Origin of the sequence: Marinobacter salexigens, from assembly GCF_018860765.1 — a bacterium.
GTDB classification, from domain to species: domain Bacteria; phylum Pseudomonadota; class Gammaproteobacteria; order Pseudomonadales; family Oleiphilaceae; genus Marinobacter; species Marinobacter salexigens_A.
The window spans coordinates 56,852-114,522 of sequence record NZ_JAHKPV010000018.1; the positions used below are offsets into that span (position 1 = coordinate 56,852).

At 53.4% G+C, this 57,671-nt stretch carries 44 protein-coding genes, 2 tRNA genes and 1 pseudogene (1 of these 47 cut by a window edge); 18 read left to right on the forward strand and 29 right to left on the reverse strand.

The features are described from left to right. Window positions 1-24: 24 nt before the first annotated feature. The 11 genes from lapB to purU form a co-directional block, all read right to left on the reverse strand. Window positions 25-1,194 (reverse strand): lipopolysaccharide assembly protein LapB, encoded by a 1,170-nt coding sequence (lapB, locus tag KO508_RS10150; protein WP_216008208.1) that lies wholly within the window; start codon window positions 1,192-1,194, stop codon window positions 25-27. Beyond that, the gene (locus tag KO508_RS10155) at window positions 1,194-1,496 is read right to left on the reverse strand and encodes a LapA family protein (RefSeq protein WP_216008209.1); all 303 of its coding nucleotides are present in this window, start codon (window positions 1,494-1,496) and stop codon (window positions 1,194-1,196) included. Before KO508_RS10155 ends, lapB begins: the two co-directional genes overlap by 1 nt. A gap of 67 nt (window positions 1,497-1,563) precedes the next feature. Next, window positions 1,564-1,860, reverse strand: coding sequence for an integration host factor subunit beta (locus tag KO508_RS10160; protein WP_100640373.1), 297 nt, complete (start codon window positions 1,858-1,860; stop codon window positions 1,564-1,566). A gap of 133 nt (window positions 1,861-1,993) precedes the next feature. Further along, complete coding sequence (gene rpsA, locus KO508_RS10165) at window positions 1,994-3,688, reverse strand: 30S ribosomal protein S1 (RefSeq protein ID WP_200366096.1); 1,695 nt, start codon at window positions 3,686-3,688, stop codon at window positions 1,994-1,996. A 131-nt stretch (window positions 3,689-3,819) separates the two neighbouring features. Next, the gene (cmk, locus tag KO508_RS10170; protein WP_216008210.1) at window positions 3,820-4,500 is read right to left on the reverse strand and encodes a (d)CMP kinase; all 681 of its coding nucleotides are present in this window, start codon (window positions 4,498-4,500) and stop codon (window positions 3,820-3,822) included. Beyond that, entirely contained in the window at window positions 4,500-6,758 is a 2,259-nt protein-coding gene (locus KO508_RS10175; protein ID WP_216008211.1) for a bifunctional prephenate dehydrogenase/3-phosphoshikimate 1-carboxyvinyltransferase, read from the reverse strand. The genes cmk and KO508_RS10175 overlap by 1 nt, the downstream gene beginning before the upstream one ends. Before the next feature lies 1 nt (window position 6,759). Continuing rightward, complete coding sequence (gene hisC, locus KO508_RS10180) at window positions 6,760-7,884, reverse strand: histidinol-phosphate transaminase (protein ID WP_216008212.1); 1,125 nt, start codon at window positions 7,882-7,884, stop codon at window positions 6,760-6,762. Window positions 7,885-7,937: 53 nt separating this feature from the next. Beyond that, window positions 7,938-9,035 carry a prephenate dehydratase gene (gene pheA / locus KO508_RS10185; RefSeq protein WP_216008213.1) on the reverse strand — a complete coding sequence of 366 codons (1,098 nt, stop codon included), beginning with the start codon at window positions 9,033-9,035 and terminating at the stop codon, window positions 7,938-7,940. Window positions 9,036-9,037: 2 nt separating this feature from the next. After that, entirely contained in the window at window positions 9,038-10,120 is a 1,083-nt protein-coding gene (gene serC, locus KO508_RS10190; RefSeq protein ID WP_216008214.1) for a 3-phosphoserine/phosphohydroxythreonine transaminase, read from the reverse strand. Window positions 10,121-10,170: 50 nt separating this feature from the next. Continuing rightward, on the reverse strand, window positions 10,171-12,798 hold the full coding sequence (gene gyrA, locus KO508_RS10195; RefSeq protein WP_216008215.1) for a DNA gyrase subunit A: 2,628 nt from the start codon (window positions 12,796-12,798) through the stop codon (window positions 10,171-10,173). A gap of 124 nt (window positions 12,799-12,922) precedes the next feature. Beyond that, window positions 12,923-13,777, reverse strand: coding sequence for a formyltetrahydrofolate deformylase (gene purU / locus KO508_RS10200; RefSeq protein WP_216008216.1), 855 nt, complete (start codon window positions 13,775-13,777; stop codon window positions 12,923-12,925). A gap of 156 nt (window positions 13,778-13,933) precedes the next feature. On the opposite strand from purU, the gene ggt reads away from it, so the two are divergent. The 4 genes from ggt to KO508_RS10220 all read left to right on the forward strand — a co-directional run bounded on the left by ggt (window position 13,934) and on the right by KO508_RS10220 (window position 23,031). After that, entirely contained in the window at window positions 13,934-15,700 is a 1,767-nt protein-coding gene (ggt, locus tag KO508_RS10205) for a gamma-glutamyltransferase (protein WP_216008217.1), read from the forward strand. Between the two features lie 25 nt (window positions 15,701-15,725). Continuing rightward, window positions 15,726-15,974, forward strand: a complete 249-nt coding sequence (locus KO508_RS10210) for a YkoF family thiamine/hydroxymethylpyrimidine-binding protein (protein WP_216008218.1) — start codon at window positions 15,726-15,728, stop codon at window positions 15,972-15,974. 246 nt (window positions 15,975-16,220) lie between these two features. Further along, window positions 16,221-16,913, forward strand: coding sequence for a phage tail protein (locus KO508_RS10215; protein WP_216008219.1), 693 nt, complete (start codon window positions 16,221-16,223; stop codon window positions 16,911-16,913). A gap of 247 nt (window positions 16,914-17,160) precedes the next feature. After that, window positions 17,161-23,031 carry a DUF4347 domain-containing protein gene (locus KO508_RS10220; RefSeq protein ID WP_216008220.1) on the forward strand — a complete coding sequence of 1,957 codons (5,871 nt, stop codon included), beginning with the start codon at window positions 17,161-17,163 and terminating at the stop codon, window positions 23,029-23,031. 37 nt (window positions 23,032-23,068) lie between these two features. On the opposite strand, the gene KO508_RS10225 is transcribed toward KO508_RS10220, so the two are convergent. Further along, window positions 23,069-23,794: a ZIP family metal transporter gene (locus KO508_RS10225; RefSeq protein WP_216008221.1), complete on the reverse strand. Its 726-nt coding sequence runs from the start codon at window positions 23,792-23,794 to the stop codon at window positions 23,069-23,071. Between the two features lie 33 nt (window positions 23,795-23,827). Next, a complete protein-coding gene (gene yghU, locus KO508_RS10230) occupies window positions 23,828-24,709 on the reverse strand; it encodes a glutathione-dependent disulfide-bond oxidoreductase (protein WP_216008222.1) in 882 nt (293 codons plus the stop codon). A 266-nt stretch (window positions 24,710-24,975) separates the two neighbouring features. Between yghU and KO508_RS10235 the strand changes: the two genes are divergently transcribed. After that, on the forward strand, window positions 24,976-25,149 hold the full coding sequence (locus KO508_RS10235) for a DUF2897 family protein (protein ID WP_200366162.1): 174 nt from the start codon (window positions 24,976-24,978) through the stop codon (window positions 25,147-25,149). Here KO508_RS10235 and KO508_RS10240 read toward each other — a convergent pair. Continuing rightward, window positions 25,140-25,478 (reverse strand): 4a-hydroxytetrahydrobiopterin dehydratase, encoded by a 339-nt coding sequence (locus tag KO508_RS10240; protein WP_200366164.1) that lies wholly within the window; start codon window positions 25,476-25,478, stop codon window positions 25,140-25,142. The genes KO508_RS10235 and KO508_RS10240 overlap by 10 nt on opposite strands. Window positions 25,479-25,622: 144 nt before the next feature. Here KO508_RS10240 and imuA point away from each other — a divergent pair, with 144 nt between their 5' ends. From imuA to KO508_RS10255, 3 genes are read left to right on the forward strand one after another with little or no spacing between them, the layout of a single operon-like run. Continuing rightward, entirely contained in the window at window positions 25,623-26,312 is a 690-nt protein-coding gene (imuA, locus tag KO508_RS10245) for a translesion DNA synthesis-associated protein ImuA (RefSeq protein ID WP_216008223.1), read from the forward strand. A 5-nt stretch (window positions 26,313-26,317) separates the two neighbouring features. After that, on the forward strand, window positions 26,318-27,736 hold the full coding sequence (locus KO508_RS10250; RefSeq protein ID WP_216008224.1) for a Y-family DNA polymerase: 1,419 nt from the start codon (window positions 26,318-26,320) through the stop codon (window positions 27,734-27,736). Beyond that, window positions 27,736-30,867 carry an error-prone DNA polymerase gene (locus tag KO508_RS10255; RefSeq protein WP_216008225.1) on the forward strand — a complete coding sequence of 1,044 codons (3,132 nt, stop codon included), beginning with the start codon at window positions 27,736-27,738 and terminating at the stop codon, window positions 30,865-30,867. Before KO508_RS10250 ends, KO508_RS10255 begins: the two co-directional genes overlap by 1 nt. On the opposite strand, the gene KO508_RS10260 is transcribed toward KO508_RS10255, so the two are convergent. Together KO508_RS10260 and KO508_RS10265 are read right to left on the reverse strand one after the other, a co-directional pair. Beyond that, entirely contained in the window at window positions 30,861-31,838 is a 978-nt protein-coding gene (locus tag KO508_RS10260; RefSeq protein WP_216008226.1) for an alpha/beta hydrolase, read from the reverse strand. The two genes, KO508_RS10255 and KO508_RS10260, sit on opposite strands and share 7 nt — an antisense overlap. Next, complete coding sequence (locus KO508_RS10265) at window positions 31,828-34,011, reverse strand: TonB-dependent siderophore receptor (RefSeq protein WP_216008227.1); 2,184 nt, start codon at window positions 34,009-34,011, stop codon at window positions 31,828-31,830. The genes KO508_RS10260 and KO508_RS10265 overlap by 11 nt, the downstream gene beginning before the upstream one ends. 194 nt (window positions 34,012-34,205) lie before the next feature. Between KO508_RS10265 and KO508_RS19065 the strand changes: the two genes are divergently transcribed. Further along, window positions 34,206-35,237, forward strand: coding sequence for a helix-turn-helix transcriptional regulator (locus tag KO508_RS19065; protein ID WP_216008228.1), 1,032 nt, complete (start codon window positions 34,206-34,208; stop codon window positions 35,235-35,237). Between the two features lie 52 nt (window positions 35,238-35,289). Here KO508_RS19065 and KO508_RS10275 read toward each other — a convergent pair whose 3' ends face one another. The 4 genes from KO508_RS10275 to dbpA form a co-directional block, all read right to left on the reverse strand. Next, the gene (locus KO508_RS10275) at window positions 35,290-36,624 is read right to left on the reverse strand and encodes a sodium ion-translocating decarboxylase subunit beta (protein ID WP_252738052.1); all 1,335 of its coding nucleotides are present in this window, start codon (window positions 36,622-36,624) and stop codon (window positions 35,290-35,292) included. 14 nt (window positions 36,625-36,638) lie between these two features. Beyond that, window positions 36,639-38,426 carry a sodium-extruding oxaloacetate decarboxylase subunit alpha gene (gene oadA / locus KO508_RS10280; RefSeq protein ID WP_216008230.1) on the reverse strand — a complete coding sequence of 596 codons (1,788 nt, stop codon included), beginning with the start codon at window positions 38,424-38,426 and terminating at the stop codon, window positions 36,639-36,641. Between the two features lie 45 nt (window positions 38,427-38,471). Then, window positions 38,472-38,723 (reverse strand): OadG family protein, encoded by a 252-nt coding sequence (locus tag KO508_RS10285; RefSeq protein WP_216008231.1) that lies wholly within the window; start codon window positions 38,721-38,723, stop codon window positions 38,472-38,474. A gap of 219 nt (window positions 38,724-38,942) precedes the next feature. After that, window positions 38,943-40,316, reverse strand: coding sequence for an ATP-dependent RNA helicase DbpA (dbpA, locus tag KO508_RS10290; RefSeq protein WP_216008232.1), 1,374 nt, complete (start codon window positions 40,314-40,316; stop codon window positions 38,943-38,945). A gap of 107 nt (window positions 40,317-40,423) precedes the next feature. On the opposite strand from dbpA, the gene KO508_RS10295 reads away from it, so the two are divergent. Both KO508_RS10295 and KO508_RS10300 read left to right on the forward strand, forming a co-directional pair. Next, entirely contained in the window at window positions 40,424-40,960 is a 537-nt protein-coding gene (locus tag KO508_RS10295; RefSeq protein WP_216008233.1) for a DUF2058 domain-containing protein, read from the forward strand. Between the two features lie 124 nt (window positions 40,961-41,084). Further along, window positions 41,085-41,267 (forward strand): annotated as a pseudogene (locus tag KO508_RS10300) (hypothetical protein); the annotation flags it as partial. A gap of 7 nt (window positions 41,268-41,274) precedes the next feature. On the opposite strand, the gene KO508_RS10305 reads toward KO508_RS10300, so the two are convergent. Then, window positions 41,275-42,015: a 5-oxoprolinase subunit PxpA gene (locus tag KO508_RS10305; RefSeq protein WP_216008234.1), complete on the reverse strand. Its 741-nt coding sequence runs from the start codon at window positions 42,013-42,015 to the stop codon at window positions 41,275-41,277. A 268-nt stretch (window positions 42,016-42,283) separates the two neighbouring features. Here KO508_RS10305 and KO508_RS10310 point away from each other — a divergent pair, with 268 nt between their 5' ends. From KO508_RS10310 to KO508_RS10335, 7 genes are all read left to right on the forward strand, one after another. Next, window positions 42,284-43,096: a TlpA disulfide reductase family protein gene (locus KO508_RS10310; protein ID WP_216008235.1), complete on the forward strand. Its 813-nt coding sequence runs from the start codon at window positions 42,284-42,286 to the stop codon at window positions 43,094-43,096. Window positions 43,097-43,110: 14 nt separating this feature from the next. Continuing rightward, complete coding sequence (locus tag KO508_RS18840) at window positions 43,111-43,464, forward strand: disulfide isomerase DsbC N-terminal domain-containing protein (RefSeq protein WP_252738053.1); 354 nt, start codon at window positions 43,111-43,113, stop codon at window positions 43,462-43,464. Further along, complete coding sequence (gene dsbG / locus KO508_RS18845) at window positions 43,465-43,899, forward strand: thiol:disulfide interchange protein DsbG (RefSeq protein ID WP_354668022.1); 435 nt, start codon at window positions 43,465-43,467, stop codon at window positions 43,897-43,899. Window positions 43,900-44,213: 314 nt separating this feature from the next. Next, a complete protein-coding gene (locus KO508_RS10320) occupies window positions 44,214-45,236 on the forward strand; it encodes a TRAP transporter substrate-binding protein (RefSeq protein ID WP_216008236.1) in 1,023 nt (340 codons plus the stop codon). 94 nt (window positions 45,237-45,330) lie between these two features. After that, on the forward strand, window positions 45,331-45,870 hold the full coding sequence (locus KO508_RS10325) for a TRAP transporter small permease (protein WP_216008237.1): 540 nt from the start codon (window positions 45,331-45,333) through the stop codon (window positions 45,868-45,870). 4 nt (window positions 45,871-45,874) lie between these two features. Continuing rightward, window positions 45,875-47,179, forward strand: coding sequence for a TRAP transporter large permease (locus KO508_RS10330; protein ID WP_216008238.1), 1,305 nt, complete (start codon window positions 45,875-45,877; stop codon window positions 47,177-47,179). A 58-nt stretch (window positions 47,180-47,237) separates the two neighbouring features. After that, complete coding sequence (locus tag KO508_RS10335) at window positions 47,238-47,795, forward strand: winged helix DNA-binding protein (protein ID WP_216008239.1); 558 nt, start codon at window positions 47,238-47,240, stop codon at window positions 47,793-47,795. Between the two features lie 28 nt (window positions 47,796-47,823). On the opposite strand, the gene KO508_RS10340 is transcribed toward KO508_RS10335, so the two are convergent. The 8 genes from KO508_RS10340 to alaS form a co-directional block, all read right to left on the reverse strand. Beyond that, the gene (locus tag KO508_RS10340; RefSeq protein ID WP_216008240.1) at window positions 47,824-50,925 is read right to left on the reverse strand and encodes a molybdopterin dinucleotide binding domain-containing protein; all 3,102 of its coding nucleotides are present in this window, start codon (window positions 50,923-50,925) and stop codon (window positions 47,824-47,826) included. Window positions 50,926-50,947: 22 nt separating this feature from the next. Then, complete coding sequence (gene nrfD, locus KO508_RS10345) at window positions 50,948-52,057, reverse strand: NrfD/PsrC family molybdoenzyme membrane anchor subunit (protein ID WP_216008241.1); 1,110 nt, start codon at window positions 52,055-52,057, stop codon at window positions 50,948-50,950. Then, on the reverse strand, window positions 52,038-52,817 hold the full coding sequence (gene dsrO, locus KO508_RS10350; RefSeq protein WP_216008242.1) for a sulfate reduction electron transfer complex DsrMKJOP subunit DsrO: 780 nt from the start codon (window positions 52,815-52,817) through the stop codon (window positions 52,038-52,040). Before dsrO ends, nrfD begins: the two co-directional genes overlap by 20 nt. A 246-nt stretch (window positions 52,818-53,063) precedes the next feature. Then, window positions 53,064-53,140, reverse strand: a tRNA-Arg gene (locus KO508_RS10355). A gap of 66 nt (window positions 53,141-53,206) precedes the next feature. Further along, window positions 53,207-53,296 (reverse strand) — tRNA-Ser (locus tag KO508_RS10360). A 127-nt stretch (window positions 53,297-53,423) separates the two neighbouring features. Then, on the reverse strand, window positions 53,424-53,621 hold the full coding sequence (csrA, locus tag KO508_RS10365) for a carbon storage regulator CsrA (RefSeq protein ID WP_200366210.1): 198 nt from the start codon (window positions 53,619-53,621) through the stop codon (window positions 53,424-53,426). Window positions 53,622-53,803: 182 nt separating this feature from the next. Continuing rightward, complete coding sequence (locus KO508_RS10370; RefSeq protein ID WP_216008243.1) at window positions 53,804-55,042, reverse strand: aspartate kinase; 1,239 nt, start codon at window positions 55,040-55,042, stop codon at window positions 53,804-53,806. 109 nt (window positions 55,043-55,151) lie between these two features. Next, window positions 55,152-57,671, reverse strand: the 3' portion of a protein-coding gene (alaS, locus tag KO508_RS10375; protein ID WP_216008244.1) for an alanine--tRNA ligase. 111 nt of this gene lie beyond the right edge of the window; only the last 2,520 of its 2,631 coding nucleotides appear in the window; its start codon lies beyond the right edge, outside the window — the gene reads right to left on this strand; it ends in the stop codon at window positions 55,152-55,154.

A 57,671-nucleotide genomic window follows, 5' to 3' on the forward strand; every position in this document is an offset into this window, starting at 1 on the left:
ACAGCAAAGCGCATCGATAACTAATTATTCAGCTTCAACGCCCTGAATCGGGCGAACAGTTTCCCATTGTTTGCAACTCGGGCACAGCCAGTGAAGTTGCTGACCTGAGAAACCACAACTTACACAGCGATAAACCGGCCTACTGGCGAGAATCAAGAGCCCAATACGACTCACCAATCGACCTTCGTCGGTGGTCATGCCCTTCTCATAGCCAGCCATCTCCACGAGCCGCAAAAGCCCTCGCATACTGGGGCGAACTTCCAACTCCCTACGTAACAGGTCAATAGCTGCAGGGCGACCGGAATCCCGCTCGACAGACTCAGCCAAAGCTAGCAACAAACTGGTGCTTGGATAGGCCTCGTATAGTTTACGCAGTTTTTTTACAAGCCGGCTTATATTGCCATGCGCATGCTCTAACTTCATTAAGCGATCAATAGACTCCGGACCAAAATCCGGGTTCTGATCAAAAACTTTTAGCCCTTGGTTACCTGCTTCCCTGTAGCTGCCCTGCCGGACCAGAATGTTCATCAGTATAAGGGTTGCGCGAACGCAAGAGTGATCGTAATCCAAAGCTTCTTTGGCAAGTTTTTGAGCAGCCCAGCGGTCGTCCTGCGCAAGAGCTTGTTCTGCCAACTCACAGGTAAGGTATGCAAGATCCTTGAACATACTCGGATCTGCATCGTTTCTGGTTAGAGTGCGGGCTACGTCTGCAGCCTTACCCCACTCTCTTTCCTGCTGATACAGTTCAATCAATTGTTGTGCAGCTTTGCGCCCATATTCGCGATCCCCCATCAATTGCTGCAGCAAGGCTTCAGCGCGGTCCAACAAGCCAGCGTTGAGAAAATCCATGGCCAACTCAAGCGTTACCTGAGGGGAGAATCGCGGAGGAAGCTCTGGTCTGGCAAGTAAGTTCTGGTGAACCAAGATGGCTCGATCGGTCTCACCTTTATTGCGAAAATGACGACCAATAGAAAGATGAAGACTTACCGTATCTTTATTAACCGCAAGGGATTGAACAAAGTTGTCGACAGCCTGATCGGAGTAGTTCGTGAACAGAAATTGCAGTCGATCCTTGACGGATTCTTCGTCTGCAACCTTTGTCTGAGCTTGGTTGCGGCCCTTACCCAGACGCCCAACAAACCAGCCAACGGCAACTGCAATCGTTAACAGCAGCCAATGAAGCACTATGTCCATTAAACGCCCTGGTCGTTTTGGGCTCTGGACTTCTCCAATGCCTGTTCGGCGCGATCAAGGCGCTTCTGAAGAGTGCGACGGGAAACCGACGTGCGGAACGTGGCCAGAAGGGTCATTAATATGCCTACTAGTGCGCCGAAAACAAAAGACATGATGATCCAAATAGCAACACCATGGGGCTTAGTTTCGAACACCAAAAAATTGAGAGCCACTGCCATCTGATTATTGAGAGAGAAAACAAGCGCCAGTAACACTAGGATCAGCACCAAAAGAATCAAAAGGATCTTCTGCAATCCTGCCATAGATCTCGCTCTCCCAAATACTTTTAAGTGCCCGAATTATAAGTGGTTCGCCACAAAGATGAAAAGCCTAAAACCCTTGTTTTAAACTGTCATTCACCTGTTCGCGGAGCTCCTTTCCGGGCTTGAAATGTGGAACATACTTTGCCGGCAACTGCACAGCTTCACCAGTTTTCGGATTCCGCCCTGTGCGGGCCGCCCGATGATGAAGCGAAAAGCTACCAAATCCCCGAATCTCTATCCGCTGTCCATTAGCTAGCGACTGGGACATATGCTCAATAATTGTTTTTACCGCCAGCTCCACATCTTTTACAGAGAGCTGTGTTTGTTTTGAGGCAATCAATTCGACCAGTTCAGACTTCGTCATGAGGCACTTTCCTCTTTTCTTTTTTTATTCGACCGTTTATTGCCGAATTCCCACCCCTTCAGTTTAGCTAAATCGAAAAAAAACACAAAAAAAACGGGCTCTTAGAGCCCGTTTTTTTCATACCAATCGGAGATTAGTCCTTATTGGCGTTCTGCTGCTGCATTTGTTCCTTGATGAGATCACCAATGGTGGTCGCACCGGAAGCAGATTCTGCAGCTTTACTGCGCACAGTATCAATAGCCTGCTTGTCGTCTTCTACGTCCTTAGACTTGACAGACAGATTGATGATGCGGTTTTTGCGATCGATGCTGATGATCTTAGCTTCGACTTCTTCGCCTTCTTTCAGAGCGTTACGCGCATCTTCAACACGATCACGGCTAATCTCAGAAGCCTTCAATACCGCCTCAACTTCGTCGTTCAAAGCGATAGTGGCTGCCTTAGCGTCAACGGCGGAAACAGTGCCCTTAACAATGGAGCCCTTATCGTTCAACTGAACAAACTCAGCGAACGGATCGCTTTCAAGCTGCTTAATACCAAGAGAGATACGCTCACGCTCGGGATCTACAGACAGGATAACGGTGTCAACATCGTCACCCTTCTTGTATTCACGAACGGCTTCTTCGCCAGTTTCGTTCCAGCTGATGTCTGACAAATGAACCAGACCATCAATGCCACCGTCTAGACCGATGAAGATGCCGAAGTCAGTGATTGACTTGATCTTACCGGAGATACGGTCGCCCTTGTTGAAGTTGCCGGAGAAATCTTCCCATGGGTTAGATACACACTGCTTGATACCCAGAGAAATACGACGACGCTCTTCGTCGATATCCAGAATCATCACGCCCACTTCGTCGCCAACATTAACAACTTTAGATGGGTGGATGTTCTTGTTGGTCCAGTCCATTTCGGATACGTGAACCAGACCTTCAACACCTTCTTCCAGCTCTGCAAAGCAGCCGTAGTCGGTCAGGTTGGTTACGCGTGCAGTAACCTTGGTACCCTCAGGGTAACGGCCTTTGATATCAACCCAGGGATCTTCACCCAGTTGCTTAAGACCCAGAGATACACGATTACGCTCACGATCGAACTTCAGAACCTTAACGTTGATTTCGTCACCAACATTTACGATTTCGCTCGGGTGCTTGATGCGCTTCCAAGCCATATCGGTAATGTGCAGCAGGCCGTCAACACCGCCCAGATCTACGAACGCGCCGTAGTCAGTCAGGTTCTTGACGATACCCTTGATTTCCAGACCTTCGGTCAGGGTTTCAAGCAGTGCTTCACGCTCAGCGCTGTTTTCAGCTTCCAGAACGGCGCGGCGGGAAACAACCACGTTGTTACGTTTCTGGTCTAGCTTAATAACTTTGAATTCGAGCTCTTTGTTCTCCAGATGCGCAGTGTCGCGAACCGGACGAACGTCTACCAGAGAACCCGGCAGGAACGCGCGAATACCGGCCAGATCAACGGTGAAACCGCCTTTGACCTTACCGTTAATAATACCTTTAACCACTTCCTCAGCTTCGAAGGACTTCTCAAGCACCTTCCAAGATTCAGCACGTTTGGCCTTTTCACGGGAAAGACGGGTTTCACCGAAACCATCTTCCACTGCATCCAGTGCTACGTCGACAAGGTCGCCAATAGCTACTTCCAACTCGCCTTTTTCATTCAGGAACTGGGAGGCGGGGATAACACCTTCGGACTTCAGCCCGGCGTTAACTGTGACCCAGTCGCTATCGACATCAACTACGGTTCCCTGGACGATGGAACCTGGTTTCATGTCAATTTCTTTTAGACTTTCTTCAAAAAGATCCGCAAAGCTCTCGCTCATTATGAGTCCTATAGGTTCAATGCAAGTATGCTCCGTGTCGCCAGCAACACGGTCTATTAATAAGTTCCGGAGATCAGCCAGCGGCTGGCAGGTTGCGCTGTCCCCGGCATTTCAACGCCAAAAAGGTGCCATCAGGCTTGACCTACAGCGGCCAAACACCTGCTTAACACCTCCTTTATACTCAAACCTGTAGAATCAATGACTTGCGCATCATCTGCGGGCTTGAGAGGGGCTGCGGAACGGTTTATATCCCGTTCATCACGAACCCGTATCTCTTCTAAAACGGCGTCAATACTAACATCGACGCCCGCAGCCTTCAACTGGCTATAACGCCGGTGCGCACGCTCTTCTGCACTGGCTGTCAGGAAAATCTTGACTGACGCATTCGGAAACACAACAGTTCCCATATCGCGCCCATCGGCAACGAGTCCCGGCTCTTGCTGGAAATCGCGCTGGCGCTGCAACAAAGCATCACGAACCGACTGCATTACAGCAATACGGGATGCGTTGTCGCCGCAGGTTTCCGTGCGTATCTCGGCGGTAACGTCCTCACCTGCAAGAATCACTTTTGCGGGCTCCCCCTCCGGCGTTGGTTCAAAAGCCACATCGAGTGATGCAGCGACGCGCACAAGTTCCGTCTCGTTATCCAGCGACACGTTTTGGCGAATTGCGGCAAGCGCGGTCAACCGATAAAGCGCTCCACTGTCGAGCAAATGCCAGCCAAGTTTTTTCGCCAACATTTGCGTAACTGTGCCCTTTCCAGACCCGCCAGGGCCGTCCACTGCGATGACTGGTGCATTGTCTTTCGACATTAATCTGCTCCCTGTTCAACGCCAGCTTTGGCCTCCTCGGCGGAGATTTTGATACCTGTTTGCTGCGCCAGCTCTACAAATCCGGGAAAGGATGTCGCGACATTTGCACAATCAATAATTTCGATTTCCCCAGTGGCACGCAAGGAAGCCACAGCAAACGACATGGCTATACGGTGGTCACTGTGGCTGTGCACGGAGCCGCTCTTAATGGCTTGTCCGCCTTCAATAATAATGCCGTCCTCTGTGACCTCAGTTTTCACGCCTAGCGCTGCCAAACCATCCGCCATCACTTGAATACGGTCACTTTCTTTAACCCGTAATTCCTCTGCTCCGGTCAAAACCGTACGACCAGTAGCGCAGGTGGCAGCAATAAACAGGGCCGGAAATTCGTCGATTGCCAAAGGTACCTGAACTTCAGGGATCTCAATGCCTTTTAGTTCTGCAGAGCGAACGCGCAGGTCAGCAACCGGCTCACCGCCAATCTCACGCTCGTCCATAATTTCAATATTTGCGCCCATTTGCTGCAGTATATTGATAACACCTACTCGCGTGGGGTTCATTCCAACATGGCGTAGTATCAGGTCAGAATCAGGTGCAATGCTGGCTGCAACCAGAAAAAAGGCCGCTGATGAAATATCTGCAGGCACATCAATCGCATTGGCTGTTAGCTTGCCACCACCTGTAACGCTTGCTGTTGGGCCGTCGCGTTCTACTTTATAACCAAAACCAGCCAGCATACGCTCAGTGTGATCTCGCGTTGGTGCGGGCTCGGTGATTGAGGTAGTGCCCTCGGCATATAAGCCAGCAAGCAACAGGCAGGACTTTACCTGAGCACTTGCAACCGGCATATCATAGTGAATACCGACCAGCTTCTTATCCTTACTACCTCTTATTTTTAAAGGCGGCCGACCGCCCTCAGCTGTATCGATAACAGCACCCATAGACCGCAGCGGTTCTGCTACGCGGTTCATAGGACGAACTGAAAGGCTGGCGTCGCCGGTTAGCTCGGATTCAAAAGGCTGCGCCGCCAAAAGGCCAGTAAATAGGCGCATGCCAGTGCCGGAGTTCCCTAAATATATCGGGCCGCGGGGCGGCTGCAACCCATGCATTCCAACGCCGTGAATACGCACAAAACCGTTATCCGGTCCCTCAATTGTAACCCCCATATCGCGAAATGCCTGCAATGTTGCGAGGCTGTCCTCGCCTTCGAGGAACCCCTTTACTTCCGTTATCCCCTCAGCGAGAGCTCCGAGCATAATTGAGCGGTGGGACATAGACTTGTCGCCGGGCACTCGTATATCACCGGTTACGGAGCCACCGGGCTGAAGACGAAACGTCACCTGATTTTCACTGTTATTTGTCACGTAAGCCTGTCCTGAAAGCATTTTTGAAAAGTGTTCGCGTGCCGCTTTGGCTCGGCTGAATACTCGCAGCAGCGTGGCACCATCCTGATCGGCAATTGCCGTGCGCAACTGATCGAGATCCCGGGTAAAATGGTCGATTACTCGAAGCACGGCGTCGCGGTTGGATAGAAAAATATCGTGCCACATCACCGGATCACTTGCTGCAATCCGGGTGAAATCTCGAAACCCACCAGCAGCATACCGGAAAATATCCATATTCTCGTCTTCGCCAGCCAACGTATCTACCAGCGAAAAAGCAATTAGATGGGGTAAGTGGCTGGTCGCCGCCAAGACTTCATCATGATACGCCACTGACATGGTAAGCACAGTTGCACCACAGGCTTCCCATAATGCACGGAGCTTTTTTAGATGAGGGGCGCTGACGTTATCGGGCGGCGTAAGTATCACTTTGTGATGGGTGAACATATCTGGATTGGCGGCACGAATGCCACTGCGTTCTGACCCGGCAATCGGATGTCCGGGAATTATGCGGGTCGAAAACTCTCCGAACACGGCCTCAACATCTTTAACAAAGCCGGATTTGGTACTACCCACATCGGTAAGAAGGACATCGGCCGCTAAATGCGGACGAATTTCTTCCAACACCTTGCGTGTTGCCTGCACCGGCACCGCCAGTACAACTAGATCGGCCCCACGCACCGCCTCTGCCGTGCTATCCGCGATCGTATCAATCACGCCCAAAGATTGGCCCAGCACAAGATCTTCTTTACGCAGGTCTGTGCCAACAACTTCTAAAGCCAGACTGTTTTTGCGAATGGCGCTGGCCAACGAGCCACCTATCAGGCCCAGCCCGATGATGGCAACACGCTGGAAAAGCGGATCGCGCAATGGCATATCAGGCGCCCTGCCCAGCCGCAACCAACGCTTTCGCGAGAGCGTCGATAAACTGCTCATTTTCCGCCGGTAAGCCTATCGACACCCTAAGATGGTTAGGCATGCCGTAACCAGCAACGGGGCGGACTATTACGCCCTGAGCCAACAAAGCCTGATAAACCCCCATGGCATGCGGCCCCACTTCAACAGCCACAAAATTCCCCGAAGATGGAATATACCGAAGGCCCATTTCATCGAAGGCTTTTTGTAGTTGCTTCAACCCAGCAGTATTAGCCTCTCGAGAGCGCTGTAGATAGTCTTCGTCATCCAGTACTGCCGTAGCGGCTGCAAGCGCAAGGGAATTCACGTTAAAAGGTTGGCGCACACGGTTAAGAATATCAGCAATAGTCGGTGAACTGATGCTATAGCCGACACGCAAAGCCGCGAGTCCCCAGGCTTTGGAAAAAGTGCGGCATACAATTAGGTTGGGAAAACGGCTTAGAAGCGCAACACCATCCGGATCTTTTTCTCCGGTCATGTATTCACAGTAGGCTTCATCTAGAACCACGAGCACATTTTGCGGAATTTTATCGAGAAACGCCTCAATTGCGCCTGAGTCGTGCACGGTTCCCGTAGGGTTGTTTGGGTTAGCCACAAACACTAGCCGCGTACGCTCGGTTACTGCCGCCGCCATGGCATCAAGGTCGTGGCCCCAATCTTTAGCAGGTACAGTGACCGCTGTGGCACCAATTGCCTGGGTAACAATCGGATAAACGGCAAACGCATACTGGGAAAAGACAACCTCGGAACTGGCGTCCGCAAAGCAACGCGCAATCACTTCAAGCACGTCGTTGGAGCCATTGCCTAGTGTGATTTGATCAGCACCAACACCAAAGCGCTGGGATAGCTTCTGTTTGAGCTCAAACCCGTTGCCATCGGGGTACAAGCAAAGCTCGGTCAAGGCTGTTTCAGCCGCCGCGATGGCCATTTTACTGGGGCCTAACGGATTCTCGTTACTCGCAAGCTTGATGATCGCAGCCGGATCCAGACCCAATTGACGAGCCAGCTCGCTAATAGGTTTGCCGGGCTGATAGGGAGACAAAGCCTGAACGCCTTTCACCGCAAGACTCTGATAATCGATGGCCATATACCTTCCTTAAACCGCCTGAGTTCCGATGCTATTCAAGTGCCAGATCAATATTAAAGAACACCGATTGGGTAGGAGCCCAAACGTTTGAGTTCGACAGCTTCTTCATCCACTTCTGCAAGCACTTTTCTAGCCTGCTCGTCATCCATATGCCCTTCAAAATCAATATAAAAAACATAGGCCCAAGTGCCGCTAGGTGATGGCCGGGTTTCAATCCGCGTAAGACTGATACCATGACGATGAAACGGCTCCAATAGCTGATACAGTGCGCCCGGCTTATTTCTCATGGACACAAGTATCGATGACTTATCGTGCCCACTAGCCGGTACTTCTTCCCTACCAACAATAAGGAACCGCGTGGTGTTATCCGGGCGGTCTTCAATGCTATTCGCAAGCTTCTCCAAGCCGTATAACTCGGCCGCCATATCACCTGCAATCGCAGCGGTACCCGGCTCTTGTGCAGCGCGGCGTGCCGCTTCGGCGTTACTGGAAACCGTCACCCGCTCGACACCGTAACGGTGGGTATCCAGCCACTGACGGCATTGGGCAAATGACTGCTGATGCGAATAAATGCGTGTTATCTCTTGATCGCGGAATTCAGGTGACACCAAAAGGTGATGGTGAATTCTCAGCTGGACCTCGCCGCAAATCTTCAGCGGTGAGGACATAAACATATCAAGCGTGTGATTAATCATTCCTTCCGTGGAGTTCTCAACCGGCACCACTCCATAGTGGGCAGCGCCGGACGCCACTTCGCGGAAAACAGCATCAATGGCAGGTAAAGGCACACTAACAACAGAGTGCCCGAAATGCTTGAGAGCTGCCGCTTGAGTAAAAGTGCCGACGGGCCCCAAAAAGGCAATATGCATGGGTTTCTCTAGCGCCAGGCAAGCCGACATGATTTCGCGAAACAACCGGGCCATCTCTTCGCCGGGCAATGGCCCCGGGTTGGCGTCTTTTATGCGGCGCAGCACTTGAGCCTCACGCTCCGGGCGATAGAAAAACACGTCCTGTTCCGGATTCGCAGCCGTTTTCACATGGGCTACTTCCTGCGCGCATTTCGCACGAGCACTGATCAGCTCCATGATTTTCTGATCAAGACTGTCTATTTCTTCCCGAAGTTCCCCAAGGCGGATTTGCTCATCACTCATGATCAGCCCCGCTCCTTCGCAAAATCGGCCATATACTGAATCAGCGCATCCACACCTGCTTCTGGCATGGCGTTATAAATGCTAGCGCGCATGCCACCCACAGAGCGGTGACCTGCCAGATTCAGCAAGCCGCGGGCGCCTGCACCCTCAAGGAAGGCACTGTTCAGAGTATCGTCCTGCAAGGTAAAGGGTATATTCATCCATGAGCGGAAACGTGGGTCGATAGGGTTAGCGTAAAACTCATTGACATCAATGAAGTCATATAGCTTTTCCGCTTTTCTTCGGTTGATTTCACCCATGGCTTTAACGCCGCCCTGAGCTTTCAACCACTTAAAAACTAGACCCGCGAGATACCAAGAGTAGGTCGCTGGCGTGTTGTACATGGAGCCGTTATCCGCAATCACCTGATAGTTCATCATGGTCGGCGTTTCCTTTCTGGCTTTACCCAGAAGGTCTTTCCGAATAATGACCACAACCAGCCCAGAAGGGCCGATATTCTTTTGCGCTCCAGCGTAAATCAGACCAAATTTGGACACATCAACCGGGCGTGAAAGCATGGTGGATGACATATCTGCTACCAAGGGCACCGAGCCGCTGTCGGGAATAAAGTCATACTCCAGACCACCGATGGTTTCGTTCGGTGTGTAGTGCAGGTAAGCCGCATCGGTGCTGGTCTGCCAAGACGCTTGATCCGGAATGCTGGCAAAACCGCCCTCTTCCGAGCTGGCAACCACATTTACATCGGCATAGCGCTTAGCCTCTGCAATAGCCTTTTTCGACCATATGCCTGTATTTACATAATCCGCAGACGTTTTTTCGCCCAACAGGTTTAGAGGAATGGTGGAGAATTGACTGGAAGCTCCGCCTTGCATGAAGAGTACAGCGTAATCATCTGATATTCCGGCCAATTCACGCAAATCTTGCTCGGCCATTTCGGCAATTTCCACAAACTCATCACTGCGATGGCTCATTTCCATTACCGACATGCCCGTGCCACGCCAGTCCAGCATTTCATCCCGTGCCTGTGCCAGCACACTTTCCGGCAAGGTTGCCGGACCTGCACAAAAATTATACGCCCTGCTCATGTTTCTGTGGTCTCTCACGTCTTGCGGATTCGGTGTTCGGCAGTGCCGGCTTATTCCTCGCCAGCATCCTGTTCCGGACTGTTGTTTGCGCTTTCATCGGTTGAAGCATCTTCGGCTTCGATACCTGCACCATCGATGTCGTCATCGTCGGTTTCGGCAATTCGCTCAACGCCCACCAAACGCTCATCTTCCTGACTCAACCTGATCAGGCGCACACCTTGAGTGTTCCGGCTAAGAACCGATACCTCATCCGTACGAGTACGAACCAGTGTGCCCTTATCGGAAATCAGCATCATCTCGTCGCCTTCGAATAACTGCAACGCGGTGACCAAATTACCGTTACGCTCGGAGCACTGCATGGCAATAACGCCTTGGCTGCCCCGACCGTAAGTTGGGAACTCTTCAAGCGCAGTCCGCTTGCCGTAACCATTCTCACTGGCAGTCAGAATAACCCCGCCTTCCTGAGGAATAATCAAAGACACAACATGATGCCCTTCAGGCATTCTGATACCACGCACACCCCGGGCCGTTCGACTTAGTGGACGTACGGCTTCTTCGTTGAAACGAACCGCCTTACCCGCTGTGGAGAACAGCATGATCTCGGCGTCACCTTCGGTAATCGCAGCGCCAATCAGCGTATCGCCTTCATCAAGAGACAAGGCAATCAAACCACTGCTACGCGGGCGTGAGAAGTTCGGCAAGGGTGTTTTCTTAACGACACCCGCAGACGTTGCCATCAGAACAAACTGGTTTTCCGGATAATCGCGCACCGGCAGGAAGGTGGTAATACGCTCACCTTCATCCAAGGGCAGAATATTTACCATCGGCCTACCACGGGATGCACGGCTGGCACGGGGAATCTCGAACACGCGCAACCAGTACACCTTGCCACGGTTGGAGAAGCACAGAATGGTGTCGTGGGAGTTGGCGACTAGCAGCTTTTCAACGAAGTCTTCGTCTTTCATTGACGTCGCCGCTTTACCGCGACCACCACGGCGCTGGGCCTGATAGTCTTCTACTGCTTGAGTCTTGGCATAACCACTGTGAGAAATGGTGACAACCAACTCTTCTTCATCAATCAAATCAGCAATCGTAAGATCACGCTGAGAGCTGGTTATTTCTGTGCGGCGCTCATCACCAAATTCTTCAACTACAGCTTCCAACTCTTCACGGATAACCTGCATCAAGCGGTCAGGATCACCCAGAATCTCCAGCAGGCCAGCGATCTTCTCAAGGATTTCTTTGTACTCGTTCTGGAGCTTTTCAGTTTCCAGACCGGTCAGGCGGTGCAGACGCATATCCAAGATAGCCTGAGTCTGTTCCGGAGACATAAAGTACAGGCCATCGCGCAGACCATAGATTTCTGGCAGATCGTCCGGGCGGCAAGCATCTTCGCCAGCACGCTCAAGCATCGCCATTACGTCACCTGGCGCCCAGCCGCGGGCCATCAGCTTTTCTTTGGCTTCCACGGAGCTTGGGGAGGCCTTAATCAGCTCGATCATTTCATCGATATTAGCCAGTGCAACGGTCAGACCTTCAAGAATGTGGCCACGTTCACGGGCTTTACGCAGCTCAAAGATGGTACGACGGGTCACCACTTCACGGCGGTGGCGCACGAACGCATCCAGCATTTCTTTAAGGTTAAGAATTCTTGGCTCGCCGTTGATCAGCGCAACCATGTTGATGCCGAAGACTGTCTGCAGCTGGGTGTGCTTGAAGAGGTTGTTGACCACAACCTCCGGGTTCTCACCACGGCGCAGTTCGATAAAGATGCGGATACCTTCCTTGTTGGACTCATCCCGCAGCTCTGTGATGCCTTCCAGTCGCTTTTCTTTCACCAGCTCAGCGATCTTTTCGATCAGGCGAGCCTTGTTCAGCTGATACGGCAGCTCGGTGATGATAATAGCGTCACGATTGGTTTTCTTATCGGTTTCGATTTCGTGGCGGGCGCGAATGTAAATGCGGCCACGACCGGTGCGATAGGCTTCAACAATGCCGGCACGGCCGTTAATGATGCCTTCGGTTGGAAAATCCGGGCCCGGAATGAACTCCATCAGCTCATCACAGGTGAGATCCGGATTATCAATCAGCGCCAAACAACCATTAACCACTTCGGTCAGGTTGTGGGGGGGGATGTTGGTCGCCATACCCACAGCGATACCGGAGGAGCCATTCACCAGTAGGTTAGGAACCCGGGTAGGCATAACCTCTGGAATACGCTCTGTGCCGTCGTAGTTATCAACAAAATCTACGGTTTCTTTCTCGAGGTCCGCCAGCAACGAGTGTGCAATTTTCTTCATGCGGATTTCGGTGTAACGCATGGCTGCCGCGTTATCACCGTCGATAGAACCAAAGTTGCCCTGACCATCTACCAGCGGATACCGCAGAGAGAAAGGCTGAGCCATACGAACGATGGTGTCGTAAACAGCAGAGTCACCGTGCGGGTGGTATTTACCAATAACATCACCCACCACACGGGCAGACTTCTTGTAGGCCTTGTTCCAGTCGTTGTTCAGTTCGGACATCGCGAACAGAACACGACGGTGAACCGGCTTGAGGCCATCCCGCACGTCAGGAAGTGCTCGCCCGACGATGACGCTCATGGCGTAATCCAGGTAAGACTGCTTCAGTTCGTCTTCAATATTGACCGGCAGGATCTCTTTGGCTAATTCACCCATCGAGAAAGGTTCCTTTGCGTTATCTGGAAGTCGTTTAGGGCAGCTTCTAGGCCCCCGTAGTATTCTTCATCAAACCGCCGATTCTAGCACAGTCGCGCCCTTCAAGGGCATCTGTGAGGCAGCCTTAATCAAATACTACTGTCTTGTTTTCGTGGGTAATCACGCGATCTTCGATATGAGAGCGCAATCCCCGGGCAAGAACATTTTTCTCCACATCCTTACCCAGACGCACCATATCTTCGATGGTATCGCTGTGATTAATGCGTATAACGTCCTGCTCAATAATCGGGCCTTCGTCAAGATCCTGGGTCACGTAATGGCAGGTTGCACCAATCAACTTCACTCCGCGGCTGTACGCCTGATGATAGGGCCGCGCTCCGGCAAAGGATGGTAGAAAGCTATGGTGTATGTTGATCACCTTGCCAGAATACTTTGCACAAAGCTCCGCAGGTAAAATCTGCATATAGCGCGCAAGCACTACTACATCGGCTTCATAATTCTGGAAAAGCTCGTCAATTTGGGCAAATGCTTCGTCACGGTTAGCCTTACCCACCGGAATGTGATGGTATGGAATACCGTGCCACTCCACCATAGGGCGTAAATCATCATGATTGGAGATAACCGCAACAATTTCCGCGTTGATCTCGTTGCTGTGCCAGCGGTACAGGAGATCAGCCACACAGTGGGACTCCTTACTGCACATGAGGATCACTTTTTTGGGCTGAGCCGAATCGGCGATATGCCAATTCATATCGAATTCCCGGGCAATCGGCGCAAATGCAGCTCGGAACTGCTCAAGGCCAAACGGAACAGACTCGGCTTTAATTTCGTGACGCATGAAAAACCAACCACTGTGAGTATCGGAGTGGTGGCTTGCTTCGGTTATCCAGCCATTGTAAGTGGACAGAAAATTACTCACCTTGGCGACAATCCCCACCCCATCCGGGCAGGAAATCACAAGACGATAGGTATGCTCCATGAAAGCCTTTCCTTAACTGAAAAACGGGAAAGCAGATGCGACAGAAACCATTACCAGAAACGGCAGTTCGAAAGGGAACCAAGGTTAGCGGTACGCACCCTATAAAATGACGGGCTATCATAGCCTATATGATCATCAGAAACGAGGAGTGGAGACATGGACAGAGACCTACACCAGCAATCAGGAAAAACCCGCCTTACCGGACGCTCAAGCGCCTTACGCGCACTAACCCTAAGCCTATGTCTCACAACCCTGGCAACGCCGGTTCTTAGCCAGGCCATTCTCGAAGGCGAGCGCTTTCATCCTGCCAGCGCCAGTAACGGCATGGTGGCGACTAGCCACACCTTGGCTACCGAGGTTGCGTTAGACGTGTTGAAAAACGGTGGCAACGCCGTGGATGCGGCAGTAACTGCCGGGTTTGCCTTGGCCGTCACCCAGCCAAGGTCCGGAAACATCGGCGGCGGTGGCTTCATGCTGATATCAAAAGGCGACGGCTCAGAGCCGGAAGCTATAGATTACCGCGAAAAAGCACCCTCAGGCGCTACCGAAACCATGTACCAAGACGCTTCAGGAGAGGTGGTAAAGGACCGCAGCCGGTTTACCCATCTAGCCGCAGGCGTTCCCGGCACTGTTGCGGGGCTCGCTCTGGCATTAGAACGTCACGGCACTCTTCCCTTGAAAGAGGCACTGGCACCTGCCATCAAACTAGCCAAAGATGGCTTTGTAGTTCCTCAGCGTTTTAGTGAAGGGCTTGAGCAGGCACGGGAACGTCTTCAGCGTTGGCCTGCAACTCAGGCAACCTTTTACAAAGAAGACGGATCTGCCTGGCAAGCCGGTGAGCGCTTCCGCCAGCCGGAATTGGCCGCCACCCTGCAACGTATTGCCGATGAGGGTGTAAAAGGCTTTTATGAAGGTGAAACCGCAAGATTGATTGTGGAAGAAATGGAGAGGCATGGCGGCCTCATCACCTCGAAAGATCTTGAAAACTACCAGCCGGTTATTCGCACGCCGGTGCACGGAAACTACCGGGGTTACGACATCTACTCTATGTCACCGCCCTCTTCCGGCGGCACGCACATTGTACAAATACTGAATATTCTTGAAGGGTTTCCGATCACTAAGCTTGGCCACAACTCGGCTGACACCATTCACTACATGGCAGAAGCCATGAAACTCGCCTATGCCGACCGTTCGGAATATTTGGGCGATACAGATTATGTAGACGTGCCTCTTATGGGCCTGACCAGCAAATCTTATGCAACAGAGTTGCGCCAAGGCATCAAGCCGGACAAGGCCCGTCCCGCAAGCGACGTGCGCCCGGGCCAGCCTGCAAGCTATGAAAGCCCTGAAACCACACATTTTTCGGTTGTCGATAAATGGGGCAATGCCGTATCCAACACCTACACCATCAACTTCAGTTACGGCTCGGGCATTACCGTTGAAGGCGCAGGCTTTTTGCTCAACAACGAAATGGACGATTTTAGCGCCAAGCCAGGCGTACCCAATGCCTACGGCCTGATCGGCGGTGCAGCGAACAAAGTGGAGCCTGGCAAGCGCATGCTCAGCTCCATGTCGCCGACCATTGTTCGCAAAGATGACCGCAATTTTCTGGTCACCGGCAGCCCGGGTGGCTCGCGGATTATCACCACGACTCTCCAAGTCATCATGAATGTGATTGACCACGGCATGAATATACAAACCGCCGTCAATGCGCCCCGCATTCACCATCAATGGCTGCCAGATGAAATCCGAATCGAACAAGGCATCAGTACCGACACAGTGAACCTGCTGGAAAGCCGCGGCCACAAAGTGGTGACTAACTCGGCTATGGGCGCCATTCAAAGCATTATGATTGGAGAAGACGGCACGCTATACGGCGGCGCCGACCCAAGGCGTAGCACATCTTCTGCCATGGGCTACTGACACCATCGTTAAACCGGAGGCATTTATGTTCCTGTCTGTACAACTGAGCTGTTATCCCCTCAAGGATGATTACAAGCAACCCATCTGGGATCTCATTGCCCGGCTGGAAGAAACCGGCCTGCAAGTTATCGCGGGCCGCATGAGTACTGAAATTTTCGGCGAGTACGACGAAGTTATGAAAGTACTCTCCGACACCATGAAGTGGTCGTTCGAGACCTACGGGAAGTCGGTTTTTGTGGCGAAGATTATGGAGGGTGATCGGAGGCCGAAATAATGGAGCCGGCACAAAAGTTATAAAGTTGACAAAAGGATAATTGCTAGCGCTTTGGCAACACCTGAACTACCTTTTATTGTGTGCAAACGTCGATCTAAACCCGCCCTCGGATTTAGGTCGAACGTAGGCAGGCAAGCTATTTTGAATCATTCATTCGTCAACTAGTACGAGATGCCAGCGAGACTCCTGCAAGCAAACGATAGCGTGGACCCCAGAATGGACTCGTATTATATAGAAGGACCTTCAATGAAAAACATTCGTACGTTGTCCCTATCTTCAGCACTTGTATTATTCACGATTTCAGGAGGGAATGCTTCAGCAAGCTGCGGGCCAGACGCCTATATCGCCTCAGTTTGCACGACAGCCGCCAACTTTTGCCCCAGAGGCTACAGTGAGGCAGCCGGACAACTCCTTGCCATTTCGAGTAACACGGCCCTGTTTTCGCTAATAGGAACGCAATACGGCGGGGATGGCCGCTCAACCTTTGCATTACCCGATTATCGCGGGCGTAGCGGTGTCGGACGCGGAGCGGGGCCAGGCTTGCAACCGGTACAGCAAGGCTCACGGTCCGGGAGGGATCTCATCACGCTAGGCATCGCCAACTTACCGGCTCACAACCATGCCGCGGCAGTATCCAGCATCGGCAATGTTGGCGTATCCATTCCCGTAGCTCCAAATTCTGGTAGCAATACCACGACGCCTTCCTCAACGGAAAACTATCTTGCCGCATCCCCTGGAGGGCCAAACGGCGCAGCAATATGGGCACCGGCAACCTCCGATAAATTGGCATCAATAGGGGGAGTCACCACCAGCGTTAGTGGCACCGGTACAGTGACGGTAGGAAATGCCGGTGGTAGCCAGCCCTTTGATAGCCGCCCGCCACAGATTGGGATGCGCTATTGCATCGCAATGACCGGCATTTTTCCGCCCAGAGAATAATCCTATTAGCCCAGGGCGAGCCCGCCGCAGCAGACTGTAATCAAAAGGTGTTTATTGTTCACACAACGGAACATAAACACCACCTTACTTATCTTGTTGAGGCGTTTAAGGTTGCCTATGGTTAGATGAGCCCCTGTTCGGTTTTCAAGCAAGGTCGCAGACTAACCAGTTTAGACTGTTCTTAGCTTCAGTCAGTTGGTGTGAAACAAGCACTAACCACATCACGCAGTCAACGGAGAATGTAACGATGGAACTCAAACAAACCGGCGTTGCGGTATTTGACCCAGCCCTGCCAGATGTAGATGTGCTTGTTTCCTCAGCCAAACAAGCGGGACTGATCCCCATATTTCTAACCCAAGATTGCGATAGTCTGACTCAGCTAGTTCAACAGTTGAAGGTATTGGGCGGCACGCAGCAACTGCATGTATTTTGTCACGGCCAACCCGGACGAATATTGCTTGGGAACTCAATAATAGACGCTCAATCTCTTCCCCATCATGCAAACCAGTTGCGTCAATTAGGACAATCTATCGGTGACGGCTGCTGGCTTTATAGCTGCGAAACCGCTCTTGGTGATGCCGGGCAAGGCTTTATCAGAGAGTTATCGGCAGCGATAGGCACAAGCATCTGTGCTTCAACCAAAAAAATAGGAGGGACGACTCAGGGAACACATTGGCAGTTGGACGCAGGCTCTGCATCACTAAGCCATCACGCGCTTGAGATTCCGAACTACAAACATACTCTGGCAGCAACAACACTCACCTTCACATCAGACGATGGCAGCTGGGATACCGACCACATTGCTGAGGATGGCGAGGGTGGCAGCGCCGATATCGCCGGCATTACCATTCAGATACTCAATATCAGCAACCCCAGCGGCAGCAAAGTCAACAGCATCAACTGGTTCAGTGATGCCGGCTTGGTTAGCTCCGATGGCTTTTCCGGGATCAGCGTCGACTACAACAGTTCATTTGGCAACAACGAGTGGGGCGGTCAGGCCATCAAAAGCAGTGACGGCTCTGAGTTCAAGCTCGATGGCTTTGATTTTTATGATTGGGGCAACTACCCCTCTGGTGGCGAGGCCATGAGCATTGTGGCCTATCGCGACGGGGTCATGGTAGCCGGTAGTACGGTGAACTTCAGGGCCAACGATAACGATCAAAGAGTCAGTCAGGACCTGTCAGGCAACAGTTTGTATGGCTACGTCGATGAAGTGCGAATACTCTTTGCCGACGGCGGTGGCTGGGCCTCCATCAATAATATTGTTATCGACACCGCTATTGCGCCCAATAGTGCTCCCGTTCTGGGCGGCACACCTGCCGATGACGGCGCGACCGAAGATATAGCCACGGCTATCGACCTATCGGTCTACAACATCAGTGATGCCGATGGCGACAGCCTCACCCTAACGCTCGCCGTGGATCGTGGCACACTTGCCAGTACAGACGGTAATGGCACCACCGCAGGCGTGACAGTAGCCAACTCTGGCACGGCTAGCGTGACCCTTCAGGGCACGGCCGCCAACTTAAACACCTATCTGAACGACGCCAGCAAAATTCAGTTCACCACCGCAGCCAACGATACCACCGCAGCCACGTTGACCGTCACCCCCAATGACGGCACAGAGGATGGTAGCGCCGATACTGTCACTATCAGCATCACGGCGGTCAACGATGCGCCTGTACTGGCAGACACCAATGTTACCCTGACCACCATTGTTGAAGATGCCGGTGACGACGACGGTTCCAGCGCCGATGGCGATAATGACGCCAGTCAGAATGCCGATAACGGTGGTGATACGGTGGCCGACCTGCTCACCGCCGCCATCAGCGACCCGGATGGGGGTGCAATTGAAGCCATAGCCGTTACCCAGATCGACAATAGCAACGGCGTATGGCAATACAGTACCGACAGCGGCACGACTTGGAACAGTTTCTCTGGTACCACCGGCAGCAGCGTAGATATCAGCAACGCGGCGCGGCTTCTGGACAGCACCGACTTGATTCGCTTTGTCCCCGATGCCAACTACAACGGCACTGCGACCTTCGCTTTCCGGGCTTGGGATACCTCCACGGGTGGCGCTGGCAACACCGCAGACACTAGCACCAACGGCGGCTCAACGGCGTTTTCCAGCGCTACAGATACGGCCAGTGTCAGCGTTTTGGCGGTGAATGACGAGCCGACCCTGACCGCCACCGGCAGCGATCCCACCTTCACCGAAGGGGGCGCGGCGGCCAGCCTGTTCAACGCCACCAGTCTCGACACTGTCGAGACTGGCCAAGTCGTCACCGGCCTGAGTTTCACCATCACCAACGTCGCCAACGGCAGCAACGAACGGATCAACGTCGATGGCACCACCATCGTGCTGACCCATGGCACCAACGGTTCTACCGCCGGCAACAGCCTCAACTACAGCGTGATGGTGATCGGCACCACCGCCACGGTAACCATGACCGGCGGCAACGTCTCGGTCGCCGCCGCCGAGACGCTGATCGACAGCATGAGCTACCAGAACAACAGCAACTCGCTGTCGACCAGCGACCGGGTGGTAACCCTAACCAGCGTGCAGGACAGCGGCGGCACCGCCAACGGCGGCGACAACACCGGAAGTCTGGCGATCGCCTCCACCGTGACGATGGCGGGCGTCAACGACGCACCAACCCTCACGGCAACAGGACAGAATCCCACCTATACGGAAGGTGGCGCGGCACCGGGTGCGGATCTATTCTCCGGCGTTACCGCCGACACCGTCGATAGTGGTCAGACCTTCTCAGCGATGACCCTGACTGTTACAAACGTCAGTGATGGCGCCGACGAAGTCCTACGCATTGACGGCTCGGATCTCGCCCTGACCAATGGCAACTCGGTCAACACAGCCACGAATGGCCTGACGGTGAATTCATCGGTCTCCGGTTCGACCGCCACGATAGCGTTTACTGGCGCCACGTTAAGCGAAGCCCAGATGCAAACGCTGGTCGATGGCCTGGCCTATCGCAATGCCTCAGATAACCCCACGACCGGCTCAAACCGTGTGGTCACCATCACCGGCATAACAGACAGTGGTGGCACCGCTAACGGTGGCAGTGATGTGGCCGCGCCGAATTTGGCTTCGACCGTATCGCTGACAGCCGTCAATGATGCGCCGGTGGTCGGTGATGCCTTTGGAGAAACCAGCCAGATCATTGCCGGTGCCGGTGCACAGAGCGTTGGCTTGTTTAACGATGTCACCGTAACGAATGCCGACAGTGTCGATTACAACAGTGGTTTTTTGACTCTGGCGCAGACAGCGGGCACTGCCAATGGCAACTGGTCGGTAGACGGCACAACGATAACGTCTGGAGGCGACGCCACGGTCAGTGCGGGTGAAATAATCCAAGTGGGCGGTGTGACAGTGGGGATTGTTGATGCCACTGATGATGGCCAAAGCGGTAATGACCTCACCATTAGCTTCAACACCGCTAACGCGACCAACCCCAACTTACAGGTTCTGTTACAAAATCTGAGTTACAGTGCCCCCTCTGGCCTTGGCAATCGCAGCTTTGATCTAACCCTGAATGATGCCGATGGCACCGCTAACGGCGGTGATTCCGATATCACCGGCGGTTTCACTTTAAACGTTACCCCCAACCCACCCGTCATCAGCAATCTGGATGGCGACAGCATTGCGGCCACTGAACAAGGCGGCGCGATTGCTCTGGACCTTGGCAGCAATGCGACCGTTACTGACGCCGACTCGGCGAACTTCAATGGGGGCTCAGTTACCGTAAGTGTGACCGGCAACGCCGATGCCGCCAGCGATGTGCTGTCCGTCGACACCAGTGGCGCCATTTCCTTGGCCGGCACCACCGCAGGCTCAAATGTGTCCGCCTCCGGTACGGTGATTGGCACCTTAGGCAATACTATAGCCGCCGGTAATGATTTTGTTGTAAACCTTAACGTCGATGCGACACCGGCCAGAGTGCAGGCTCTGGTGCAAGCGTTGACCTTTGAAGCCTCGGGGGATACCCCAGAGGAATCTACCCGAACCGTGAACGTGACGGTGTCCGATGGCACCGCAACGGACAGTGCAGAGGTCAGTGTCGCAGTGACCGCGGAGAATGACGCCCCACAATTGACGGGGTTAATCAGTGATGCCACGTTTACGGAAGACACTCAGGCCACTCTGGATCTATCGGCAGCGACCCTATCAGACGTGGATACCACGGGTAGCGTGACGTTAACACTCACCGCTTCTGCTGGCATTCTCTCGGCAACGACTGGAGGGGGTGTCACCGTCGGTGGAAGTAACTCCACCTCTGTCACACTCAGCGGCACCGTGGCGGCGATCGATACCTATCTTAATGGCGCCAATATCAGCCATACGCCCGCCGAAAATGCGACAGGGAATGATGCCGCGACAATCAGCCTGAGTATTAACGACGGCGGCACCATCACCGCATTGGGCAGCGTCAATATTGATATTACAGCCGTAAATGATGCCCCCACCGCTGCCGATGACACCGTTAATGTCGGCTACAACGGCACCCACACCGTCACGGCTTCGGATTTTGGCTTTACGGATATTGATGGCGACACCTTGCAGTCTGTTCGCATCGATACGGTCCCCGCCAACGGTACGCTCGCACTGAATGGCACTCCAGTAGTGAACACCGACATCATTGCGATTGCCGACATTAACAGCGGCTTATTAACGTTTACCCCTACCAGCGGAGACAGTGGCTCTGCTTATGCAACCTTGGCGTTCAGCGTTAACGATGGCACCGTTTTTTCAACTGCCAGTAACACACTGACCTTTGATGTGGCTGCGGCTCCGCCACCACCTCCACCGCCTACGGACACCACGCCACCGCCAACAACCACGATCGTAGATGGCACCCCGGTTGAAGAGCAAACAGTGGCAGAGAATGGCCTGCAGGTGGTCAAGATCAACATCAACCCTGTCTCTCCCGGGCGTCAGGATACCGACAGCAGTTCTAGTCTGGCCGACATACCACTGCACTTTGGTGACAGCGGAACAGTGACCACACTCCGACTCCCTGAAGGCATCGGTGCTACCGCCCGGGCTAACGAAACGGCGGTGAGTCAAACGTCTTTCCGCGATGCGCTGTACCTGCTACGCGACGCTGCGCCCGTTAAAGATTGGTCATCCCTGACGAACGGTTTAGAGCAATGGCTGAGCGATGGCAATAGCGCCGGTTGGCTAAACCAGATTACCTTTACTTCTGACGGCGTTCAGCCACCATCACAAGCCATTGAAGTCAGTGGTGTTGGGGGAGATGCAACCGAGATCATGATTCTGGACGCCCGACAATTGCCTGCGGGAACCGTATTAAATCTAAACAATATTGAGTTTGCCATCATCGCAGGCGACGTCACCGTGCGCGGCGGTTCGGGCCCCAACGTGGTGTTCGCAGGCAGTGGTCGTCAGGACATCTTGCTCGGTGCGGCTGATGATGAGCTCCACGGTGGTGACGGCGATGACACTATTGGCTCTGCCGGCGGCGATGATTTGCTGTTTGGTGAGGGGGGCAGCGACCTATTGTTTGGTGGAGCAGGAAACGATCTCCTGCATGGCGGTCAGAACAACGACACGGTAACCCTCAGCGGCTCACATTCAAACTACACAGTGGAGCGCGACAACGCGGTGACCCGCATTACCCATGTCGACACCCCCAATGAAACAGATATTCTAATCAATGTCGAAACGCTACGCTTCAGCGATAAAGAGCTGATCATTGAGTACGATCAAGACCACGACTGGCTGGCCACTTTATATACACAGCTCCTAGGGCGTCAGGCGGACCTTGATGGCTTCCAGTACTGGGCGCGACTGCTCGATCAAGGTGCCAGTATCGGAGACATTGTTAATGGTTTTCTACACTCGACTGAATTCGTCGAGCACTTAGGAAGCAACACAGGAAACCTTGATAGCAATCAGACTCTCACTTTGTACTACACCGCTCTTCTCGGTCGGGAAGCTGATGACGCTGGCTATCGCTATTGGCAACAGCAACTGATTGACGGAGCCTCCCACGACGATGTGTTGGCGGGCTTTGTATTGTCGGAAGAGCTGACGGGGCAGTATCAACAGACGGAGGATTGGGATTTTTTCATCTAAGAGTGAAACAGGTTAACGTCTAATGTGCCCGCAGGCCTCAGGCCTGCGTAACCAACATATCGCTAAACAAGGCCAAACAAAATCCGAGTACCGCACCAAGCGGAGGCCCCCAGTGCTTGTCCAATCGGGACTGGGGCGCAATGTCCTGAAAAATCAGATAGAGAATCCCACCTGACGCCACCAGCATGATAGTTCCCAGAACCACGGGCTGCTCAGACAAGAAAAAGTACCCAAAAAGCCCTGCGGCTGGGCCGGCCATTGCCAGACCGGCCATTACGGACAGTGTTTTTCTTGGTGTATAACCCGGTTTTTCCAGAAACTCTCGATAGGCGTTAAAGCCCTCAGGCAGATTTTGCATAGCAATCAGCACCGCCATCAAAGGTGCGAGGCTTGGGTTTACTATGATCAACCCACCCAAAGCGGCGGCTTCAGGTACAAAATCCAGCATTACGCCCATCAGCTGTGGTGATTCCCGATGATGAACGCCAAGCATTCGCTCTACCCAGAAAAACAGCACACCACCAGCTATGATCGCTGGGATAGCCCAGAACGAATTGCCGATACTCGACTGCCCTTCCGGTATCAGCACTATGGTCACGGCGCCCAGCAAAATGCCACCACCCAAGGCAATCAGGAAGTGCCGGAACTCCTGTTCCAGCCAGTTGGGGCCGATGCGTTCAACCCTTGCCAGTAATCCGCCGAGAGGAATGCAGATACCAGCAAGCGCTGTCAAACCAACGATGTAGGCAATATCAGAGGTCATTATAAGTGCCTGAGTTAATTAACCACCCGGGAATCAAGAATTGTCAGCAGATCCACCAAGCTTGTCCTGAGTTTTGTGCTCAAAATCGCTCGCATTGTGACGCTCGTGGAGCTGGGTTTCTGGCTCACCCCAGGCGCGGTTCACCATTCGCCCACGCTGCACAGCCGGTCGCTTTTTAAGCTCATTGGCCCAACGCAGAACATTGGTATAGGTGTGTGCCTCAAGAAACTCAGCCGCATCGTAAACCGTGTTAGTTACCAAAGCTCCATACCAGGGCCAAATTGCCATATCGGCAATGGTGTATTCGTCGCCAGCAATATATTGGTTATCGGCCAACTGACGATCCAGTACATCCAACTGCCGTTTCACTTCCATGGTGTAGCGATTAATCGGGTACTCGTACTTTTCAGGCGCATAAGCAAAGAAATGCCCAAAACCTCCGCCCACAAACGCTGCGCTGCCCATTTGCCAGAATAACCAGTTAAGCGCTTCGGTGCGGCCAGCAGTATCCGATGGCAAAAACTTACCAAACTTCTCCGCCAGATAAAGCAAAATGGAGCCAGACTCAAACACTCGAACAGCGGGGTCCTGAGAGCGATCCCACAACGCCGGGATCTTAGAGTTAGGGTTAACGCCTACAAACCCGCTACCAAACTGTTCGCCTTCGTTAATGCGGATTAACCACGCATCGTACTCGGCCTCACTAATACCCAACTCCAATAGCTCTTCCAGCATTATCGTGACCTTCACGCCGTTTGGCGTAGCCAATGAATAGAGCTGGAAAGGGTGCTTACCAACAGGAAGGTCTTTATCGTGGGTCGGGCCAGCGATGGGGCGGTTAATATTTGAAAAAGCACCACCGCTTGCAGATTCCCACTTCCAGACTTTCGGCGGGGTGTAGCTTGAATCGGCCATAGTTACATGTTCTCTGGTTGCTGTTTGGTTTGTTTGCTGACGAATTTATCCGCGCCGGTACTTGAGACTTAAACCAGCCCGTTAGTGATCTTCGAAAAATCCACGTTCACATCAAAAATCTTGGCATAAACCCTTTCAACGCCAAGCTCTTTTAACGCCCGGGCAGACACTGCCATAATGCTTGATAAGAGATGGGATGTTCCGCCAATCTTGCGGAGACACTCCACTGTAAAGAAAAACACTCCAACTAAAAGAGAGCCTAACGTATGCCAATGATAGGCTGGATTTTTATACTCGCTGCCTTGGGTCTGGTCTTGGGCAGCTTATTCATGCTTCGGGACTCAGCCAGTAAGATGAATATTCCTGAAGATAAACTGGAGAAGGTCCGCAAGCGCAAGGCAGAACTGGAAGCCCAAGAGAAAAAAGACGATCAGTGGTAAGCAGAATCTGTTCTCGCGGCCATGATAAAATCATTTTTGTGCAGCCCACCGATTGTATGGGTCCACCAGCTTATGGTCGCCTTCCCGTACTCTAGCAAGATAGCCGGGTGGTGATTCTCTGCCTCAGCCAGCTCACCTACCCTGTTTGTAAATGCCAGAGCTTGCGCAAAATTCCGGAATTTAAACGTTTTTCGTAACTGATCTTCACCTTCCACACTGAGAATTTCCCAATCTTGCACGCTCTTGTGCAGGGAGGCCATCTCTTCATCAGTTACTTTAGGGGCGCTCGCGTTACACGCTTCACATTGCTGCTCAGCCAGTCCGCTCATGCTTAACCTCCAAAGCTAATATCCGATTTTTTGCTGTCGCTACTGAACTAACATGGAGCCTGTTAAGTATTTTATCAACCAGCTTCTTGAAATTGGACGCTCTTCGGAATACTGTACATTTAAACAGTATTCCGAGATTACACCATGAGCGAGCTTCTTAACACGCTAATGCAGGACGCCCGTGTCTGGCAGGGGCACAAACACAATAAAACCACACAACCGGCCGAACCAACTGGCTTTCAGGCCCTAGACAACCAGCTCGGAGGCCTTGGTTGGCCCCGGGGTGCTTTGAGCGAATGCCTGCTGGATACTCCCGGCATTGGTGAGCTGACTCTGTTAATGCCATTAATGCAAAGGCTGTCGCAGGCCGGTAAAACTGTATTCTGGCTAAACCCGCCACACACGCCTTATGCACCAGCGCTGATACGGGAAGGCATCGATCTTAATCAAATAATCATGATTCATACCGAAGACAAAGGCGATTTTCTATGGACACTGGAAAACTGCTTACGCTCTCCGGTTACAGGGTTAGTGATGGCTTGGCCGAAAAAACTGGAAGCCCGCGAAATCCGGCGTTTACAGTTGGCGGCCGAAGCTGGCAGCAATGTTTGTGTGCTTTTTCGCGAGCGCCACTATGCCGAACAGAACTCCCCGGCTGCTTTGCGCCTTGAGCTGGAACCCGATGACCAGCAAAGCCTGAAGGTAAACGTGCTAAAGCGTCGAGGTAGCTGGCCCGGGCAACGCTGTTCCCTTGCCATGGCACACCGGGCAAGCCTGCTTCACCATGAAGCTCCCCGCATAGTTCAAGGCCCCTGGCCCACAATGGCCCGGTAATCACTATGCTCTGGTTGTACCTGCACTTCCCTCATCTGGTACTGGACCATATTCGCCGATCCGGTGAACACGTGTCTGCACTAGTGATTGTAGAAGGCTCAGGGCAAAAAGTAGTGCAAGCCTGCCCAACTGCCAAAGATCTGGGTGTTCGTGATGATATGCGCCTGAAAACAGCTATCAGTCTGGTGCCAGAGCTAAGCATAATAAGGGCAGACCAACAGCAGGAAGCCCGTATTCTGGAAGATCAGGCACGCTGGCTCTACCGATACGCAGCGCATATTGTTCTGGTTCCGCCAAACGGTTTACTGGCTGAAATTGGTAGCCTACAACGGTTATACGGTGGCCTTTCGGCAGTCTGGCGAACGCTAGAGGAAGTACTCCACGAGCGCCAGCTTACTGCTTGGATGGGCACAGGCCACACTCCCCTAGCAGCCCGACTGACTGCACGCAACGGTGTGGGAGAACGCACTTCCGACACAGCCCGTATCCTTCAAACTCTTAGCAAGATGCCCTTGCTAGCTGCGGAATTTGACGGGCGTACCTGCATACGCCTGCAACGGCTTGGCCTGAATACTCTGGGTGAGGTATTCAGTTTGCCACCCAAAGAAATGGCGCGCCGGCTTTCTCCAGAAACTCTGGCGTATATCCAGAAAATTCGAGGTTCCAGACCTGATCCTCAAGCACCCTGGCAACCGCCACATCACTTTCGTCAACAAGCAGATTTTGTACAGGATATTGAGCAGTCACAAGGACTGCTTTTCCCATTGCGCCGCATGCTGTCTGAGCTAGAGAGTGACCTATGTTGGCGCCAGCAGGATACTGACTGTTTACTGTTAGAGCTTCAGCATCGACACACAGAGCCAACTCGCCTGCGCATCCGCACATCAGGCCCAGAACATCGAGCCGAGCCATTTCTTAGCCTCGTTAGCCTGCGGCTTGAACAGCAGCCCCTCAAGGCTCCAGTTATGTCGCTACGCCTTATTGTTAAACGATTCCTTGGGAGGGAGGCACCTTTTAAGCAGGATCTTCTGGGTGAAAACCAAGATTTGAACGAAGCCTGGCACACCTTGGCGAGCCGATTGCAGGCAAGGCTTGGGGATAACGCCATGAAACAACTCTCGCCCAGAGCAGACCACCGACCAGAATGGGCATGGAGTGCCTCACAAGTACGCCGAACGAACCGGGTAACAACAACAGCAACGAACCAATTGCCTTGCCGTCCCTTGTGGCTCCTGCAAGGCCCGCAGCCGCTTACGGAAACCCCAAAAGTCTGGTTTACTGGCCCGGAGCGGATCAGCGGGGGTTGGTGGGATGGCCAGCGGGTACACCGGGATTATTACGTTGCCCAACTGGATAACGGACAACTGGCCTGGGTCTTCCGGGATATTCGGGAAGGCTGGTTCATACATGGATGGTTTGGCTAATGGGTGCCTCTTCCTATGCCGAGTTGATCTGTTTCAGTAACTTCACCTTTCTAACTGGGGCATCTCACCCCCATGAGCTTGCGGATCGCGCTGCAGAGCTTGGATATACAGCACTGGCCCTTACCGATGCCTGTTCGGTTGCGGGCATACCCCGGGCTTGGGCTGCACTTAAAGAAAGCTCCGTAAAGCTGATTACCGGTAGCTGGTTTGAGCTAAACAACGCCCCTCCGGATGCCTGCACACCCAGATTCATTCTTCTGGCCCGCACCCGCAAAGGTTACGGGCAGCTCTGCCAGTTTATAACCACCGGTCGACGCAGAGCAGAAAAAGGGCAATACCAGCTTTTCCATAACGACGTGGAAACCCATGCTCTGGATGATTGCCTGTGCTTATGGTTACCGCCTTCACCAACTGAAGCCAATGCAGATCAGGCACTAGCCTGCGGCGAATGGTTACTCCGCCTGTTTGAACACCGTCTCTGGATTGCCGCTGCCCGCACTCTGGAATCCGGCGAGGAAGAGCAACTGGCACGGGCCCGCTGGCTTTGTAAGCATTTGCGCTGCCCGATTACCGCTACAGGCGAAGTACATATGCACAGTAGGCAGCGCCAGCCCTTACAAGACGTACTCACCGCTCTACGCAACCACACCAGCGTGGAAAGCGCTGGCCACTGTCTGTTTCAGAATGGTGAACGCTACCTGCGCCCAGTACCTGTATTACAACGGTTATTCCCCGAAACCTGGCTGAAAGAATCTTTGCGTATTGCTCAACAATGTACCTTTGAGCCCGGCAGTTTGCGTTACGAATATCCTCCAGACCTTGTACCTGAAGGAGAAACCCCGGCGGCTTATCTGAAGCGCCTGACCAGAGAAGGTGAGCGGCGACGTTACCCGGCAGGCACACCTCTGTCCGTTCAGGCCCTGATCCGCAAAGAACTGGGGCTGATTTCAGAAATGAAGTACGAACACTACTTCCTCACCATTCACGACATTGTTGCCTTTGCCCGAAGTCGCGACATTCTCTGTCAGGGGCGCGGCTCTGCGGCCAATTCAGCTGTGTGTTACTGCCTGGGCATTACTGAAGTAAACCCGGCTCAGGTAGACCTGTTGTTTGAACGCTTCATTTCCAAAGATAGAAATGAGCCGCCGGATATTGACGTGGATTTCGAGCATGAACGCCGAGAAGAAGTAATTCAGTATATTTACCAGCGCTACAGCCGGGAACGTGCGGCATTGGCAGCAACCGTTATTCGCTACCGCCCCCGCAGCGCCATCCGAGACGTTGGCAAGGCTCTGGGGTTTGATCCAGCACTGGTGGAACAACTGCTGGAAGGCATCGACTGGCGCGACAAAGCCACCAACTGGCGCCAGCAGATTCTAGACAAACGCCTGACCCGCAACCCGAAAGTTGCAGACCAATTCTTTACTCTGGTCAACACCCTGCTTGGCTTCCCCCGCCACCTTTCCCAACACGTGGGCGGCTTTGTGATCAGCTCCGGCCCGCTAAGCGAATTGGTGCCTGTGGAAAATGCCGCCATGGCCGACCGAACCGTTATCCAGTGGGACAAAGACGATCTGGAAAGTCTAGGCCTGATGAAAGTGGATGTACTCGCGCTAGGCATGCTCACAGCCATTCGCAAAGCACTGGATTTGATCAGCCATCAAAAAGGCCAAGTCTTTCGGATGCAAGACATTCCTCAAGAAGACAGAGCCACCTACAACATGCTGCAGAAAGGCGACAGCGTTGGCGTATTTCAAGTGGAATCCCGAGCTCAGATCAACATGCTGCCAAGACTGAAGCCCGAAACCTTCTATGACTTAGTCATTGAAGTGGCCATAGTCCGCCCCGGACCCATACAGGGTGACATGGTGCATCCATACCTGCGCCGCAAGCATGGCTTGGAACCCGTGGATTACCCCAACGATGCCATCCGGGACGTATTAGAACGCACTTTGGGTGTGCCCATCTTTCAAGAGCAAGTCATCAAACTGGCCATGGTTGCCGCAGGTTTTACCGCTGGCGAAGCCGACCAACTCCGCCGCGCCATGGCTGCTTGGAAATCCCACGGCGACATGACCCCCTTCCGGGAAAAACTCATCAACGGCATGCTGGCACGAGGCCACAATGCCGACTTTGCCGAACGACTCTACCTGCAAATCTGCGGCTTCGGCGGCTATGGTTTCCCCGAATCCCACGCTGCCAGCTTCGCCCTGCTCGTTTACGTCTCCGCCTGGATCAAACGCCACTACCCGGCCGCCTTCTACTGCGCCCTCCTCAACAGCCAACCCATGGGATTCTACTCCCCATCGCAACTGCTACAGGATGCCAAGCACCATAACGTAGTAGCACTGCCCCCAGACATTAACAAAAGCCAGTGGGACCACATCTTGGAAGGCACTGATTTGCAATTGCGCTTGGGATTAAGAATTATCCGAGGCTTCTCCGAAAACGCCGCACAACGCCTGTACCAGCGCCGCCCAGCAACCGGCTACCGCTCCTCCTCCGAATTACGCCGTCTGGCAGACCTCAAGCAAAGGGAAATGGAGCTCCTCGCTGGTGCCAACGCTATGCCTGATTTCTCCGGCAACCGCCACCAAGCTTACTGGCAACTACTGGCCCATGAAAAACCCAGTGAACTTTTTGCCGGGATAGAAGTAGCAGAAGACAAAGAAAACTACGAACCGGAAACCTGCGATCTGCTACCGGAACCCACAGAAGGTCAAAACATCCTCGCCGACTACGCCAGCCAAGGCCTAACCCTCCAGCGCCACCCACTGGCCCTGCTTCGCGAACAAGGTCACTTACAGTTCTGTCTCAGCGCTGAACAACTCAAAACCACCAAGGCTGGCATCCCCGTACAGGTAGCCGGGTTGGTAACCGGCCGCCAACGCCCCGGCTCCGCCTCCGGCGTTACCTTCATAACTCTCGAAGACGAAACCGGCAACATAAACGTCGTCGTCTGGCTGGAAACCGCACGCCGACAGCGCAAACCGTTGCTCACCGCGCGCTTGTTACATGTGAAGGGTATTCTGGAAAGAGAGGGAGAAATTGTTCATATCATGGCGGGAAAACTGTCTGATCTGAGCCACCTGATACAAACTCTTCCGGTCAATTCCCGGGACTTTCACTGACCCCTAACAACGTTGCTGTCCTGCTGTAAAAATTCCACCGCACGCCGGGCTGCCGGCCACATCACACTCCCGTGGTTCTCACCCGGGAATGACTTAGCCTGGATATCCCAGTCGGGATGAAGGGAGTCAAGCCACTCGGCCATCAAACCCACGTTATCGACCATGGCCCTGCTCCGCCTCACCTCTGCCTTCGGCGTGCCGCGCTCGGATTCTCCCGGAGTCTGTTCAAGAGAACCAACTCCGATCAGCAGCCGTGGAGCAACACCTACCTCCGTATCAACAGCCAGGTCATACTCCGACAGAGCGCGCAAAGGGTCATCTCCGTACCACCACAAGGAAGGACTGATCGCAATGTAACGCTCAAAACTCTCTGGTGCCGTCATTAGCACATGCGTGACAAAAAGCCCGCCAAAAGAATGGCCAAACAGCGCTTCCTTATCCGGGTCCACTTGGAAGCGCCGGGCAATTTCCGGTTTAAGTCTGGTGTTGATGAACGCTAAAAACCGGGTTGCACCACCATGCTGCCCCTCCGCCCTGTTGCGCGCAGCTCCGGGAGGCGTATAGTCCGCCGCCCGTTGTTCAAACGCAAAACGGTCCGCATCCGGATAACCAATGGCGACAATCAGCAGCGGATTGCCAGCCTCAGAGGGGCTTTCTCGCGTTACCGTATCCCGCGCCACCTGCATCAGGGGCAAATAGGCATTTCCGTCAAGCAAATAGAGGACCGGATACCCGGTATCTGGTGGCGGTGCATCCGGAACCGACACCTGAATCAGATAGTCACGACCGGTTTCTGGTGATTCAAGCATAAAGGCCTGGGCACCAGGCAAGGTAACCTCATCCGGTACAGCACCATAAGACGCGGCTGGCAGCATACTGAAAACCATGAGCGCAACGAAAAAAAGCACCATTCGCCGTGACATGCCCGGCCAGAGATCAGCAAAACACATTAGGGAGCGATCAGAAGTCATAGCGCAATGAGGCAACAGCGTTGGCCGGAGCGCCAACCATATTGAAGGTGTTTACCCCCCCAACACGGTTATAGTACTTGCGATCAAAAACATTATTGAGGTTGAGCTGGGCGCTCAGGTTTTTATTGAAGTCATAACCAATCATGGCATCAACCACCGCGTATCCTGGTGCCTCAACACCACTACTGGATGAAAAGCTACTCATTGCAGTTACACCACCGCCAAGCCTCAAACCATGCAACAATCCATAGCCGAAGCCATATTGCGACCAGACTTTGAGCTGATTACGGGGCATCAACAGGAATATGCCGTCATCACGGGTGGTGGATGCCTGCTCCACCTCGGTATCAAGGTAAGTGTAGCCGGCAATCAGATCCCAGTTTTCGGTCAGGCTACCACTGACTTCCAACTCCGCTCCCTGAATCCGCATTTTACCCACAGCAACGGAATAGTTCGCACCCGGAATATCCGGTGTCGCCGCACGATTCTCATCGTATAGCCGGAAAGCGCTGGCACGTGCGTTTAGATCTCCGTCGAAATAGCTGCCTTTAATACCAAATTCGTACTGATCACCCTCTCGAGCCTCGAGCAGTTCGCCGTCGGCATTGGTACTGGTCTGCGGTTTGAGAACCTGTGAGTAGCTGGCATAGAGTGAATGGTCGCGACCAAAGTCCAGCACCAGGCCTGCATAAGGAATAAACGCAGTATCACTGCGATCCTGGCTTTCGCCGGAAACACGATTCGTCTCCTCGACCTTATAGCGGCTCGCTCGGCTCCCGGCGATCAATGCCAGTGATTGTATCGGCCGCAATGTAAGCTTGGCATAGAGGCCGGTTTCCTCAAGGCTGCTTTTCGTATCGCTGTAACGATACCCGGACATGCCTGCTATTGCTTCATCCAGGACATCCACAAAAGACAGGTTATTCAGTTCATCAAGAGTAACAGTGCTACCACCCAGCCCCCGGACACTGCCCGACTTATTATCTGTGTCGTAGCGTTTGAAATTTGTTCCAATGACAAATTCGTTCACGTTATCGAAGAGTTCAAAAGGCTTGCTGTAACTGGCATCCACCGACAGAGCCTCCTGATCAATGTCGCTACCGATGGCGGCAACTGCAAGTTCCTGATTGCTATCCAGAGCACTGCCCCCGAACGCATAGTTGTAATCCGCTTCGCGATCGGAGTATCGCGCTGCCAGTTGGCCAACTCCCCCACCAGCAAAACTATGGGTTAATTCCGCAATCCAGTCATTGGAACTGCTATCGAAATTATTCCAGCGGGCGCCATAAAAATCAGAACGCGAGCCGTAAAGCAGCTTGCCATCACTGTCGGTCGGCTGCCCATTATTTACCACAATATCCTTGCTGTTATGCAGGAACCCGAGACCAAGGGTGGTTGATTCACCAAGGTCGATATCAAGTGCAGCGTAAATATCATCTTGTTTGTTATCGTTGTAATCTACAAAGCGGGCATGCTCGCTATGATCGGCAACCACCCGGCCACGAATACTGCCGTCTTCATTCATTGGCCCTGCAACATCCAACTGCGCGCCGCGCTGATATTCGGTGCCGAGATTTCCCTGAACATGGGCCTGAAACTCATCCGTAGGTCGCTTACGCACCAAGTTGACAACACCCCCCATCTCGCTGGTGTTATTAAACAGGCCAGAGGGCCCGCGCATAATCTCCACTCGGTCATAGGCCGGCAAGGATGGCACAGAACCACTAATGCTCGACATAGGTGCCGGTAAACCATCGATGCTGTATTCATCGTATTCATAACCACGGGCATAAATTGAGGAGCGCCCATTGTCGTTCGACAGCACACGCATTCCAGGTGTATGGCGACCAAGTTGATCCAGTGTGACCAAACTCTGGTCATCAATTGCATCACGGGTTACCACACTGACCGACTGGGGATTATCCCGTAAAGTCGCCGGCGTTTTCGTGCCCACCGTTGCTGAATCGATGCCATAGCCGCCCGTCTCCTCCGATGATGGCATCTCGTAATACCGGTTACCTTCAACAGTAATAGCATCAAGTCGGACAACCGGGTCAGATGATTGCGCCAGAACATTCTGTCCCATCCCCATAACGACCAAAGCCCCGCCAGCTGCAGCCATTGAAAGGCGCCTGCCGCGGAGCATTATCATCTGATTGTGTTTTGTTTCCATGCTGCACTCCTCTATTCGATATTTCAGCTGCTGATATCAAATGCGAATGAGAACGCGTTAAAATATCAATCGGTGAGGCAGATTATGACAGCGGCCCTGAATCATTACCTTTGCGAACATGGCAAATCCCTTTGCCAATGCCCCATATATACTGGCAATAACCTTTGCTCCCGGCCCTGTATCAGGAGAGGCATGTGATAGAAGATGCATCCACACACAGGATTGACGCAAAAAAGCTTCGGGAGTTATCTGCTCCCTTGGTCAACCATCAACACCTGGACGTAACCTTTTCGGGCGAGCCCACAGCCTTACTTGCCGGCTACATGAAGGTCACCGAGCTGGAGCCGGGAATGCGCCTCAGGCTGGCGGATGTTCGGGACCTGTGCGGCCTTACCAGCAGCGCGGAATTACCTGCGGGTATCAAGATTGCCCTGGTTGTTGAGGGAATGGCACGGTTACGATACGGCCAGCAGGAAACTGAGCTGGGCCCGACAGGCAGGAGCGCCGGACTGGTGGTAGTCATGCCTTCCCCGGGAGCGTTCGTCCGGCACGGTCGTCCCGGTGGCAGTGAGCGCACAGTGACGCTATCACTCTCACCGCAATGGATGGTGCGCCGTGGACTAGGGCAGGTTCTACAGGATCAACACAGGGGAACACCTCAACTGCGACACTGGAGCCCGTCGAAAGAACTCTATTCAGCAGCAAGGCAACTGTTCACGCCAACATCCGCCGAGCCCAACTGCCGCATACATCACATGCAGTTGAGCGGATTCGCTCTCTCTCTAGCCGCAGAAGCTTTAGCTGAGACAAATACCGAAAGCGGAATTTCTGGTGGTCTGACAGAGCATATGGGCCCAGAAAAACCGGATTGCCGGATTGCCCGGCTGATGAGCCTCATTGACAGTGGGCTGGCACGAGCTGTAACCCAGGAAGTCCTGGCACAGCGTCTGGGAATGAGCCTTAGTAACCTTCAACGCCGGTTTCGTGCTCAATATGGCGTGGCACTTGGCCACTATCTCCGCCGTTATTATCTGAACATGACACGGGAGGCGCTCATACGGGACCAGATAACCGTAGAAACCGCAGCCGAGATGGCCGGTTACACCAGCGCTCCCAACTTTGCTACCGCCTTTCGGCGGGAGTTTAAGATCACACCCAGTCAATGTCGTGCATCTGCCCGGCAACTCTTTTTACCCGGCGGCGCTGAACCAGAATCAGACATATAAAAAAACCCCGTCGGCTCACGCCATACGGGGTTTTTTCCGCGTAAAGCGAAGATCAGCTAAGCAATTTGATCATCACACCCGCAGCAACAGCCGAGCCAATAACACCAGCAACGTTCGGCCCCATAGCGTGCATCAACAGGAAGTTCTGCGGATTCGCCTCAAGACCGACCTTGTTGGAAACCCGCGCTGCCATCGGCACCGCAGATACACCGGCAGAACCAATCAACGGGTTGATCGGATCCTTGCTGAACTTGTTCATCAGCTTGGCCATAAGAACACCACAGGCCGTACCAACACCAAAGGCCACAATACCCAGCCCCAGAATACCCAGAGTTTGAGCGTCCAGGAACTTGTCTGCCATCAGCTTGGAGCCAACCGACAAGCCCAGAAAAATCGTAGTGATGTTGATCAGGGCATTCTGTGCAGTGTCACTCAAGCGCTCCACCACGCCACACTCACGCATCAGATTACCAAAGCAGAACATACCCAGCAGAGGCGCAGCGTCTGGCAAGAACAGAACCACAGCGATCAGAACAACCAGCGGGAAAACAATCTTCTCACGCTTGCTGACCGGACGCAGCTGAGACATCTTGATGGCCCGCTCTTTCTCACTGGTCAGCGCCTTCATGATAGGCGGCTGAATCATCGGCACCATGGCCATATAGGCGTATGCAGATACCGCGATGGCACCCAGCAGGTGCGGCGCCAGAACACTGGACACATAGATGGAAGTCGGACCATCAGCGCCACCAATAATACCGATCGCAGCCGCTTCCAGAATGGTAAAGTCCAGAACACCGAGCCAGTCCAGCAATGCTGCACCCAAAACAGTACCGAAGATACCGAATTGAGCTGCGGCACCCAGCAGCATGGTTTTCGGGTTGGCCAGCAGAGGACCGAAATCCGTCATCGCGCCAACGCCCATGAAAATTACCAGAGGTCCGATGGTGCTGCCGATAACCACAGAATAGAAGTTATACAACATACCGTTGCCATAACCCGCATCCTGAGCGATGGCGTTGGCCATTACCATTTCGGAATGGCTCGCCTCTTTCACCGCGACCTTAAACGCCTCTTTCAGTTCAGGCGTAATTGCCTGCCCGGCCTGATAGGCCACATCCAGAGGTGCTGCCAGAGCGGCCAGAATCTCGCCCTTTCCGCCATTCAGAGCAAAGTGAATAGCGTTTTCCGCCGCAGTCAGGGCCAGCCCCGCCTCCGGGATATTCGCCAGAATGCCGCCGAACCCGATAGGTACCAGCAGCAATGGCTCAAACCCCTTACGAATCGCAAGGAACAGAAGAAGCAAACCAACGGCGATCATGATCACCTGGCCAAGCTCTATATTGAACAGGCCACTACCTGTCCATAATGTCATTAATTTATCCATGGAATGCTGGCCCTTTACGCGATTGTCAGCATTTCATCATCAGGAGAGACGGCATCACCGACCTTGATGAAGACTTCGCCGACAGTGCCGGCCTTGGGTGCACGAATCTCGGTTTCCATTTTCATGGCTTCGAGAATAATCAGCACATCGCCTTCTTCAACGGCATCACCTGGTGAAACCAGTACCTTGAAGATATTGCCGCCCAGAGGTGCGATCACAGGCTCGCCGTCACCGGCCGCCGGAGCAGGCGCAGCAGACGCCGATGGTGCGGATGCAGCACCGCCCTCGCCCTGAATCTGGGAAATTTCACCACCTTCAGAAACCGCAACCACGTACTGCTTGCCGTTAACATCAACGGTGTAAGTCTCTGGGCCACTGGCCTTCTTCGCTGGAAGCGCATCTTCAGCGGTGGGCACCGGCTCAAATGCGTCCGGGTTGCCACGATTTTCAAGGAACTTCAGACCAATCTGCGGGAACAGCGCATAAGTCAGAACATCATCAACGGTGTTATCCGCCAGCTTGATGCCTTTCTCATCCGCCAGTTTCTTCAGCTCGTCGGTCAGCTTGTCCATTTCCGGCTCGATATTGTCGGCCGGACGGCAGGTGATGGCTTCTTTCCCATCCAGAACCCGCTCCTGCAACTCCTTGTTGAACGGCGCCGGCGCGGAGCCGTACTCACCCTTCAGAATGGCAGACGTTTCTTTGGAGATGGACTTGTAGCGCTCACCGGTCAGAACATTCAAAACTGCCTGAGTACCTACAATCTGTGACGTGGGGGTTACCAGCGGGATAAAGCCCAGGTCTTCACGAACCTTGGGAATCTCTGCCAGAACTTCGTCGAACCGGTCCGCGGCGTTTTGCTCTTTGAGCTGGCCTTCCATATTGGTCAACATACCGCCCGGCACCTGAGCAATCAGGATGCGGGAGTCAGTACCACGGAGGCTGCCTTCAAACTTCGCGTACTTCTTACGAACTTCGCGGAAGTAACTGGCGATCTCTTCCAGCAACACCAGATCCAGACCCGTGTCACGCTCGGTACCTTCGAGAATCGCAACAATCGCCTCGGTGGGCGAATGGCCATAGGTCATACTCATTGAAGAGATGGCCGAATCCACGTTGTCGATACCAGCTTCCGCTGCCTTAATGGCAGTAGCTGTGGACATGCCAGTGGTCGCATGGCACTGCATGTGAATCGGAATATCCAGTTCTTTCTTCAGGCGGCTAACCAGATCAAAAGCCACGTAGGGCTTTAGGATACCGGCCATATCCTTGATCGCGATGGAATCCGCACCCATGTCGGCAACTTCTTTCGCCAGCTCAACCCACATCTCGATGGTGTGCACCGGGCTGGTGGTATAAGAGATGGTGCCCTGAGCGTGCTTGCCGGTTTTCTTGACGGCCTTGATGGCGGTCGACAGGTTGCGGGGGTCGTTCATCGCATCGAAAATACGGAACACATCAATGCCGTTTTCTGCGGCACGGTCAACAAACCGCTCTACCACATCATCCGCGTAATGCCGGTAGCCCAGAAGGTTCTGGCCACGAAGCAACATTTGCTGGGGCGTGTTGGGCATGACTTTTTTCAGCTCGCGAATACGCTCCCAGGGATCTTCGCCCAGATAACGGATACAGGAATCGAAGGTAGCGCCACCCCAGGATTCCAGAGACCAGAAACCAACTTTGTCGAGTTTCTCGGCAATGGGCAGCATATCGTCAAGCCGCATACGGGTGGCAAGCAGGGACTGGTGGGCGTCACGCAGGATAACGTCCGTAATCCCCAGCGGTTTCTTTGTGTCAGTCATCGTGTCAGCCTTCTGTTTAAAGGTTGTATCTAATCGGTTACCGGGTCACTTCTTGTGGCGCGACCGGAATTGAGCTATCGCCTTTTTAATCGCCTCTGCTGTATCAGGATCTACTGTTGCAGGCGCCTTGGCTTTGGCACGGGGCGTTTTGGCCGGGGTTGCCGGCTCTGGCGGCGCAAACCGGGTAAGCAGTTTGGACATAAGCAGGGTCGCGAACACCAGAACAATCAGGAACACGAACACGAATCCCATACCCGCAACCATCAGGTCGACGGCTTGTGACATCAGGTCATCCATATTGAACAGCTACCTGTATTGGTTTATGGATTTTCCCCGGAGCAACTGAACGATATAAGACCTATGTCTTATATCGCACCGGAGCAAACCGGGAGGCAAAATCCTGCGTAATTTACCGGTTTCGCAGGCTGTGAGCAACCAAAATGCAAATGACTATACGGACTTTCCGAGCGTTACCCGGCAGCTCTAACTTGCCGAGAAACACTGTGACGCCAGTTCTCAGACAAGTCTGACTCTTAGTTTGCGACCTTTTATCTTTCCATCCTCAAGCCGCTTTAGAGCGCGTCTGGCCTGCCTAGCTTCGACAGCAACGAAGCACTGAAATTCAAACAGATCAATCTTGCCAACGGATTTACCATCCAGCCCCGCTTCGCCGGTGAGCGCCCCCAGCACATCCCCTCGCCGGAGCTTGTCCTTACGCCCTGCGGCAATGCAAAGAGTTCTCATGGCCGGAGGAACAGGCTCTGCAGGCACCGAAAGTAGAATTTCGGAATCCCCCCAAACGACTGAACTTCCACGCTCGCTCTCAAGGCGGTTGATCTTGTGCCCCTGAGCCGGGCTGCACAACGTTACAGCCAACCCGGCCTCACCTGCGCGTCCGGTGCGCCCTATTCTGTGGGTATGCACTTCCGGATCCCGTGCTGGCTCGGCATTAATAACCAACGGCAGCGCTTTGATATCCAACCCGCGGGCGGCAACATCTGTTGCCACCAATACTTGACAACTACGATTGGCAAAACGCACCAGCACACTGTCTCGCTCACGCTGTTCAAGGTCACCGTGCAATGCCAGTGCTGAAAAGCCTTGGGTACCTAGCTCTGCGGCCAACTCATCACACTGTTGCTTCATGGCGCAGAACACCAAGCAGGATGCAGGTTGATGTTCAGACAACAAACTCACAATGGCATGAGTGCGCTCGGATGCAGGAATTTCATAAAACAGTTCGCGGATATCGCTATTCACGCTTTGAGCTTCTGCTCTCACATCAACAGGATCCAGCTGAAAACCTTTGCTTAGCTTGCGGATAGACTCTGGCCAGGTAGCAGAAAACAATAACGTCTGGCGCTGATTGGGCGTGTAACCCAAAATTTCTTCCATGGCAGGCTGAAACCCCATATCGAGCATTCTATCTGCCTCATCCAGCACCAAAGTCGAGAGACGCTTCAAGTCGAGGGTTCCTTTGCGTAGATGATCCGCAATTCGTCCTGGCGTGCCTACAACGATATGAGCGCCATGGGCCAGCGAGCCAATTTGCGGACCAATAGACACACCGCCGCAAAGGGTTAGAATCTTTACGTTCTCCTGCGCTCTTGCCATTTCCCGCATTGCTTTCGCAACTTGGTCTGCCAGCTCGCGGGTCGGGCACAGTACCAGCCCCTGAACCGCAAACAGTTTAGGCTTGAGACTTTCGATCAATCCAATACCAAACGCAGCCGTTTTACCGCTGCCGGTTTGCGCCATTGCGATCACATCACGACCCGCCAAGCAATGAGGCAAAGCTCTGGCCTGAATATCAGTAGGCTGTGAAAAACCCAACTGGGCAAGATTGGCCTGCATGGCTGCAGACAGATCAAGATCTTTGAAGGAAGGCATACAAGAAAATCCTGGAATCAGCGGTTGCTGGTTAAGAAGGTAGACATGAGGGCGTATACTATCGCCATAGAATACCAGAATTTATGACCAATTAATGGAGTTATCCCATGGCGTCCCTGCAGGATCAGCTATTAAAAGCAGGTCTGGCCGATCAAAAAAAGGCCAAGGCTATTCGCAATGAAAAACACAAACAACGCAAACAGCAGCCCAAAGGCGCCGTTCAGGTTAATGAGACCGAAATCCGTGCGCGTAAAGCCCGTGAGGAAAAAGCCGAGCGCGACCGCCAGCTGAACCTTAAGCGCCAGCAAGAATCCGAGAAAAAAGCCATCCAAGCCCAGATTCGCCAATTGGTGGATACCAACAAGCTAGATCGCAGCCGGGGCGAAACGTCTTACCAGTTCGTCCACGACAAGAAAATAAAGAAGTTGTATGTGGACGACACCATAGCCGACCAGCTATCCCGCGGCCGTCTTGCTATTGTATTCGTGAATGATCACTACGAGATCGTTGCCGAGGGCGTGGCGCGCAAGATTATCGAGCGGGATGCACAAGTGGTTGTCGTGTTACACGATCGCAAGAAAGACGATGTGGGTGACGATGATCCATACGCAGGCTATGAGATTCCTGACGACCTGATGTGGTGATTATTGGGCTCCCCCCCCTTTTTTTCCCCTCAGGACAATGCAGATGCGCTATGAAAGTGGGACTGGATCTCGGCCCCACTTTTGTTGCAGCCGCAACCATATGTTACCTAAAAAAATTGAACCTCAGATTACGACAGCGTCAGAGCAGCAAACGTCCGTCGCAGAAGAGATCAACCAGAATGTCACCGGCATTCGTGACCCTACCGACCAGTCTGCGGCACCCTCCAACCAGACCGCCAGCTCCAGTTCAGAGCTGACAAAGCTGGGTAGCGAGTTACAAAACCTGGTCTCCCGGTTCAGGCTCTGACGCTGGCTCAGCCTGCCTGACCTTCAAGGGCCTGGCGGATTGCACGCACGGCGGCGACAGACTCAGGGTTGTCGCCGTGAACACAAAGGGAATCTGCTTCAAGGTGTAATGGTTTGCCGTCTATCGTCTGGAGTGGTTCGCCTCTGGCGATAGCAACAGCCTGCCCCAGAATGGTGTCGGGATCATGATGCACGGCATTTTGGGTACTGCGGGAGACAATATAGCCCTTTTCATCGTAGGCACGATCAGCAAACGCTTCCAGTAGCAGCACTACTCCGTATTCTGCGCAAAGCGTTTTCAGAAGCTGATTATCTGCCGTGGTCATCGCCATCAGTGCCAGTTCCTCTGGAGACTGGCTTAGTGCGTGGAGAATAGCCCGGAGAATAGACTCATTCCGCATCATGTCATTGTAGAGCGCACCGTGGGGCTTCACATAGCTCAGACTTCCACCCTGCGCAGCAGCGATATGACTCAGCGCACCTACCTGATAAAGCACCATGGCGTGAATCTCATCAGGGCTGCAAGCAATCGAGCGGCGCCCGAAACCCTGCAGATCCGGGTAGGCCGGGTGTGCGCCCAGGGATACCTTGTGCTCCAGCGCCAGCTTCACCGTGTTGCACATGACCATTGGATCGCCGGCATGAAAGGCGCAGGCAATGTTCGCCTGGTCGATATACGGCATCACCTGATCGTCCAGCCCCATCGTCCAGGCGCCATAGCTTTCACCAATATCACAATTCAATAGCATGTCAGTGCCCAATCAGGGTGTATCAATTAAAGGTCGGCAGTATGCCACCGTATCACATGATTATCGCATCCATTTCCGTATCAATTATCACAATACAGCCATTCGCTGAATACTTCAGGACGTTACCCATCAGGTAAGGAACAGCGGCCGCGGCCCTGCCGGATATGAAGTTGCTGCAAGCCGATCTGACAGCTAAAGACAAAGTAAGCCAGGAACTCATACGCAAACTGTCGGTCGTAGGCACGCCAATCATGAACAAGGAGAGATGATGTTATCGGTTAATATCGGCCCGCTGAGCTTACCTCTTGCCCAGCTTCTATTAATCACTGCGTTCGTAATTGCGCTGATTGTTGGCGCCATTACCGGGCGCAAGGAAGGGGTGCCCATAGCGGGCACTCTATCCGATATTTTTCTCGTTGCTTTGGCATCGGCGCGCATCGGTTTTGTCATCCAATACTTCGAGTACTACCAGGACAACCTCTGGGGCATTATCGATATCAGGGATGGCGGCTTCAGTGTCATTGCCGGTCTGCTTGGTGCAGTCTTTCTTATCGGCTGGAAGCTCTGGCGTCACCCGAAAATCCGCAGGTCACTCTCCATTGCCAGCGCTTCGGGTCTGTTGGTATGGGGCTCTTTGTCACTGTTGATATACCTTATGGAAAGCAGCTCCAGGGGCGTTCCTGATGCAACGTTCACCTTGCTGGACGGCACGCCGGTAGTGCTGGCAGAAGTGGCAGGCGACAAACCCATGGTCGTCAACCTTTGGGCCACCTGGTGCCCGCCATGCATTCGTGAAATGCCTGTATTGGAACAAGCCCAACAGGAAAATCCCGGTATCACATTTGTCTTTGTAAATCAGGGCGAACAACCGGAAACGATCAGCCGCTTTATGAGCCAACACGAGCTCTCGCTGCAGAATGTTCTGACCGATACCAGCGCCAGCCTTGGCCGGACTACCGGCAGTCAGGCCCTGCCAACAACGCTGTTCTACGATGCCAACGGCCAGCAGGTAAACGCCCACCTTGGAGAGCTTTCGCGGGCATCACTGGCCCATAACCTCAGAAGCTTTGATACCGACTGAACCGGAGACTTGTAATGCAACTAATTAAGCCCGTATTCAAATGCACACTTCTTGCCACAGCGCTGGCCGCCAGCGGTATGGCCCTGCAAGCCCAAGCGCAGGAGCAACACCCCGAAGCCGTTCAACAACTGATTGACCGTGGTGTAACGGTCGCCGGCAGTTTTGAGGCGCCCAATAACATGACCGGCTATGTTGGCGACATGCAGGGCCGCCCTATTGCTTTCTATCTCACTTCAGATGACCAACATGTGATCGTGGGAACCATGCTGAACGCCCAGGGTGAAAACCTTACCGAGGCCAAAATACAGGAGTTGGTGACAGGGCCCCAAAATGAAAAAGCCTGGAGCCAGATTGAGAACGCAGACTGAGTGCGTGACGGCGACGCCGATGCCCCCGTGATCGTCTATACCTTTACCGACCCCAACTGCCCGTTCTGCCACCGGTTCCGCCAGGCAGCAGAACCCTGGATAGACGCCGGAAAGGTACAGTTGCGCCATGTAATGGTAGGTATTCTGAGGCAGGACAGCCTGCCAAAGGCCGCGACTATTCTGGGTTCAGAGAACCCGCGTGATGCTCTGCAAGAAAACCAGCAAAACCATGGCGAAGGTGGCATTGAAGTGGATCGCAACATCGTCAGCAAGTACGCAAAAACGGTTCAGAAAAACAATCAGCTGATGTCCAGCTTGGGGCTGAGTGCCACTCCGAGCACTTACTATAAAGACAACAACGGGGCGGTCCAGATGAAACAGGGCGCTCCGCGACCCAGTGAAATGGAGGCAATCATGGGCAGCCCACAGCCTTGAGCACAATACCCATTTAAAACTCTCGGATAGAACCGGCATCCGCTGGTTCTATCTGCTCCCACCACAGCACTGACTTCTTCCCGCTCTTACCCTTAAATACAAGCACACTTTATTGATATTTTGTCGATATAACATCGAATAAACATCATCACTTTGCAACAATAAATTTGACGGCGTGATGGCTCGCGACTAGCTTTTACCAGACAAAGCACAAACCCGGTTTCAGTATTTCCGTGAAAACTCGTGCTTTAGAACGTAAACCCGCACGCACAACTGTCGCTCTCAAATATATTCAGCGCCAAGAGGCAACCATCATGACAACAAGCACCAAACCCTTTCGCCAGCGCCTTGTTTCTGTACCCTACTTGAAGCGGTTTGGAGGCGTAATTACCGCAGCCGCCCTCACTCTGGCGGCAGGCAGCGCTCAGGCGACTGACTGGGATATGCCTACACCCTACGGCGACTCCAACTTCCACACCGTTAATATCAGCCAGTTCGCTGATGATGTCAGAGAAGCAACCGACGGTGAGCTCGAAATCACGATTCACAGCAGTGGCTCTCTGATCAAACACCCGGAAATCAAAAACTCCGTTCGCCGCGGTCTTGTTCCCATTGGTGAGCTGATCATGTCGCGCCTTGCCAACGAAGACCCCCTGTTCGAAGTGGACTCAGTGCCCTACCTCGCCAGTGATTATGACCAGGCATGGAAACTCTGGCAGGCGTCAAAAGACTTACTCTCCAAGCGCCTCGAAGGCCAGCGCCTGAAGCTTCTGTTCGCCGTGCCATGGCCGCCCCAAGGAATTTACACCCAGTTTGCCGTTGAAACAGGCAATGAGCTGAAAGGTGTAAAAATGCGGGCCTATAACAAGTCCAGCGAACAACTCGCTGAACTACTTGGCGCACTGCCAACTCAAGTCGAAGTGCCAGACATACCAACTGCATTTGGAACAGGTCGCGTTGATGCCATGATTACATCCCCTTCCACAGGGGCTAATACCCGCGCCTGGGACTATCTGACGCATTTCAATCACGCGCAATTGTGGCTACCGAAAAACATGGTGGTGGTTAACGTGAAGGCTTTTAACAGCCTTCCTGAAGAAGCCCAGAAAGCTCTTGTAGACGCGGCTGAAGCGGCTGAAAAACGAGGCTGGGATGCCAGTAAAGCGGAGACGGATGCGAAGATAAAAATCATGGAGGATAACGGCATAGAAGTGTCCGAACCTTCCCCGGAGCTGGTTAAGCACCTGCAGGAAATCGGCGACACCATGACCGAAGAATGGCTAGGCCGTGCTGGCGAGAGTGGCCAGGCTCTGCTTGACGCTTATAACAAACAATAGTCATCAGGCTGCGCCAGAACAGCCGGATATCGGTTGTTCTGGCGCTCGAATTGTTCCCGCCCTGCAACAGGGGTCATAACAAAAGGACAGACCCATGCGCAGAGCACTTGATGCTTTTTACAAGTTGGGCGGTGCTCTCTCTGCACTGAGCCTGACACTCATCATGCTATTGATCGTGACTCAGGTACTTGGCCGCGTGCTCGACAAACTGATGGTCTGGGCCGGCTTTGATGCCCTGGGGCTTACGGTACCCGGCCTTGCAGAGATCGCTGCATTCCTGCTGCTTGGTGCAACATTTTTTGGCCTTGGCTATACGTTTTGGCAAGGCGGCCATATTCGCGTCACCTTGTTGCTGCAGCATCTCCCAAAATCCCTACACCGTTTGATGGATATTCTGGTAACTCTGATTGCGGTGTCCGTTACAGGCTTTGCCGCCTGGCACAGCGCGCGTCTCGCACTGGACAGCCATGATTTCGGCGACCTCTCGATCGGCATGGTTCCGGTACCCCTGTGGATTCCACAAGCCGTCATGACTCTCGGTTTGATCTGGCTTTTGGTTGCTCTGCTTGACGCCCTGTTTTTACTTGCCAGTGGCAGGATTAGCCAGCTCACCAACGAAGCCCCCGAGGAGTAAGCTCATGGAAATGATCTGGATGAGTTTGCTGCTGTTGTGTGTACTGTTGGTTCTTCTTGCGAGCGGGCTTTGGGTCGCTTTTTCACTTACTGGCATCGGATGTATAGCCCTGTTTTTCTTCAGCAGCATTCCGGTAGGAGACAGTCTTTCCACGGCCTTCTACAGCGCCAGTGTGTCCTGGGATCTCGCGGCGCTTCCGATGTTTATCTGGATGGGCGAGGTGTTGTTTCGCTCACGCTTGTCCGAAGAGATGTTCCGTGGCATTTCGCCTTGGGTTGGCAAAGTACCCGGGCGACTGCTGCATACCAATATTATCGGCTGTGGCATATTCGCGGCTATCTCTGGCTCCTCAGCCGCCACTGCCGCGACCATTGGCAAGATGTCGATACCGGAACTCAGCAACCGCGGCTACAACAAGAACCAGATTCTCGGTACTCTGGCCGGATCAGCAACCTTGGGATTGCTGATTCCACCGTCCATCATTCTGATCGTTTACGGCGTAGCAACAGAGCAATCCATCGCCCGGCTTTTTGTTGCGGGTATCCTGCCCGGCTTGATGCTGATGTCCCTCTTTGCGGGCTACGTGATGGTCTGGTCGCTAATGAACCCGTCGGGCGTGCCCGCTGGTGAGGCCGAATCTTTCTCATTCCGGGAAAAGGTACGTCGCAGCCGCCCCCTTATTCCTGTGATGCTACTCATTGTCGGTGTTATCGGCTCTATCTATGCCGGCCTGGCGTCACCGACCGAGTCAGCCGCTATCGGCGTAGCACTGGCTCACCTTCTGTCCTGGAAAAGCGGCTCATTGAGCAGGAACACGTTCGTTGACGGATTGATGGGCACCGTAAAAACGTCGTCAATGATCGCCTTCATTTTGATTGGCGCCCATTTTCTGACAAGTGCAATGGGCTTTACCGGCATCCCTCGGGAGCTTGCGGCCTGGATTGATACTCTTGGACTGTCGCCCTATATGTTGCTGCTGGCCCTGACCCTGTTTTTTATTCTGCTGGGCTGTTTTCTCGACGGCATATCCGTTGTGGTGCTGACCACCTCGGTGATTCTTCCGATGGTCAAGGCGGCGGGCATTGACCCTCTTTGGTTCGGCATCTACCTCGTGATTGTCGTGGAAATGAGCCAGATTACGCCACCGGTAGGCTTCAACCTCTTCGTTATTCAGGGGCTTACCGGAGAAAACATTCTGAGAATCGCCTGGGCCGCGCTGCCTTACTTCCTGTTGATACTGAGCGGTGTCATTCTCATCACTTTGTTCCCGGAAATCGTGACTTACCTCCCCGGAAAAATGGGGAACTAGAGAGTCCTACGGCAGACAAACCATTGAATCAAAACAGATAAAGAGTTTCTTCTTCATCATGAAAAAAACCAACGATTCTTCGCACAGTCCAGACACAGGTAGCGCCCGGCGTAAAGTGGGCCCGATTGTGTCCTCCGCCCACCTTGCCTCAGACAGTGCAATGGAATTGTCTGAGCTGGAATTCGGGCTGATTGTGGCGAGTAATGCATTTAACCGCTGGATGGTGCGCTGTATGAACGCCGCCGGCCTGCCGGAACTCAGCCCTCTGGACATACTGGTTCTCCACAGCGTGAACCATCGCGACCGCGCAAAAAAAACCGCTGACATCTGTCTGGTTCTGAACGTGGAAGATAGCCATACGGTGACTTATGCGCTCAAGAAGCTGCTGAAACACGACGTTGTCGTACCAGAAAAGCACGGCAAAGAGATCTGGTATTCAGCCACCGAGAAAGGCAAAGCGGTATGCCGCCGCTATCGCGAAATCCGTGAAGAATGTCTGGTGGATTCGCTAAGGACACTTGGGTTCTCAGGCGCCGACACCGGCGAGGTGGCGGGCTTCCTGAGAGGTATATCCGGGCTCTACGACCAGGCCGCGCGCTCAGCCGCTTCGCTCTAGCCGTAGCACCCGGAAGTCAGGTGCAGCCTTACACCATATCAGCCACAACACGCACGCGCACAGGCAAACCCTGCCGGACCGAAGCACCGCTGACATTCTCCAGCCAGGTGGCAGTGCCATCTTTGCGGGTAGGATCAGAAAAGCCCAGATCGTTGATGTTCACGCCGGCCGCCAGATAAGGGTTGCCGGCACGCTCTTCTCCATCAATGACATGGCTCGCAGCCCCCAGCTCCCTGTGGCCGTAACCATGCTCAATGCCGAGCGCACCTTCGTGTACGTTCTCCCCTACCAGGGCCAAGGCCAGCACTTTGCCCCCCGGGCTTTCAATGCTGATGGTGTCACCATGGCGCACCCCGAATTTCTCCGCATCGTTGCGGTGCAAAAGCACCGGATTGTAGGGCTTGATCATACGAAGGCGCTCAAGCCCTATGGCGTATGAGTTCATCAGGTTCGACTTGAACGAAAATGCCAACAGCGGCCACTCTTCCTCAGGATAATGATCTCTTAACAAGGATCCGTCCCAGAACCGTGGTTCATAGTGGGTCGGAGTCCCGACAAGTCTTTTGCCACTATAACTATCAATGCTGGTGCCTACCTGCTCGTTATAGACACACAATGGGCGTGCCCAGGCATGACCAAGCTTTTCGCCGTCATATGCACTCTCCATGGTTTCAAATCGACCACCGCGGGAGTACAAATGGGCGACCGGCCCTGCTTCGTCTTCAGCAACGGTGGTTTCGATTCGCTCTAGCAGCGGTTCGATTCCACTGGCGTTGATATCTTCTTGCGCCGGCGTCGGCAAGGGTTGACCTGACATGGCGATATTCGCCGCAGCACGCAAGTAAAAGTCTTCAGCCCGCTTGAGAGGGTGCATCTGACCATCAGCGCCCTCTATGGCATTGTCACCGAAGCCCGGCAGATCAAGGCGCTGAGCCAGTTCAATGAAAAAGCTATCCATACTCACCGGTTCACCGGCCGCGGTTTTTGCCTGACGCGGTTCGACAACGGGCCAGCAGGCCGTGGTCATCTTGGTGAGCGTGCCGCTCCAGGCGCCTGTAAAGCCCCAGACTTCATACATCACAGAGTCGGGAACAATGTAGTCAGCAAAACGGTTGGTTTCGTTAATGAATCCATCCACCGCCACGAACAGGCCAATGTTCTTCGGGTCTTTGATCCTTTCTTCTAGCAAAGATGTCAGGCCAGCCTGGCCGTACATCGGGTTGGCCATAACACCGATCATGGCCTTTATTCTATAGGGATATCCCTCAAGGCCTGAAAGCAAGTGTTCAGTGAGGATCGGTGGCGCGAGCGAACGCCAGGGCGCGGTCGCCGGATACGGGGACTCTCCCGCTGCCACACGACGCTTGTATTCGCTGGTTTTCTCGTACGGAAAACGTGAGCGTGAAAGAAATACACCCTTGGGCCCGACTTTTCCGGGGAAGTCCGCAAGGTTGTAGCGGGGCCCGGCACCAACACCGTTGAAGCTACCGCCGCCTTTGGCCACTCCGCCTTTCTGGTTAAAACTGCCGGCCAGCAGGTTGATCATGTTAATGCTATAGGAAGCATAGAACCCTGCACCGGACATCATGCCCCCGTGGGTATCTGCTGCCGCCATGCGCCCGAAGCTGGTGAAGCGTCTGGCCAGATTGCGGATAACATCGGCCTCAATACCACAGAACTCTGCGTACTCTTCAATGCTGTACTGCATCGCTTCCTGGCGCAGCTTGAACAATGAGCTGCGAACGGTTACCGGGCCACTGCCGGTTTCCACGGTACGCTCCACAAACAGCTGACCTTTGTCAGCGACTTCGGAACTGTCCAGCTCTCCAGCACTATTGACCACGACCGGGTAATCCTCTTCAGCCCCTGATTCCGCTAGTCCTATGTCGCTCAAACGCAGGAAATAACCAGCTCTCGGGTGGCTGCTGTCTTCAATCACCAGATGCGTGGCGTTGGTGTGGCCAGGCTCACCTGCATTCCGGGCAGCGGCGTTGCCAGGCAGAGCCAGATAATCCTTGGCGTAAGCTTCGTTCGCCAACATCCAGCGAATCAAAGCCATCGCCAGTGCGGTGTCCGTACCAGGGAGAATGGAAATCCAGCGATTCCGGTCACTGGCAGAATGGGACGCGGCAGCCGTCAGGGCCGGATCCACCAGAACATATTCCATTTCACCCGTGCTTCGTGCCTGGGACAGCAAACGTCCCTGGCGCTTGAAGGGGTTGCCGGCCTGGCTCGGCGCGGTTCCGATAAACAACGCAAACTTCACGTTGGCATAGTCCGGTTTTACGTGAGCGTTCTTCGCGAGATCGTTCATCAACGCACCGGAGCCCATACGGAACGCAAGCCCGCAGTAGGCGCCATGATGCCCGTAGTTACGGGTACCAAAGGCATTGAATGCGAAGCGCTTGAGCAGCGCAGATCGACCGTAATCTGTGGCCTCCATCATCAGAAGCTGATTGGATTTTGGCCCATACTCCGGGTTGTCCGGGTCCAGCGGCGTTTTCACATCGCGAATAGAGCGCAAGCCTTCAACCTCACCCTCACCGAACAGATCGCCACCGGCCACGATTTCATCAAGCAGCTGTTCAAACGGAATAGTTTCCCATTGATTGCTGCCCCGGGGGCCAGTTCGTTTCAGGCAGTTAAGTACTCGCTGGTCGCTGGTCAACTGGGACATAGCCGCATTGCCGCGGGCGCACGCTGTGGAACGGTTGAGCTGGCCCTGATCCTGAAAGCCGCTCATGCGCTTGAAGGCCTCCAGCACCGGCGTTCTTTCATCCAGATGCTCGTCGGACGACAACGGGTGAAAAGGGTTACCGGAAGCCCGCAGTACTTTGTCTTCATTATTATCAATACGCACCCGCACGCCGCATTTAGTAGTGCAGCCATAACAGACGGTGAAGGCAGTACGTTGTTCCGGATTGAGTGTTACCTCACCGGTTTTCGGATCGACTGAATATTCCGGCGCTAAACTATTGCCATGCAGCCGGTCAGCTGTGGCCTTGCCCGAAGTTCCGTTAACCAGACCTTTGCCCATTTTTTCCAGAGGGCCGTAGTAGCCCGCTGCGAAGGTCGCAACACCGCCTGCGGCAGCTGCACCTTTCAGGAAATTACGACGGTTCTTGTCCATAATCTCGCTCCGAAGACGTGAATCAGTGGGGACTTGTGGGGAGGCCCTTTTTCCAGGGCACCAGAATGTCAATAATCAGCAGCGCGGCCAGCCATAGCCCGAAAGTGCCGATGATACCCAGTAAGCCGCTAGACCCGGCTTCAATGGCGTAGTGGTAGTAGCCGGCGGTATTCTTCGCCACAGTCTGCACCTCCATCAACACCATCCAGCGAAAGGTCCAGCCAATGTGTACAGCCAGCAGACCCGCAATCCAGGAGCGGCCAAGCCAGCCTGGGCGGCGTAACATTACGATTGTAGACAGCGTAAGAGCTATACCCACCAGCAAGCCGTAAATCGCCACCGCACGCCATTCCGGATTTCCCTGTAGAGACACCAGCGCCTGTTCTACCGAAGGACTGAAACCGGTAATGCCTTCTGAAATCCATAATGCCGCCACCAACGCAGACAGAACCATGCTGACGAAAACCACCTTCAGACTCTGTTCGTTAACGTCTTCATCGTTACCGGTCATCAGACGGTTAATTAAAATAACCAGTCCCGCAGCAGCAACCAGCCCTGTCAGTGCGAACATGACCGGTAACCAGAGGGTATCCCATAGTGGTCGCGCTTTTACGATAGCGACTTCAGCGCCGGTATAAATCATGATACCCAGAGAAAACAGCAGTGCCCCAAGGCCTGAAACCACCAGCATCCAACGTGGCGCATGCCACTGACCCAGGCTTATCCAGCCAGACAGCTTGGCAATCCAACCCTCACCCTGCGCCTGTTCCTGCATGGCAGGCCGCCAGGCAAGCCATGCATAAGCGACAACCAACAAGAGATACACCGGCAATAAAAGGCTGCCGATCGACATCCAGGACCAGGGAGTGAGGTTGGCGTAGAAGTGCCAGAACCTTAGCGGTTGGTGCAAGTCTGCCAACAGTGCAACCGGGCCTACCAGTGTGCAACTGACCGTGACCAACAGCGCTACTTTTGCCAGAGGCTGGTAGTTCTTCTTGCCCAGCAACAACCCCGGAACCGTCAGCAACAAAGCCGAATAAGACACGGCAATCATGAAAAAATACTGTACCGCCCACGGATACCAGGCAATACCGTAACGGGGAGCGAGAACCTCAATGACCGCTGAATTCATAGCCTATCTCCTCACCTTGTTGATCGCGCACATCCCAGATTGCGGGCTTGGCATCCGGCCGGGACACAAATCGTTCATCCATACCCAGGTAGAACACATGAGGGGCTGTACCCATTTCCGGTTTAAGCACCATCAATTCGCTGTAGTGCTCTTTCATCATGCGGCTGATCTGACTGTCCGGATCGTGAAGGTCGCCAATAATGCGAGCTCCACCCACACAGGATTCGACGCAGGCCGGCAGCAATCCGACATCAAGTCGGTGGGCACAGAAGGTGCACTTATCCGCCGTCTGGGTATGTTCGTTTATAAACCGTGCGTCATAAGGGCAGGCCTGCACGCAGTAGGCACAGCCAACGCACACCTCGTTATCCACCACGACAATACCGTCCTGTCGCTGAAACGTGGCCTGCACCGGGCATACGGGCACACAGGGCGGGTTTTCACAGTGATTGCATAGCCGAGGCAACATGAAAGTTGCCGAATCACCAGTCTCTTCATGCTCAACTTCGTACTGGGAGACGATCGTGCGGAAATTACCCAAGGGGGCTTCATTTTCAATGTGGCAGGAGACAGTGCAGGCCTGACAGCCAATGCAGGCCCTGAGGTCGATCAGCATGGCATAGCGCTTCTCAGGATCACCCTCTCTTCGCGGCGGCTGATCATTTATAGCTGCGGAAGCGACGCTGCTTAGCGGAACCAGAGCGGCTCCGGCTGTCAGTTTAGCAATCTGTCCTAGCAGAGCGCGGCGGATCTTATCCATGACGTCTCCATTCGATAGCGCTGGAGGTTAATTGATGAGGCAACTATCGAAAGTCTATCAAGGCAAGATTGGGCAAGTTTGACGATGGTCAATTCGAACTGCAGAGGCTGTAGGGGTATCCCCTGACAAAAGAAGGAAATAGTGCGGGTTTCAGTCGAACCTCTTTCGGTTCAAATTCTCCCAGCTATAGAATGCAAAATGCCTCAGGCTGTGGGGTGCACAAGCTGAGGCATTTTGACTTGAATATGGCGCGGCTGGGAGGATTCGAACCTCCGACCGCTCGGTTCGTAGCCGAGTACTCTATCCAGCTGAGCTACAGCCGCGCATTGATCACTTTCTCTGGTTGAAAGCAACTTCAACCTGTTCCGCTTTTCTTATCAAAAAGAAAGTGGCGGAGAGGGAGGGATTCGAACCCTCGGTACGATTTCTCGTACGGTTCCTTAGCAGGGAACTGGTTTCAGCCACTCACCCACCTCTCCTTCAGAACGGGGCGTATACTACCATAATTTTTCTGTTTTCATAGGGTTGACACGATTTTTTTAGCCTTCGTTTTCACTAAATACAAAAAAGCCGCTCAGATTCACCCTGAACGGCCTTTTTTGCTACTTAGCTGTTGCCGGGTTCCGGCTCATCTACGCCTTTTTCAGACTGAATGCGCTGGTAAATTTCTTCACGGTGTACAGCAACTTCTTTCGGTGCGTTTACCCCGATACGCACTTGGTTACCTTTTACCCCGAGCACAGTTACGGTGATATCATCACCAACCATCAAAGTTTCGCCAACGCGGCGAGTTAGAATCAACATATTCCTTACTCCCTATCCTGAGCTACCTGTTCCGACAAGTAATTTTTTAATTGGTTCTACGTTTATAGTGAGATCACTGGCTGACCAAAAGCCGCACATTCCCTTATACGGTCTCATGCGAGCATAAGGTCAGAAAATAAACCTCTTTTTATTACGCCCTGAAAACCAGACAAAAGCCCATGTTACAAGGTTTCTTCTACCCCAGGCTTGTCTAGCTCAAACGCACTGTGCAGGGCGCGAACCGCAAGCTCAAGATATTTCTCGTCGATCACCACAGAAATCTTGATTTCCGATGTGGAGATCATCTGGATATTAATGCCCTCAACCGAAAGAGCTTCGAACATTTTGGTTGCTACACCAGCATGGGAGCGCATACCAACGCCAACAATACTGACCTTTGCAATTTTTGTGTCGCCGCTTACACCGCGGGCACCGAGTTCGTCTGATACTCTCTGGAGAACGCTTTTGGCCCGATTAAAGTCATCACGGTGAACCGTAAAGGTAAAAGCTGTCCGATTATCTTCACCCACATTCTGGACAATCATGTCCACGCCGATATTCGCGTCACTCACTGGCTTTAGAATGCTCAGCGCGCTACCCGGGGTATCGGGCACGCCCGAGATAGTAACTTTGGCTTCATCACGGTTAAAAGCGATGCCGGAGACGACCGGTTGTTCCATGGCGATTTCTTCCTCAAATGTAATCAGGGTGCCCTCACCTTCTTTAAAGCTGGAGAGAACCCTCAACGGAACGTTGTATTTGCCCGCAAATTCTACGGCACGAATCTGGAGTACTTTGGAGCCCAGACTCGCCATTTCCATCATTTCTTCAAATGTGATTTGCTCCAGACGACGAGCACTGTCCACAACTCTGGGGTCAGTGGTATAAACACCGTCCACATCGGTATAAATCTGACATTCATCAGCCTTTAACGCTGCCGCCAAAGCGACGGCTGTGGTGTCTGAGCCACCCCGGCCCAACGTTGTAATATTGCCGTGCTCATCAACACCTTGAAACCCGGCAACCACCACCACACGGCCAGCATTCAAATCTTTGCGCATGCGCTGCTCATCGATCTGCTTGATACGGGCTTTAGTATGCATACTGTCAGTCAATATGCGCACCTGAGAACCTGTGTAGGAGCGAGCATCACACCCTAGCTTCTGCAGTGCCATACTAAGAAGAGCGATGGTTACCTGCTCCCCGGTGGAGACCAGAACATCCATTTCGCGCGGCGCGGGCTCTTCCATAATACTGCTGGCCAGAGCAATCAACCGGTTGGTTTCGCCACTCATAGCTGAGACCACCACCACCACGTCATGACCTTCGTTACGGAAGCCGCGCACTTTTTCGGCAACCGCTTCTATCCTCTCGGCGGTACCCACCGAGGTGCCACCAAATTTCTGAACCAACAGAGCCATTATTTTTCCAGTATCCGAATCAGAGATCTGTGACAGAGCTAAGCGCCCTGCCAGTCAGTAAACAAGCGGCCAGAATTATAAACCCCGACCGCTTCAGAAAAATAGTTGCTTAAGCGAGATTTTTTTCAACCCACTCAGGCACACCAGCAAGAGCCTCGGCGAGCTTGGAGGGGTCATTGCCTCCGCCTTGCGCCATATCGGGTCGACCGCCGCCCTTGCCATCAACCAAGCCAGCAAGGTGCTTCATTAGGTCACCTGCTTTGACTTTACCTGTTGCGGACTTGGTTACACCTGCGACCAGAGTCACCTTCCCATCTTCAACACTGGCAAGCACTACGACACCTTCGCCGAGCTTGTTTTTAAGCTGATCAGTTGTTTCCATGAGTGCCTTTCGATCGGCACCCGCCAGCTCAGAAGCAACCACCTTGAGGCCTGCAACATCTACAGCAGAATCGGCCAGATCGCTTCCCGCGGAACTGGCGAGTTTTGCCTTCAGTGCATCTACATCTTTCTCCAGCTGTCGATTACGATCAATCGTCTGCTGCACTTTATCGATAACCGTTTCTCGGCTGCCTTTTACTAAGCGAGCGGCTTCACGCAGCGTGCGTTCAGTATCATCTACCCACTCAAGAGCACCAAAACCGGTAACCGCTTCGATACGGCGAACGCCGGAGGAAATACCGCTTTCGGATGTAATACGGAACAGCCCTATGTCGCCAGTGCGAGCAACGTGGGTACCACCGCATAGCTCAACCGAGTAACGATCCGAGCCCATGCTCAACACACGAACAACGTCGCCATACTTTTCACCGAACAAGGCCATAGCACCCTTTTGCTGCGCCTTTTCCATATCGGTAGTTTCGGTTTCTACAGCCGTATTACCTAGAATCTGCTCATTTACCTGACGTTCGATTTCTTTCAGCTGCTCCGGCGTTACAGCTTCGAAGTGTGAAAAATCGAAACGCAGTTTGTCTGAATCAACCAAAGAGCCCTTTTGCCCTACATGGTCACCCAGCACCTTGCGCAATGCCGCATGAAGCAAGTGCGTAGCGGAATGATTGCGACGAATACGCTCGCGGCGTGCGTGGTCGATGCGGGCATCCACCTCTAGCCCTTCGAACAATTCACCTTCTATGAGAGTACCTACGTGCAGGTGATTATCACCGTCTTTGCGGGTATCGGTTACCTTGAAGCGACCGCCGCTCCATGTCAGCAGCCCGGTATCGCCTATCTGGCCGCCGGACTCGGCGTAAAAGGGGGTTCTTTCCAAAACCACAACCGCCTCATCACCGGCTTCGGCGTTTTTCATTTCGCCGTTCACAATCACAGCTCGGATACGCTCATGGCCATCAATCTGATCGTAGCCGGTAAATTCGGTTTTACCATCTATGCTCAGGCCGGTTGCATTGTAATCGATACCAAATTTACTGGCCGCTCTTGCCCGCTCACGCTGGCTTTCCATGGCTTTTTCGTAACCTTGGTAATCCAGTGTCAAACCACGCTCTCTGGCGATGTCGTTGGTAAGGTCCACTGGAAAGCCGTAGGTATCGTACAAGGTGAAGATGGTTTCTCCCGGAATAACATCGCCTTCAAGCTCGGCAATATCCTGCTCCAACAAGCGCAGACCTTTATCCAGAGTTTTTACAAACTGCTCTTCTTCCTGCAGCAAAACCCTCTCTATCTGTTTTTGGCCGCTTACCAATTGCGGGTAAGCCTCTCCCATCAAATCGACCAACGCACTCGTGAGCTTGTAGAAAAACGGGCCTTTCGCGCCCAGCTTATTGCCATGACGGGCGGCACGACGAATGATGCGCCGTAAAACAAAACCACGGCCTTCATTCGAAGGCATTACGCCGTCGGAAATCAAGAACGCACAGGAACGAATATGGTCGGCAACCACTCGCAAGCTCGCTTCGGTGGTGGCAGCACCGCCAAGGATGTCGGAAGCGGCTTTCAGCAGATCGTCAAAAAGATCGATTTCGTAATTGCTGTGTACGCCCTGCAAAACGGCTGTTACCCGCTCCAGCCCCATGCCCGTATCCACGGAGGGCTTTGGAAGGTTAAGCATTTCACCATCTGCGGTGCGATTGTACTGCATAAAGACCACGTTCCAGATCTCAATGTAGCGGTCTCCGTCCTCCTCGGGGCTTCCGGGAGGGCCTCCGGCTACATCGGGGCCGTGATCGTAGAAAATCTCAGTACAGGGGCCGCAAGGGCCGGTATCGCCCATCTGCCAGAAGTTGTCTGAAGCATAGGGAGCACCGCCGTTATCACCGATACGGACAATGCGATCTGCTGGCACGCCTACTTCTTTATTCCAAATATCGTAGGCTTCGTCATCGTCTGCGTAGACGGTTATCCAGAGCTTTTCAGAAGGCAGGTTCAGCCACTGCTCTCCGGTCAGGAAGGTCCACGCATAGTTAATGGCTTCGCGCTTGAAGTAGTCGCCGAAGCTGAAGTTGCCCAGCATTTCGAAGAATGTATGATGGCGCGCCGTGTAACCCACGTTTTCCAAATCGTTATGCTTGCCGCCGGCACGAACGCATTTTTGAGAGCTGGTTGCGCGGGTGTAGTTACGCTCCTCACGACCCAAAAACACGTCTTTGAACTGGTTCATCCCCGCATTGGT

Bases quoted from the DNA above. Each gene is read 5' to 3' on its own strand.
- lapB (WP_216008208.1), bottom strand. From the start codon at position 1,194: ATGGACATAGTGCTTCATTGGCTGCTGTTAACGATTGCAGTTGCCGTT.
- KO508_RS10155 (WP_216008209.1), bottom strand. From the start codon at position 1,496: ATGGCAGGATTGCAGAAGATCCTTTTGATTCTTTTGGTGCTGATCCTA.
- KO508_RS10160 (WP_100640373.1), bottom strand. From the start codon at position 1,860: ATGACGAAGTCTGAACTGGTCGAATTGATTGCCTCAAAACAAACACAG.
- rpsA (WP_200366096.1), bottom strand. From the start codon at position 3,688: ATGAGCGAGAGCTTTGCGGATCTTTTTGAAGAAAGTCTAAAAGAAATT.
- cmk (WP_216008210.1), bottom strand. From the start codon at position 4,500: ATGTCGAAAGACAATGCACCAGTCATCGCAGTGGACGGCCCTGGCGGG.
- KO508_RS10175 (WP_216008211.1), bottom strand. From the start codon at position 6,758: ATGCCATTGCGCGATCCGCTTTTCCAGCGTGTTGCCATCATCGGGCTG.
- hisC (WP_216008212.1), bottom strand. From the start codon at position 7,884: ATGGCCATCGATTATCAGAGTCTTGCGGTGAAAGGCGTTCAGGCTTTG.
- pheA (WP_216008213.1), bottom strand. From the start codon at position 9,035: ATGAGTGATGAGCAAATCCGCCTTGGGGAACTTCGGGAAGAAATAGAC.
- serC (WP_216008214.1), bottom strand. From the start codon at position 10,120: ATGAGCAGGGCGTATAATTTTTGTGCAGGTCCGGCAACCTTGCCGGAA.
- gyrA (WP_216008215.1), bottom strand. From the start codon at position 12,798: ATGGGTGAATTAGCCAAAGAGATCCTGCCGGTCAATATTGAAGACGAA.
- purU (WP_216008216.1), bottom strand. From the start codon at position 13,777: ATGGAGCATACCTATCGTCTTGTGATTTCCTGCCCGGATGGGGTGGGG.
- ggt (WP_216008217.1), top strand. From the start codon at position 13,934: ATGGACAGAGACCTACACCAGCAATCAGGAAAAACCCGCCTTACCGGA.
- KO508_RS10210 (WP_216008218.1), top strand. From the start codon at position 15,726: ATGTTCCTGTCTGTACAACTGAGCTGTTATCCCCTCAAGGATGATTAC.
- KO508_RS10215 (WP_216008219.1), top strand. From the start codon at position 16,221: ATGAAAAACATTCGTACGTTGTCCCTATCTTCAGCACTTGTATTATTC.
- KO508_RS10220 (WP_216008220.1), top strand. From the start codon at position 17,161: ATGGAACTCAAACAAACCGGCGTTGCGGTATTTGACCCAGCCCTGCCA.
- KO508_RS10225 (WP_216008221.1), bottom strand. From the start codon at position 23,794: ATGACCTCTGATATTGCCTACATCGTTGGTTTGACAGCGCTTGCTGGT.
- yghU (WP_216008222.1), bottom strand. From the start codon at position 24,709: ATGGCCGATTCAAGCTACACCCCGCCGAAAGTCTGGAAGTGGGAATCT.
- KO508_RS10235 (WP_200366162.1), top strand. From the start codon at position 24,976: ATGCCAATGATAGGCTGGATTTTTATACTCGCTGCCTTGGGTCTGGTC.
- KO508_RS10240 (WP_200366164.1), bottom strand. From the start codon at position 25,478: ATGAGCGGACTGGCTGAGCAGCAATGTGAAGCGTGTAACGCGAGCGCC.
- imuA (WP_216008223.1), top strand. From the start codon at position 25,623: ATGAGCGAGCTTCTTAACACGCTAATGCAGGACGCCCGTGTCTGGCAG.
- KO508_RS10250 (WP_216008224.1), top strand. From the start codon at position 26,318: ATGCTCTGGTTGTACCTGCACTTCCCTCATCTGGTACTGGACCATATT.
- KO508_RS10255 (WP_216008225.1), top strand. From the start codon at position 27,736: ATGGGTGCCTCTTCCTATGCCGAGTTGATCTGTTTCAGTAACTTCACC.
- KO508_RS10260 (WP_216008226.1), bottom strand. From the start codon at position 31,838: ATGACTTCTGATCGCTCCCTAATGTGTTTTGCTGATCTCTGGCCGGGC.
- KO508_RS10265 (WP_216008227.1), bottom strand. From the start codon at position 34,011: ATGGAAACAAAACACAATCAGATGATAATGCTCCGCGGCAGGCGCCTT.
- KO508_RS10275 (WP_252738052.1), bottom strand. From the start codon at position 36,624: ATGGATAAATTAATGACATTATGGACAGGTAGTGGCCTGTTCAATATA.
- oadA (WP_216008230.1), bottom strand. From the start codon at position 38,426: ATGACTGACACAAAGAAACCGCTGGGGATTACGGACGTTATCCTGCGT.
- KO508_RS10285 (WP_216008231.1), bottom strand. From the start codon at position 38,723: ATGGATGACCTGATGTCACAAGCCGTCGACCTGATGGTTGCGGGTATG.
- dbpA (WP_216008232.1), bottom strand. From the start codon at position 40,316: ATGCCTTCCTTCAAAGATCTTGATCTGTCTGCAGCCATGCAGGCCAAT.
- KO508_RS10295 (WP_216008233.1), top strand. From the start codon at position 40,424: ATGGCGTCCCTGCAGGATCAGCTATTAAAAGCAGGTCTGGCCGATCAA.
- KO508_RS10305 (WP_216008234.1), bottom strand. From the start codon at position 42,015: ATGCTATTGAATTGTGATATTGGTGAAAGCTATGGCGCCTGGACGATG.
- KO508_RS10310 (WP_216008235.1), top strand. From the start codon at position 42,284: ATGTTATCGGTTAATATCGGCCCGCTGAGCTTACCTCTTGCCCAGCTT.
- KO508_RS18840 (WP_252738053.1), top strand. From the start codon at position 43,111: ATGCAACTAATTAAGCCCGTATTCAAATGCACACTTCTTGCCACAGCG.
- KO508_RS10320 (WP_216008236.1), top strand. From the start codon at position 44,214: ATGACAACAAGCACCAAACCCTTTCGCCAGCGCCTTGTTTCTGTACCC.
- KO508_RS10325 (WP_216008237.1), top strand. From the start codon at position 45,331: ATGCGCAGAGCACTTGATGCTTTTTACAAGTTGGGCGGTGCTCTCTCT.
- KO508_RS10330 (WP_216008238.1), top strand. From the start codon at position 45,875: ATGGAAATGATCTGGATGAGTTTGCTGCTGTTGTGTGTACTGTTGGTT.
- KO508_RS10335 (WP_216008239.1), top strand. From the start codon at position 47,238: ATGAAAAAAACCAACGATTCTTCGCACAGTCCAGACACAGGTAGCGCC.
- KO508_RS10340 (WP_216008240.1), bottom strand. From the start codon at position 50,925: ATGGACAAGAACCGTCGTAATTTCCTGAAAGGTGCAGCTGCCGCAGGC.
- nrfD (WP_216008241.1), bottom strand. From the start codon at position 52,057: ATGAATTCAGCGGTCATTGAGGTTCTCGCTCCCCGTTACGGTATTGCC.
- dsrO (WP_216008242.1), bottom strand. From the start codon at position 52,817: ATGGATAAGATCCGCCGCGCTCTGCTAGGACAGATTGCTAAACTGACA.
- csrA (WP_200366210.1), bottom strand. From the start codon at position 53,621: ATGTTGATTCTAACTCGCCGCGTTGGCGAAACTTTGATGGTTGGTGAT.
- KO508_RS10370 (WP_216008243.1), bottom strand. From the start codon at position 55,042: ATGGCTCTGTTGGTTCAGAAATTTGGTGGCACCTCGGTGGGTACCGCC.